We start from the raw sequence: 55,620 nt of genomic DNA, 5'->3' as shown, positions 1-55,620 counted from the left end.
CCGTGCCCGGCTCCCATTTCCTGCCCGAGGACGCCCCCGATCTGATCGGCGAGGCGGCCGCCCGCTTCGTCGCCAAGGTGCGTGCCGGTCAGATCGCCCGCGAGCCCGCCGCCGCGCGCTCGGCCCGGCCGAGCCGGTAGGCACCGGCCGCGCACCGGTGTTCGCGCTACTCCAGCCGCGGAAAATGAACCATGCGTTATGGGATCTGGAATTGATTCGGCCACAGCCGGTGCAGCGAGCTTGGTCACGAACTGGCGCGAAGAAACACGACGACAGCCCGTCAACACCCGCAATGGGATCAGCGCGGGTACTCACCCGTCCGCGATGCTCCGTAAGCTGTCGCGCAAATGTTGCGCTTCAAGGTGTTGGGAACGTTCGACGTCACACGGGGAGATGATGCACTGGAGATTCGTCCCCGGCATCGGGAGGTGCTGGCACGTCTGCTGATCGCACGTGGACGGGCGGTTCCGGTGGATGTTCTCGTCGGGGAGATGTGGCCGGATACGCCACCGGCCAAGGCGTTGGGGACGTTGCAGACCTTCGTCGCCGACCTACGGCGGGTACTCGAGCCCGAACGAGCCCCGCGCACACCGGCGCGCATTCTGGTGAGCAGTCCACCGGGCTACGCCCTGCGCATCGACAACGACGCGGTGGACGCCTGGCGTTTCGAACAGCTCGTGCGGGGTGCCGACGATAATGCCGACGCCCCGCACGAGTCCTTGGCGCGGTTGGACTCCGCGCTCGCGCTGTGGGGGCGCGGGCGGCCGTACCTGAGCCTGAACGACATCGCCTGGGTGGGCGGGGAGATCACCCGGCTGACCGAATTGTGGTCCCGCGCGGTCGAACGGCGCGCCGAGCTGGCGCTGCGGCTGGGTCGCGCGGCCGAGGTTGTCGCGGATCTGCGCGAGTACACCGCCGACTACCCGTTGCGGGAGGAAGGGTGGCGGTTGCTCGCCACCGGCCTGTACCGCTCGGCGCGGCAGGCCGAGGCATTGGATGCGCTGCGGCAGGCCCGCCGAACTCTGGCCGATGAGCTTGGCATCGACCCCGGGCCCGGACTGCGGCAACTCGAAGCCGACATCCTCGCGCAGGCGGCATATTTGGCTCCCGACAGGGTCACTCGGCCGGAATCGGACCGCCGGTCCGCCACCACGACGCATATTCTCGATCGGGTGTCGCGGCCGAACCCCGAGTCGGTGTCGTTGGTGGGGCGCGATGAGGAGCTCGCGGTGCTGCTGGCGGCGGCGGAAGATGCTGCGGCGGGACGGCTTCGGGTCGCACTGATCACCGCTGAACCGGGCGGCGGGAAGACAGCGCTGGCCGTCGAGCTGACTCAGCGGCTCTCCGCCGACGGCTGGCTGCCGGTCTGGGGTCGCTGCCCCGAGGACGAGGGCATCCCACCGGGCTGGCCATGGACCGAGATCCTGCACGGCCTGATCGAGGCCGGTTTCCCGCCCGCATCCGAGGCGGCGCGCGCCCTGGCTCCCCTGCTCGACGGCGTGAGTGTCGACGGCGACGCCGCGATCGCACGGTTCCGCATGCACCGCGCGCTCGCCGACGAGATCGCCGCGGTGGCCGCGCACCAACCCCTATTGATCATGCTGGACGATCTGCATCGCGCCGATGCGGAATCCTTGACAATGTTCGCTCGAATCGCACAGGAGCGCAGCGATATACGGGTCCTGCTGGTCGGTGCGTACCGGCCGCACGAGGAGGCGCCCGCCCTCACGGAAACGATCGCACGAATCGCACCGCGGGCCCCGGTTCGACTGGCGCTGACCGGCCTCGGCCTCGACGCGATCGCCCAAATCGTGACCGCCAGTGTGGAAGTCGGCGAATCGACGCTGCACGCGATCGCCGAACGCACCTCCGGCAACCCGTTCTTCGTCCAGGAAACCGCCCGCCTGCTCGCCTCCGACGGGACCCGATCGCTATCGAAGGTGCCCACCGGCGTCCGCGATGTCATCTTGCGGCGGGTGGCTCTGCTCCCGCTCGACGCCCAGGTGTTGCTGCACCGGGCGACCGTCCTCGGCCGCGAGGTCGATGTCGAGGTGCTCACCGCCATGGCCGAGGGGGTCTGCGAGGACGCCGTCATCGACGCACTGGAGAACGCGGTGTTACTCGGACTGCTCGAAGAGACGAGCGACGGCGACCTCCGCTTCTCGCATCTGCTGATCCGAGACACCCTGTACACCACCATCTTCGGACTCCGCCGCAGCCGATGGCACGCACAGGCCGCACAGGCCATCGAGGCCGTCCGACCCGACAATGTCACCGCGCTCGCACATCATTACCTGTCCGCCGGTGCCCAATGGTCGGACGCCGCGGCCCGATATGCCCGCGCCGCAGCGGAATTGGCCCAGACCAGATTCGCGCACTCCGATGCCGCCCGCTGGTGGCGCGCCGCCCTCGAGGCCACCGACCGTGCACCCGGGTCCGACCCGCGGAACCGGCTCGAACTGGTGATGGGGCTGGCGCGCGCCCTCGCGCTGTCCGGCGCGGCCATGGCGGCCCGCGAGCATCGCATACAGGCGCTGGAATCGGCTGTGGCACTGCATGATCCAGCACTCGCCGCCGAGGTGATCGCCGCCTTCGAGGTCCCGGTGTTCTGGAGCGACCGCGGCAACTACGGCATCGTCGCGGATCCGATGGTGCAACTGATGCGGCAGGTCCTCGAGGAGCTTCCCCTCGGTGACAGCAGCGCCCGCTGCACGGTGCTGATCAACCTGTCCTTGGAGCTGACCAGCAGCGGCGACGGTCAGGCGGCCGGTGTGGCCGCCGCCGCCGAGCAGATGGCCCGCCGGCTGGACCACCCGGGATACCTCGTGCGGGCGCTCAACGCTCGCTTCCACAGCGAATACCATCGCGCCGGTCTCTCGGCCGAGCGCACCGCGATCGGCGCCGAACTGCTGGCCGTGGCGCAGCGGCACGATCTGGGAATCGCGGCGCAGGCACTGGGCTACTACTTCCTCATGTGCGGCCACGCCGGCGTCGGGGCCTTCGATATCGCAGCCGGGCATGCGAAAGCGTTGCGCGAGTTGTCCATTCGATTCGACCTGCCACAGGGCGTGCGGATGGCCGATCTCTTCCATGCACTGTGGCTACAGAAGCAGGGCCGATTCGCCGAGTCGGAGTGCGCCTACGCCGCCGTCGCCGACGACTTCGCCGAAGCCGGGTTCTGGGGCGTCGAACGGTCCCTGCGGAATTACTCGCGGTTCTCCCGGCTCTGGACGCAGAACCTCTGGCCGCAGCACATGGTCGCGGATCTGGTCGAGGAGTTGCGCGAATTCAACGAACAGACGGGTAACTTCGGAATGAAGGGGTGGGTACACGCGCTGGCGCTCATCGAGTCGGGCCGCATCGAGGAAGCCCGAGTGGTCGCCGAGCGCGCCGAACTGATTCGCCGTGATTACCTGTTCGAGGCGCAGATGGGTCTGGTCGGCACGGTCGGCATGGCGTTGGACCGTACCGACTGGGTCGAACTCGCCTATCGCGAACTACTTCCCGCCGCAGGCGAAGACGTCGGAGCGGGCGCGGGGTGGATGAGCCTGGGTCCGGTCTCGAGCTTCCTGGACAAGTTCGCCGCTCATCTGAACGAACCGGCCGCCGTACTGATCGAGCACTGATCGCCCCACCAAACGCGGGGATGACGGCGCGGCTGGTCCTTCGGTGGGTGCGGGGTTCCCTGAACTTCCCGGGCCGTCCTGGGGATTCCTGGGTTTCCGGTGCCGAAGTGGGAGTGAAAACTGGAGTCCGGTTCGCTATTCCGCATCGCTCGTGCGAACGGCCGCATCACGGATTCTCACGCCGAGCGTTTCACCATTCCGGCCCGGAATTCCTGGGGGCGGCAACCGTGCCAGTGCCGGAAGGCGCGGATGAATGGCGAGGAGGCGGAGTATCCGAGGTGGGTGGCGATCTGGCCGGTGGTCAGGTCGGTGTGTGTGAGCAGTTCGACCGCCACGGTTCGGCGGGACTCCTCGATGAGGGTGCGAAAGGAAGTGCCTTCCGCTTCCAGGCGGCGGGTCAGTGTGCGTCGACTGATGAACAATCGTTCGGCCATGGCGCTCAGAGACGGTAGGGCCGTAGGATTTTCGGACAGGAACTTCCGCACCAGATCCGTGGTTCCGAGGGGCGACTTGTATGTGGTGAGCAGGGCGCGGCAGGTGGTTTCCGCCGTGTGGCGAGCCCATGCGTTGGCCTGCGGCAATGGCTGGTCGAGCCAGGTGCGGTCGAAGGACACCGAGGTGCTGGTCGCGTCGAAGATCGGTTCGATTCCGAACATTCGCCGATGCCGGGCGGTCGAGATCGGTGCGGAATGTTGAAACTCGATCCGGTGCAGTGGGATTTGCGTCCCCAGTAGTTCGTCGGCGAGTAGTCGGATGCTCGTCAGCGTTCGTTCAGCAAGGAATGGGCGCACATCCGGTGGCGTCCCGGAGTCGTGGATGACGAGCCGTGCCTCGCCCCAATTCGTTTCCAATTCGATCCGGCAGAACGCGAATGTCAGGTCGAGGCAATCCATCGCCAAATCTATTGCTGAGCGCACTGTGGGGCTGGAAAGGAGAGCTACACCCAGCGGGCCGTACACGACGAGAGGAAGACGGCTGCCCGCGGCGATGCCCAGTCCCGGTTCGGAGTCGCAGCGTTCGAGCATATTCCGCACGACTCGCAGTTCCTCGTGAGCGGGGATCCGCATGGCGGGGTCGAGTAGCTGTTCAGGCAGTACGCCGGTGCTCGCCAGACAGTCCAATGCCGGAATGCCTCGCTCATCGGCCATGCAGGTCAGCGCGTGCACGCCTGACGCATTGCGTGGGGAATTCCAATCGAAAGTGCTCATAACGGATTCCGGAACTCTCCTTCGCGCTCACCTGGCCGGGCTCCAGGCTAGGGATCGGATGTGGCGAGGCACGGTGGCTGCCGAAAATTTGTGCTCTGCGCACAGTATTCGTCGGGCCGTCTCGGGTTCGCCGCACAAGGCGCGGACCGGTTGCGGAACCCGGAGGCCGGTTAGTCCTGATCTGTCGGCGGCACCAGTGCCGCGCGACGATGCCAGCGGCATACCCCCAGAGCAAAGCGCAGGTCGAAGGTGTCGCCGGTGAGGTTCACCCCGTGCTTACCGGTGACTCGCTGAATCCGGTATTGCACGGTATTGCGGTGCACCAGCAGCTTCGCCGCTGTCCGCGCGTAGCTGCCGCCCTCGGCGAGGAACACTTCGAGTGTGTCGCGCAGGAGTTCGGTCTTGTCGTCGTCGTGTGCCAGCGAACCGAGGACTCTGCGAATCAGCGATGCCAATTCCTCCGGCTCGTCGACGAGTAGCGCGAAGGGCGCGATGGATTCGAAGGAGACGACTTTCGGTGCGGCGTCGCCTGCCGCCAGCGCCAGGGTCTTGGCGCGGGCCGCCGCGCGGGCCGAAAGCCGGAAGCCGGTCAAACCCGAATGCGCAGACCCGAGCGTCATGCGTACAGGGAGCAGTGATTCCGCCAATTCTGTTGTGAGGCGGTCGATTGCGCAGGGCCGGTCGACATTCACCGGTAGCCACAGGCGCAGATCCCGGTCGCCCGTCGGCAGCATGAGGGCGGGGCCGATCGCACCGGCCGCCTCGGCGAGTAGCTGGGTGGCCTGTTCCAGCGCCCGGGCCGTTTCCACGAACGAGGTTGCTGGCGCGGTCCATACCTCGGCGGCCAAGTGGAGACGGTTCAGCTGATACCCGAGTGCGTCCTCGGCCGCGGCGACGTCGGGGTCCTCGTCCTCGATCAGTCGCTGGACCCATTCGCGCCGCGCGGCATGCCGGCGATTGAGCCAGCGGTCGCGTTCGGTTTCGTACGTCTCGCCGACCTGTGCCGTGATGCGGTCGACGTAGACCGCGGCGAAATCCATGATCAGGGCGATCGGTTCGGCCTTGTCGGGCGTATCCGACTCCAGCACGACCGCCACGGGGGCGGCGATCATCCGGGCTTGGCCGATCGCGTATGCGCGCAGCAACGCCGACAGCGGGCGTCCTTCGCGGGCGAGACGGCGGGCATAGGCGATGGTGGCGGGCGGCGGTACGACGGTCGCGGGATCGATACTGTTGGCCATCGCATTCAGGACGGCGACGACGTTCTCGGTAGTGCTGGCCGCGAGCAGGTCACGTAGCTCGATATCGCCGGCGCTGCTCATGGTTTGTTCGGTCTCGTTGATCAAGGCCGTGGTGATCGATTCCCGATGGGGCTGGAGGGCGCGAGCAACCCATGCCAGGGATGCGTACTTCACGCGGTCTCCGATCGACTGAGTTCGGCGCTTCATCCATGTGCTCGCCTGACGGGGTATGACCGTTGTAGTCACGGTGTCGACAGAATCTGCCATGTGAGTCTGCCTGAGGGCAACCAGCCCGTAATCAGTGCTAACTTACTCGCGAGTCAGTCCAGTGGTCAGGTTGAGACGATGAGGTCTTGAAGGTGAGTGTGTTCATGGGTTTGTCAGGGTGGGGTCGACCGGTAACCGCGTTGCTTGCGCCCCTCGTCGTATCGGCCACGGTGAGCACGACTTTCGCTGCGGTGACGGCGGAAGCCGCCCCGGCGGGGCGCAGCGAATCGGTGGTGGATCGTATCGGCGATGTCGTGGTCTCGGAGGTCGAATGGGATGCTCCGCTCCCTGCCTCGGACGCTGCGCATCCGGCGGCCTGTGACCGCATCGGCTTCCTGCGTTATCGCCTGGCGAACGGTCCGGCCGATTCATCGCGTGCCGATGCGATCCTGTCGTGGCAGCCCGGCATCACGATGGATGCCGCCTCGCAGCAGACCTTGGCGGTCAATTCCCTGCACCAACTCGCCGACCAGGGCAAGTCCGCCGAGGTGTGGTCGATGTCGCGGCGCAACAACTGCCTCGAGGACCGCACCGGCGCGGTCGCCGCACTTGCCAACAATGACCCGCAGATCGCGGTCGACTACTACTTCAAGGGCGGCAGCGTCGACGGCCAGACCTACCATCCGCCGACGCGTGCGGAGCAGGCGTGGCTGAGCGACTTCGGCTCCGAGCAGGTCACCGAGGACTGGTATTTCATCAACAGCCACGAGCTGCCCGACCCGGCGATGCGCAAGCGGAAGCTGTTCATCGGCGGGCATTCCTTCGGCGGCCTGCTGGCCAATACCTATGCGCGCTGGGTCTTCCCGGACGGACCGGGCTGGGACCAGATCGCCGGTGACACCGTCTTCGACACCTTCGCCGACGCCGAACCACTCCACCGCTGGATCGACGCGGTACCCGGAGTGCGCCAGCTGAAGGACGTATTCCAGAACCTGTCGTATTCGTCGGCGGTCGCGCTGATCAAGTCCGGTCTGCTCCCGGCCGATATCGGCAACGTCCTGCCGACCGGGCCGCTGGGTGATCTGCTCGCCGACGGCGGCCGGGCCATAGACCTGGACAAGACGACCCAGGCGTTCGCCGACTACCAGACGCTGATGAACGTCGCCGCGATCGGAGCGCGCCTGCGGCCGGACGCCGAAAGCACCTTGCCCGCGGCGATTCCGCACAATCCGGGATTGAACCTCGTGCTCAGCGCGCTGTTCACCCAGAATCCATTGCAGCTGCCCGGCTCGTTCGTATCGCAACAGACCGGACTCGACCTGCCCACCGCGGTCGCCGGGACCGACTTCCGCGACTGGCGGTTGACGAACATGGCGACCCTGGGCTCGCTGTACTCGACGTCTTCGCAGCCCACGTTCTTCTCCACCCAGATGGGTACCTTCGACGGCCCGACCGTTCCGAAGTACTTCACGGTGCCGCCGCAGATCTCGGCGATCCCGTTCCTGGGCAACACTCTCGGTGCCGCGCTCAGTTTCGGGCCCACGGTCATGCCCGCCGACCCGACCGGCCGCCTCAACGGCTGGACCGACACCAATATCGAGGCCAAGGCCGATGCGGTGGACGTGGCCCGCAATGTCGGCTCCGGAAAGCTCGACTACACCACGCGCTACGAGAGCCTGCGGCTGATGGTCGATGAATTCGTCTATATCTTCCTCGGCTACCACGGCGACGGCTTTCCCGAACTGCTGCCCGAGGACTCCATCGACCGCGTGCCGCATGTGGCCATCACCGGCCGCCTCGCCGGATCCACCTACGACATCGGCTGGAGCGACCCCACCCATGAAGTGAAGGTGCCAGACCGCACCCACATGGACACCCTGGAAGGCTCGGCCGAACAGAACGACGGCCAACCCGAACGAGTCAGCATCACCGTCGCCGACTTCGTCACCCGCACCCTCGGCTGACACGGGGAACACGCATGCGCACAACATATCTGGCGGTAGCGGCGGTTTCGGCCGTCGCCGCGGGAGCGTTCGCCCCCGCCGCCATCGCGACGCCTGTCGATTCGGGATCGGGAACGACATCCGTGCCGATCTTCAGTGACTCGGTGCAGTATCCGGTGGGCGGTCTCGGCCCGACCATCGTGTCGCAAACCATGGCGACCGGCGATTTCGACCGGGATGGCAATCTTGATCTCGCCGCCACCGGAGTCGTCGACGGAGTCGCGATCCTCAATGGCGATGGGCACGGACAGCTGACGCGAACCGCCTTCTACCACACCGAGATCGGCACGAACTCGGTCGTGGCCGCCGACCTGCGCGGCCTGGGCCGGCTGGATCTGGTGGTGACGAACTTCTTCAGTGTCAGCGTGCTGTTCAACGACGGCCACGGCCGTTTCACCGTCGATCGCACCTATGCCACCGACCCGAATCCGACTGTGACACAACGGACCGGGGGCGTTCCAGTGGGTGCGGCGGTCGCCGATTTCGACGGCGACGGTCACCCGGATCTGGCGATCAACAGTCTTGTGCCGGTGCCCGGCGGGGTGGGCATCATGCGCAACGACGGCGCGGGCCATTTCACCGGCCCGGCCTGGTACGGGGTCGGGCTGGCGAAAACGGTGGTCCAGACCGGCGACATCGACAACGACGGCCGACCGGATCTGATCACCTCCGACGCCGCTGCCTCCGGCTTCTGGGTGCAGCTCAACGACGGCCATGGCGGGTTCGAGGCACCTCGCTGGAATTTCATCCCCTTGCTGGCCGAGGACATGAAGGTCGCCGACGTCGATGGCGACGGCAATCTCGACGTGGTCACCGCCAATGCGGCGGCCTTCAGCTTCTCGGTCCAATACGGCGACGGCGCGGGCAATTTCGGACCGCCACAGCTGACGGCCGGATCGTTCACGCCGTGCGCGCTGGCGATCGACGACTTCGACGGCGACGGGATCACCGATATCGCGGTGATGCAGTTCGTGCCCTCGCTGGCGGTGATCTACCGGGGCAACGGGCATCGCGGCTTCGAGTACACGGAGAACCACACCATCGGACTGGGCGGGCAAGGGGCGATCACCGCGCAGCTGGACCGGACCCGGCAGCCTTCGATTCTGTCGATGAGCGCACTGTCGCAGGACGTGTCGGTCCTGCACAACAACACACCCACCGCCCGATAGTCGGGACAAATGATTCAGATGCCCTGGCGGCTGTTCGGTGCCGCCACCGCGCTCATACTCACCGCAGGACTGCTCTCCGGCCCGGTCGCCTCCGCCGAGGACGCTCAGGCCGCGTCCGGCGAGCGCACCGAAACCGTAGTGGATCTCGCCGACGGAATCGTGGTCTCCGAGGTCAAGCTGCGTTCGCTACTACACACTGCGGCACCGCATCCGGAAGCCTGCGATTGGATCAGCTACCTGCGCTATCGGTTCTCCGATAGCCCGGAGGACCCGCAACGCGGGAACGGGGTGCTGCTTGCGCAGCCGTTCGTCTCGCGTGGCGCGGTGTCGCTCGACGGCATCGCACGCAGCACGCTGTCCGGGGCCAAGGTGCGCGGCAGGTCGGTCGAATGGTGGTCGCTACCCATGCGTTCGGCGTGTGCGATGGACTCGACGGGGCTTGCCTCCGGGGATGCCTCGACGGCCTTGGACTACTATTTCCACGGCAAGCCGATCGATGGTCATACCTTCGCGGGCTTCGGGCAGGACCGCTACCTCTCCGACCTAGGCATCGAACAGATCGTGCGAGACCAGTACGAGGTGCTGACCCGGGAGCTGCCCTCGCCCGAATTCCGTCGCACCAAAGCGTTCTGCGGCGGCCACGGCACCGGCGCATTGCAGACCATGATCTTCGCCGACTGGGACTTCGACGGGCGACCCGGTGGCGAGAATTGCGCAGGGTTGTTCGCGCTCGACGGCCCGCTCGACCCCGATCCCTTGATGATCGAGACAAACCCGATCCTGAAATGGGCCTCGGGATTGATGGGTCAGGGCTACACGGCAGCGGTGGCAGCGATCGAGAACGGGACGCTGCCAAGCCCTCTGGCAGGACTGCCGGTGCTGGGCCCGGAAGCGGCGATGCTGCTGCCGATCACGGCTTTGGAAGCGGTGGCCGAGGGGGACGAGGAGACAACCCTGCACCAGCAGTTCCCGCGGACCGGGCCGGTCGAGTGGACCAACAGAATCAATTTCGGTCAGTCTTCGGCGGATATCGCTTTGGGTACCAACGTGATTCAGGACTATCGCTTCAGTGGGCTCGGCCTGCTCGGCACCATGATCGGCGGCACTTCCCTCAACCTCCCGATTTTCGCGACCACAACAGGAACATTGTCCGGCGGTCCCGTGATCGACAGGCACTTCCCGCTTCCCGGGCAGCTTCGGAATCTCCCCGCAGTCGGCGACCTGTTCGCCGCGTTCACCGGTGGGGCGGATCGGGTCGCGCCCACGGATCGGACGGCCCTGTACGGCTGGCGCAATGACGAAGATAAGCAACCGATTTCGGTGATCGCCGCACGAATGGCGACGATGCTCGGATCGCAATCCTGGGTCGATTCCACCGTGCCGACCCGCTGGGCGGCCGACATCACCGCGATCCTGTCGGGCGTCCACGACGGAAGTCTCGCCGGATTCCGCCACCCCGAGCAGACCCGTACCCTCCCGCACTACGTCACGGTCGGTGGCAACAGCTTCCACCTGCCACTGGCGAACGCCGGTCTCGCCTGGCCTTCGGACACGGTTCGCGTGCCCGGCTACACCCAAGCGGACGCGGTCGCCGGTGGGCCCAATGACGCGGTGGTGCAAGGCTTGACCACCTTCGTCACCGGATAACCAGTTTTCGATCCGCTTGACTGGCGGCATTCGCAGCAGCGGCAGGCGAGCAGCCGATTCGTTTCATGTCAATAATTGCATTCACGCAGGTAGATCCCGCCCTGCTTGACAGCGTCGTGTTCAGGTCGAGCCAGCGCAACCGACGACCTCACCGCCGAACCGCTGGACATGGAGGAATTCGGCGGCGGCGGTGTTGATACGGAGTCTTCGCCGGGATCGGTGGTGAGTTGAAGCAGTCGGGCAGCGGATGCCGAAATCACGTGTGCGCCTTGGACTTCGACCTGGTAGCCGCTGGGATAGCTGCTTTGGGGCAGATACACTTCCGTGCGATCCGCCGGAGTGAACGATTCACCGGAATCGGCGCGGCGGGCAGTGTATCGAAGAGTGAACGTTGCGGTCGCGCTGTCGTAGTGCCACTGCCTCGGGGTGCCGGCGATCGCCTGCGGATACGGCCGGACGACTGCGAGGTTGATCAGGCTGGGACCGGTCACCGCTACCGGTCATCGAAGACGTGCTCAACTTGATCGAGCAGGGCCAGTGGTACAGCCAGGATCGCCCGTTCTGGGAAGCGTTCCGAACGCTGGCTCACAAGGGTGATCGATCGGCGATGCTGGCGTTCCTCGACACTGAGCGCCGTCGTAGCTTGCGCGAATACTACGACCTCACCGACGACCAGATCGCCGACATCCCCGCCGAGGGCTGAGGCCACACCGAAAGGCACAAACACCATGGACTACTGGGTCTTTCGCTCCCGCCCGGTCGGACACCGCGACCACACCGGCGGGTTCGTCTTCGATCACGAGCCCCACGACGCGCTCATCGGCGCGGACGGGTTGTATCTGGTCAGCCCCGAGTTCGCCGACCAGCTCGACGATCTCGGCTACACCATTCCCCGAATGGAACAGCTGACCACGCCCACCCGAACCGACCGCCCGGAGCGTCTGTTCGTGCACCGCCGCTTCTGGGTGGCGTGGTGCCCTCGAAGGTTGGGCAGCAGAAGATGTTTCGAGTCGGCGAGGCGGTCAAGTGGTTGCCGGAGGTGGCTGTGATCCCAGTCGGGTCCGCCGTGGATCACCAGCAACGGCGGTTGGTGGCATTGCCCGGTAGGGCTGAGCGCGAGGTAGGGATATCGATGGAAGAATTCGACTGTATAGAGATCTACCGGGAGTACCTGCGATCCAGAGGGCTACATCCGACCCGCGGTCGACCGTCAGATGCGCCCGCGCGGGTCCGGATGCGTTTGGTCGTCGAATTGATCGAGGACCTGGAAACCATCGACCGCAAGACCAAAGCGGCGGACAAAGAACTACGGCAGTTGGTCGCCGAACGCGGCTCCACGCTGATGGACCTGCACGGAATCGGTCCTTCTTCCGCGGCGAGGCTTTTGGCCGATACCGGCGATATCCGCCGGTTCCGGGACCGGGACCGGTTCGCGTCGTGGAACGGCACCGCACCCTTGGATGCGTCGTCGGGTGATCAACAGCGGCACCGGCTTTCCCACGCCGGGAACCGCAAGATCAACCGAGTGTTGCACATCATGGCCATCGTTCAACTGCGCAACCGTACTCCGGGGCGGCTCTATTACGAGGGCCGCAGAGCGGGCGGGAAGACCTCGATGGAAGCCGTCCGCGCGCTCAAGCGCCGCTTGTCGAACGTGGTCTATGCCCGGATGCTCGCCGATCAGCAGCGGCGTGATTTGGCAGGCCCGGGAGGGCAATCGGGAACGACTCTTGACTCCAGCGCGACCGGCTCCAACCCGCACACCGATCCTTCGGACAAGCCACATCCCGGACCCAACAAACAGGCTAACCCCACACCTGCAACGACGTCTTGACATAGAGGGGTGCCGTGAGCGGACGAGCGATCAGAACCCTGCCGACGGAACGCGCGTAGTCGGGGGCGAATGGTCGAATCAGATATCCGCGCGAGCACGTGCGCGGGTACCGAGCGAACACAATACGAACGCGGCAATTAGTGCGACGGTTAATCCGCCGTCCCATGCGACGGTCGTGCCCGCGTCCGCGACCCCGCCTCTGTCGAGGAAGTAGATCGCGGTCACCGTCAGGGCGAGCTTGTTCGCGATCATCAGCGCCCAAATCGCGCCGTTGCGGTCGGGTTGGCGCGCCAGCACCGCAAACAACCCGGCGCACAGGAACAGGCCGTACATACGCCACGCCTGAACCACCAGTGTTTCGTTTCCGGCGTGGTGCAGATCGGCGATGCTGGAGAGGGCGGCGGCCAATGCCGAGAGAGCGGCCAGCCAGGCCAATGCCTGTCCTGCCGGGCGGAGCATACGGTGCATCCCGTCACGATAGCGACCCCGGTCTCGCTATGCCCGAGATCGCATTTCGGGCGGTGAGACATTCGGCAAGCCCGTCCGGCGGTGCCGCCGAGCCGGGGGCATGAAGGGGGTACGGCAGAACTCGGCTGCAATGCGCGTTTCTCGGTGCGGACGTTCGTCCAGCCTCAGATCAGTACGGCCGGTTGATCTTCGGCGGTGCCGCCGAGGCAGCTCCGAACAGCCTTGTAAGCGGCAGATCAGGGCGTTCACTTTGTGGTTACTGGGGCTGGACGTAATCGTCGATTCTTTGCGTAATCAACTCGCTTGTCGCCCGTCGAAGGTCGTCCGCAACCCTGTAATACATGTCGTCGACCTGACGAAGGGAGACTGGTTCGGCGTGCTCATCGAGCGCGGCCTGTTCGGTTGCGAAATACCCGTCGAAGACCCCTCGTGGCCCGGTCAATACGGGCCGCTCGCCGCCCCAGGCTGGGAGCTGTGACGTGGAGTGGACATGGTGCGCGGCCGATAAACAGGCTGAGGCGAGTTCTGGTTGGCCCAAGAAGCGCAGCGTGCCAGGAACGTAGAACAGTTCGGAGGGGCGGTTGTACAGGAATTGTTCGTAGCCGCCGTTGTGAATCTCGTTCTCGAACACGCTCATCAGTACGACGATTCCCACAGGGGGAGGAACCCGATCGAGCGGGATGCCTAGACGTCCGCTGCGCCAGTCGGCGGGGTAGGACGAGTTGCTCCAAAAGGTCAGCGAAGCGACCTCGTTGATGTCTCTTGCAGTGGCTAGGTCCAGAAGCTTTTGTCTGTCAGACGCTGGTAGTCGGTGCTCCATCTCCTCACGATAGCCATCAGGTAGCTGTGGCCGTGATGATGACTAATCCTCCCGACGGCTGAAACCGGATTCGCCGCTGCCGGTCGGCCTGCTGCAGCAACGCCTCGACGAGGACCGGCCGACCTCGGCGCACGTGGATCTGGCCTGCACCGATATCGAGGCCACCGCCGTCTGGCACGAGAAACTGGGTGCACGACGCCTCGAGCGCGGGCGTCATTGGCTGGTCATGGCGGATCCGGCCGGTCAGCCATACTGCCTGACCGGCCGGCAACCGGCCTGACTTCAGTTCATTCAGAGACTCAGTAGTTCACTGCCACTTGGTTCGCGGCCGTTCCCGCGCGGCCGGAGCCGAGTTGGCCAGCGCCTCGAGGTCTTCGAGGAACTTCTCGATGCTCTCGGATCTGGCCTGCGGGGTGCTGACGTGCTCGCGCAGTTGACAAATACGAGTTCAAGACTGTTCGGGCCTAGGAAATGAACGGAATAAAACAGCATCCCTACAGAAGAACCCGCCTTTGCCGAGATCTGAACAACCCGCAACAATTGCGGGCCAGGAGGTCGCCATCCCGCCTTATCGGGCATGCTTTCGACTGAATACCAAATCCCAGTGGTCAGGTGACGTTTGCGGATTTTCCAGTGTTCCATCTGTGGTGGACTCGTCGGCATTGAATACCCGTTCATTGGATGGGTCGTCCACCGATCGCCAAGAGCCGATTAACAGGTTTCCGTCCGGTAGCAGCGCGACAGTGGTAATCGCCAGCCGCGTGGCAGCTGTCCAGCTACGTAACGGATGGCTGTGTATCACTTGACGGAGTGACCGCCGTTGAGTTTGAAGTGGCAGACCTGTCGCCAGTAGCGCTGCTACGTAGCGCAGGAACTGATCGTCAGGCCACAGCAGATGACAACCGCTGCACCCACGACGATCGATCCCGCCAGCCGACCTGATTTGGTCCTGTCAGAAGTCACAGCTTTACTCCGAGAAACTCGATGAGATACTCACCGAGGCGGGGGTGCACTCACCGTCTGTAATCGATCTGCTTGATACCGGTACGTCCCATCCTGGGGGAACGCCTCCCAGATTGAATAATATGTCGAAAATTGCAATTGCCCCTCCGAGAAGTAGGAATGTCGCAACGAGTGCTAATATAAATGCCTTAGTTCGCCGCGATATCAGTAAGGCGGAAATTGAAACCAGAAGGACTGAAGCGAAAGGGACTATCCAGCTGACCCAATACCCTCCGGTCAGCCTCCTGAAACGATCCTCAAGAGTGCCTAGTTCCAGCACCTCTGGCGGTGGCACGTGTGTCCATTTTTGGATTTTACCAGCGAGGTAGGCATACGAGATGGCCAGGATGAAACCCGCGAGCACTCCGCCGATAGCATGCGAAGTTCGGCGGTTTCGCAATTTTCTTTGATTCCTCTCCGGATGATTCACCGCTATCTCCCTACATTAGTTCGCCGCCTGACATCACGGAACTGGTGCCCCACGTTATGAAGGGTTTGGCAATTCCCCATTGTTCGGCTTCAAAGAGGTTGTTAATGGCAGTCTGCTGCAAACCTGGATACTCCGACGAGTTCGAGCCATATACAGTCTGGTCGTAGATATGAACCTCCTGCCACCATTGCACTCGGTGTTGCCCAGATGGCCCCGGCTCAGCAATTGCAACGGTAGTAGTCGATATGCTGTAGTGGCCGAGCGATAGTACTGAATCCTGACTTGAGCCACCAACAACCTGCCAGGGGCTCGTCATTGTCACCTTGGCTGGCTTGCCGGTCTTCTCGGTCTCAATCACCGCTGCCGCCATTGTATTAAGGCGGTCCATTTCAATTACCTTAGAGGGCGGATCGGTGTTTGGATATTGCGTGGAATCTTCCTTTATAAAGCGGTCGACGGTGGCAGTATCAAGTTCGTACGACTTGCCGGTGCCGCCGAGGTAATGGTCCACGAGTTTTGCGGCGGTAGGCGCATGATACCTATCCTTTAGCTCATGGACGGTCAGCTTTCCCAGGGCTCTAACCTGATCGCGCACCTTTCCGTCCGGATCCCAATACCAATCTTTAACATTATAGTTTTCCAAAGTTAGCGAGTTATCCGGGGTGCTGCCCCAATTCGTTGCCGCGATATACTGGATTATCCGTATCGATAGTCCAGTGCGTGTAGTTATCGGGGGCGCTGGGTCCCGGAGGATCCTCTATTTGCCCGCGAACCTGTTGCACTCCCGGAAGCTGTGAAGATCGAGTGAGGCTGGCGCCAAGTTTCGAACCGACGGCACCCACCAAATTAGGTCCGAACTGACTGGCCTCCAAGGGGGTGGGGATTGTCGGTGCGGTGGAGGGCTGGCCCGGCACCTTGGGCCGGAACCGGAATGCAGGTGCCAGCCGTCGTCGGTGTCCACGACCCGGTTCTTGTCCGGGACCGTGTCGGCAGCGGCGGTGTGCGTATTCGAGGCCAGTAGTCCCATTGCGGCCGCCGTGGCGAGCGAGGCGGCGATTCCCGTGTGTCGTGTTGTGAACATGTCCCCACCTGCCCTTCCTGGATTGATCGGGTGCAGCATCGGTGGGGCAACTTCAGCTGGAACACCACTGTCAACGGAAGGGGTGTGCCTGTCACACCGGATTGGCAACCCTTGTCACACCAGGGTTGCCACAGGTCACAGCCATGAGAATCGGTCGGAATCCGCTGTGTGGACTGCGTCACTGTGACAAGGATGGCAGCGTGTAAACCCGAGGTGTGCCACCGCGGGCAGGGGGCGTGAGGCGTTGCTCCAGCGCTTCTGTAACTACGCGGCGAACACCCGGAGTTGAGTTTGCGGACGATCGGGATCCGGGCTCAGGTCAGCCGCACCACCGTCTCGCGGGCATTCTCGACGCAGGCCCGGCTGCCGTCGTGGCCCTCGATCGCAGCGATCACTCACGTCCTGGGCGGGGTCAGCGGCGAGGTCGAGCCGCTGTGGCAGTGGGCCTCGACCGGAACACCACCCACACCCGCGCAGCTCACCGACCAGGCACCGCCGCGCGCGGACCCGATGCGCCCTGCCTATTTCGAGGAGGGTGTCCTGCACTCTGCCTTGCTTGGCCAATGCGCGAGCCTTGGTTGTGTGCAGCATCGCTCGTTCTGTCGCGGTCAGCCGGTCGGATCGTTCGAAGGCCATCCTGACCGATTTGAGCCCGTTGTCGAGATCGCCCGTCCAGATCGACTGCCGGGCCATGGATGAGAGCACTTTTGCCCGGAGGTTCCAGTCCCGGCACTCCTCGGCGCATCCTAACGCCAGGTCGAACATGGCACGTGCGTCCTCATGGTCATAGCGATCGAAAGCCATGAATCCGGCTGTGTGGCTCAGGAATCCGACCGCTGAGCGGAGTTCCGCCTTGTCCCTCGGTGTAGCGTTCGCATCGAGAAGCCGTACCGCATATCGCAGCTGTGCAAGCACGGCTTCGCGGACGAGCCCGCGGCCGTTGCCGGCGTCCCATGAGCTGATCTGCCTGGCGGCGGTGCGGATCTCTTCGATGTCTTCTTGTCCGACGGTCGCTGGTACCGGGGTCGACCTCAGATCCGCAATCAACTCCAGCAGCGTTCCCGGGGCGAGCGTGACCGCTGCGGCGGCTCGCAGGAATCCATGCCGGTTCACATCGTCGAGGGCATCGACGTTTCGCTTCGGCAGCTTGAACCACAGAAGTTCGCCCGGGACCTCGAGGGTCTCGGCCCAGTGAATCAGCTTGCTCAGCTGCTCGGGTGCGGTGCCGACCTCGAGCCTGCTCAATTGGCTTTGGCTGAGTCCCAGCCAGCTTGCCACCAATTCCTGCGCCAGCAGATTCCCGTGGTAGGGGTGGGTTCGGTAGGCATAGATCACTCGGCCCATATGCCAGGTGGCGAGGGCATCGTGCATCTGGTCGGTCAACCAGAAGTTGTGCGGCAGGTCCGGCGGCTCCAAGATGTTGGGCTCGCATGCGGCACAGAAGGATTCGTCGTTATACGCGCTCAGCCTGGTGCCGCATTTGGCGCAGTCCGGGGCACGTCGCTGGAATGGGTTCAGTATGGCAACTTCCGGGATACCGCCGCGACACACGTGACGGGCAAGACGGGAGAACCGCTGCGCGCCAGTGCCCAACTGGGTCATGCGGAGGCGTCCACAGTCGCTACGGCGCACTACATCGATCCAGAGGGCTACATCCGACCCGCGGTCGACAATGTGGTGGCCATGGAGTCCCTGCGCCCCTCAAAACGTGAGCAAAACGTGAATCTGGAGGCGGCTTGATGCAGACACAACGCTGTGACCTTGACGTTTTCCAGGTTCGAGGTGTATCAGGGTGGGTAATGCTACCGATGTAAGAGGTACGGCGGCGCCATGGAGAGAGGTGGGCCTGGTGTCGAAGAGCGCGAAACTGCCGGGGCGCCTGTGGCAGGTGCGACCGTGGAACCCCAGTCCGCTGATGCGTGTCTCGGATCGGGTCGAGGTGGTGTTGCGGGGGCTTGCGGTGGTGGTGGCGGTGGGGGCGGTGCCGATGGCGGGTGCTATTGGGACCGTGAGTTATACGGGGGCCGTGGATCGGATTGCCAGTGCGGATGCCGGGAAGGCTCAGGTGAGTGCGACGCTTACCTCGGATGCTCAGCGGCTGCTGGATTCGGATCGGCTGCGTAATCCGCCGGATCGGTATGAGGCTCCCGTGCAATGGCTTTTCGATGGGCATACCGAGAACGCCAAGGTCGATGTGACGGGGCCGCAGGCCGCGGGGGCTACCGTGCAGATCTGGATCAGCAAGGATGGTAAGCCCACTACCGCGCCGACTCGGGCGGGTGCGGCGGCTGCGGAGGGGATCGGCACCGGGATTGCGGTGCTGGTCGAGACCTGGTGCGCGACTGCGGCGACGGTATGGATCACCGGAACCGCGTTGGACGCGCGGCGCCACGCACGCTGGGAACGCGAGTGGCGGACAATGAATCGGCCGATAGATACCGACACGCTGTAGCGGTGAGATCTCCAGGGGGAGATCAGTATTCGCCGTTCACCAGATTCTGTGGCTGCTCACCGGACAGATAGCGCGCGATCTCCTCGGCCGCGATGGCCCAGCCGCGCTCCTGACTGCCCCGGCTGCTGCCACCCACATGCGGGGTCAGCAGCAGACCCGGCGCATCCCACAGGGGATGCCCTGCTGGCAGCGGTTCCGGATCGGTGACATCGAGAATCGCGCGCAGACGGCCGCTTTGGAGTTCGGCGAGTAGGTCATCGGTGCGCACGACCGGTCCGCGGGCGGCATTCACCAGAACAGCGCCATCGGCCATCCGGGCCAGGAACGCCGCATCCACCATGCCGGTGGTGCGGCTGGTCACCGGCACCACGAGCACGACGACATCGAAATGCCCCAGCAGATCGGGAAGTTCGTCCACCCCGTGCACGCCCGCGCGGGCATGGGTGCCGACGAGAGTCACGGTGGTGTCGAACGGGGCGAGCTTGCGTTGCAGCTCGGCGGCCAGATCCCCCGCGCCGACAATCAGAATCCGCTTGCCGTGCAGCGAATCCGTCTGATGCTGGGTCCAGCGGTGTTCGCGCTGCGCCACCGCGAATTCGGTGAATTCCCGATACATCGAGAGCAATCCGGTCAGCACCCATTCGGCGGTGCTGGCCCCATGCGCCCCGCGCGCGATGGACAGCGCCACGCCCTCGGGCAGTTTCCCCACCCAGTTCTCGGCTCCGGCGGTGAGCAGTTGGACCAGGCGCAGTTTCGGCAGCGACCAGGCCATACGCACGGCATCGGGGCCGACGAGGAAACCGGGCACTAAGACCTCGGCCTCATCGGCCCCGATCGGCAGTGGGTCTCCCGGTTTGAAACGCACCGCCCGTGTTCCTGCCAGCTTGGAGATCGCCGACAGGCCGTAGCTGTCCGGAACCAGCACAGTCACCGTCATGGATGCGACGGTAGCGGATGTCCGGACCGTCAGTAATACCAGCGCCTGCCGCCGACCGGCCGACCGACCGAGCCCAGCACCCAGAGCACCAGCCCGATGATCAACACCAGGATGCCGATGCTGCTGAGGATGGAAATGCCGAGCAGCCAACCGATGACGAGCAGGACGAGACCTAGAACAATCATGACTTTTCCTATTTGGAGAGTGTCTTGGCCTCGGGGGCCGTGGTCGGCCGGTTCAGGAACCGGTTGAACGACCAAGTGGGTTTCGTGGTCTCGGACGTCGGTGGTTTCGACATCGGCACCGTGTGCTTGCCCGTGGACTTCGGTTCCGGAGCCGGTGCCGGAGCAGGCTTGGCGAGTTCCTTTCGCGCCGCAGCTATTTCGCGCCGCGACTGCCGCAGCTCGCGCCGGGCGACTACCCCGCGCCGCGAGGTCGTCCAGATACCGGCCAGCAGCATGATGAGCCCGCAGGTGCCGATGATGCCGACCAGCATGCCGTAAGCGAACAGCAGCCCGGACGACCCGCCGTAGGTGTGGTCGAACACCGTGAATCCATTCGTGAGCTGATTGCTGTCGCCGGTATTGGCCTGGATGCCGGCCACCCCCACGGTCACGGCACCGAGGAGGGCGATGAGCCCGATGATGGTTAACATATCGCCGCAATTCCCCCTGTTCGCGCGGCCAAACCCGCTGGACGGCGGGTTGTCCGGTGGCTCGCCGGTGTGTTTGGGGCCCAGCGCGCCGGATGGGTAACGACTCCATCGCCCTCGGCGGGTCGCTCACTCGGACTGGCAATCGCGCGGCAAACTCCGGAGCATGTCCCTATTGCCCGATTGTCGGTGCGGGTAGCGGCCCGCCGTGGCAGTCTCCGACCGCCGTGCACCGGCCCCCATGCTGGCAACCGGGGGCACGCCGCCGGATGGGCCGGAGTGGGCGGTGGAGATGAAGTGGGATGGGGTTCGCATCATTGCGATGTGCGACGGTGGGGAATGCAAGCTTTACAGCCGTGCCGGGAATGAGGTCGGCGGGTCCTATCCGGAGCTGGTCTCGGCGCTGAAAGCGCTCTCCGGCAACGGGTTTCTGATTCTGGACGGCGAGATCGTGGCCCAGGACGCCGGGGGTGCTCCGTCCTTCGGGCGACTCCAGCGGCGCATGCATGTGGCGCGGCCGAAGGCGCAGTTGATCGCCGAGGTGCCCGTGCAGCTCTTCGCCTTCGATCTGCTGGCCCTGGGCGATCGGGACCTGATGAAGGAGCCCTATCTGAAACGCCGCGAGTGGCTCTCCGAACTCGAGTTCTCGCTACCACTGTCCGCACCGCCGCATTGGGTCGGGGCGGATGCCAAAGAGTTGCTGAAGGTGGCGCAGGAGCATCGAATCGAGGGAATCGTCTCCAAGCGCACGGACTCGGTGTACCTCCCCGGTCGCCGCTCCCCGGCCTGGATAAAAACACCGCTGCGCCAGAACACCGAAGTCGTGGTCGCGGGCTGGACCCCGGGTGCGGGCGGGTTCGGAACCACCTTCGGCTCGCTGGTGCTCGGCGCATACGACGAATCCGGCCGGTTCGTCTTCATCGGCAATGTGGGCACCGGCTTCACCCAGGCGGCCCGCCGCATTATTCGCGCCACCCTCGACGAGATCGAGATCCCGATAAGCCGATTCGACCCGCCGCCGCCCGAAGCCGCCGCCGCGGGTTGGCATTGGGTCGAGCCGATCCTGGTCGGCGATGTGGAGTACCGCGAGTTCTCAGGGGAGCGGCTACGCATGCCTGCTTGGAAGGGGCTCCGCACCGATAAACCGCCCGCCGTGGTGGAAGTGCCACCGGTGCGCTAGGCCTTCCCATTGAAATGTTCGGAGGGCAGAACCGCCGAACCCGGCGCGTATACGCTGACGGTGATCGATTCCCATGCGGCAGCGTCGAATTCGACGGGATCGCCCGGCTCCCCACCCGATGATCGCCAGAACAGGTTGCTGCCGTGGGCGTTTGCGCCGACGCCTCCCATGCGTTCGCAGTGCCCAGCGACGCCGCCGCCGGTGGTGCGGCATTGATCAATGACAGCCGCCGTCGACCCGAAATCGCCAGACCGGGCGTCCGTGGTTCTCCTCCCCGACGCCCTTATGGTCGAGTGACCATAAGGGCGCATCGTCGATGCGTCGGCGAATTCTGTGGGTTTGCCCTCCGGGTCGAGGGCTCTGGCACGTTTCAGGTAAGTGAACCCTGCATTGCGACAAGACAATTGGCGTATTTCGGAAGGATCGACCACAATCGAGATTATGGGCGGCGAAGGGGCACGAAAGCTGCGTGGGCTCTCGGCTGCCGATTCCCTGAAACGGTTGGCGAGCTCGCAATACGGTCGAATCGTGTACTCGCGCCGCGGAACTCCCATAATCCGTCCGGTGAATCACATCGTCGAGGAAGGCGCTGTCGTCGTGCGTGCGCAATTGGGCGCAAGTCTGCTGCGAGGTGACGGGGAGCTCGTCGCCTTCGAGGCGGACAGCTTCGACGAGAGCACCCGGCGCGGGTGGAGCGTCATCGTCACCGGGGTCGCGCACATCGTGCGGGATCCCGATCAGGTGCGACATTACGAGGCGCTGCTCGACCCGTGGATCACCTTCCCGAGGGACCATCTGATCAGGATCGAAACCGAGGTCGTCACCGGCCTGGAACTGGTCGAGGACTGTGTGGACGGCCCGTCCGCCGCCGCGCCACCGGCGGTCGAGGACCGGCGCTGACTGTGACGGCCGCTACCTTCCGGTAACCTGACACGCCGTTGGACCGAGCCCGGCAATCCGTCGGTGAGCTCGGTGTGGCCCCTGTGTCCCATGCGCACGACGATGCGGACATGGCGCGGCCGCACGCACGTGGAAGGAACTGAATGACAGCCTCTGAACGGCAGCTATCGGACAGCGCGTCGGGCACGCAGAACGACGAGGGCTACTCCCGGGGTCTCTCGCCGCGCACCATCCAGATGATCGCCATCGGTGGCGCCATCGGCACCGGCCTGTTCTACGGCGCGGGTGGCGCCATCGAGCAGGCGGGCCCCGCGCTCATCCTCTGCTACCTGGCCGCCGGACTGGCCATCTTCGTCATCATGCGGGCGCTGGGCGAACTGCTCACCTACCGTCCGGTCACCGGCAGTTTCGCCGAGTACGCCAATGAATTCCTGGGCCGCTTCGCGGGTTATGCCACCGGCTGGACGTATTGGGCCGTGTGGGTCAGCACCTGCATGGCCGAGATCACCGTGGCGGGCAAGTACGTCCAATACTGGTTCGACATCCCGCAGTGGGTCACCGCGCTCGCGGTGCTCGGCATCATGTTCATCGCGAACCTGGTGTCGGTGAAGCTCTTCGGCGAGGGCGAGTTCTGGTTCTCCGCCATCAAGGTGACCGCGATTATCGCCATGATCGTCATCGGCCTGGGCGTGCTGGTCTTCCACTTCGGCCATGCCACCAACCCGACCATCACCAACCTGTGGAACGACGGCGGAACCTTCCCGAACGGCTTCGGACAGGCGCTGCTGGCCCTGCAGATCGTGGTGTTCGCCTATGTCGGTGTGGAATTGGTCGGCGTCACCGCCGGTGAGGCCCGCGACCCGAAGAAGACCCTGCGCAAGGCCATCAATACCCTGCCGTTCCGGATCGGCCTGTTCTACATCGGCGCGCTCGTCGTCATCATGTCGGTGTCCAGCTGGCGCAACTTCCATGCCGGTCGCAGCCCGTTCGTGGAGGTCTTCGAGCAGATCGGTATTCCGGGCGCGGCCGCCATCATCAACTTCGTGCTGCTGACCGCGGCGCTCTCGTCCTGCAACTCGGGCATCTACTCCACCGGCCGCATGCTGCGCAGTCTGGCGCAGCGCAGCGAGGCTCCGGCCAAGCTGGGCGCGCTGAGCAAGCAGTCGGTGCCGGCCACCGGTATCGCGGTCTCGGCGGCGGTCATGGTGATCGGCGTGGGCGTGAACTACTTCTCCCCGGAGAAGGCGTTCGGGTATGTCACCTCGGTGTCCACCATCGGCATCATCTTCGTGTGGGGCATGATCCTGGTCTGCCACTTGATGTATCGAGCGCGCGTGAAGCAGGGTCTGCTGCCCGCCAGTGACTATCGCCTGCCCGGCGCGCCGTTCACCTCGGTGCTCGCGCTGGCGTTCCTGGCGCTGGTCGTGGTGTTGCTGTTCTTCACCGAATCCGGCCGCACCGCGATCGTGGTCGGCGTGGTGTGGGGTGTGCTGGTCTGCGCGGGCTATCCCTTGCTGGCACGCAAACACGCGAACAGCACAGTGCGGAACTGACTTTCGGTTTCGTAATCCGGCCACACCTGCCGACCGGTAGGGCTATTTTCGCTGGTGTAGGTTCTCCGGATTCGGGAGCGCGCATGAGTGATCAGCGACGGTACGTGGTGATCGGAGGCGGGCTCGCGGGTCTGGCCTCCGCGGTGTGGTTGGCCGAAGCCGGAAAGCAAGTCACGCTGCTGGAGCGGCGCGGACGACTGGGCGGGCGCACGCACGCCCTGGAGGTCGCGCCGCTGCGGGATGTGCCCGACAATGGCCAGCACGTCATCGCCAGCGGATACGACCATCTGTTCCGCTATCTCACCAGCGTGGGCACCCGGCAGTATGTGAAATTCCCGCATCAGGGCGTGCTGCGCTGGCCGGGTGGGCGCACGGCCATGATGGGCACCAAGGGTTTACCCGCCGTCCGTGCGCTCCTCGGCGCACATCCCGATGCCAGCGCGGGAGACCGCGCCCGCGCCGCTCTCGCGACCATGCGCATGGGCTGGCAATGCCTCAATCAACCGACCGATCTCGCCGAACTCACCACCGAGCAATGGTTCCAGCGGCTCGGCATGCCGGACACCGCACGCGAAGCCCTCTGGGACTGGCTGGCACTGGGCATAGCCGCCGAACCGGTGCGGCAGGAATCGGCGAAAATCTTCGCCGATGTGATGGCGACCGGAATCCGCTTGGGCGTCAAGCATCGCCGCCCGGTCAGCATCGGCTATCCGACCACCGATCTGGACACCCTGTTCGTGTCCGGCGCGCACCGGGTCTTCGAGCGGCACGGCGTCGCCGTCCACTACCGTGCGGTCGCACGGCGCATTGTGATCGAGGACGGCGTGGTCACCGGCGTGGCCATGGCTGATGGCGGCGTGGTGCCCGCCGACGCGGTGGTGTGCGCGGTGCCCAATTCGTCCATCGCCGGACTGCTCGACGATCTGCCCGAACATGACGAGATCTACGCGGCCGCCGATAAATTGGGGTACACGCCGATCGTCAGCACGAATCTGTACCTGGATCGCCCGCTGGGCACGAAGGGTGCGATGGAGGCGCTCATCGGCGGTGCGGGGGTCATCGACGAGGTGTTCGACCGCCAGCGCATGCACGGTCGAGGCACGCTCAATGGCTGGCTGTATTGCCTGACCACCAGCGGCGCGTACGACCAGATCCACAAGCCCGGCCATGAGGTCGTCGACGAGCAGATGGATCTGCTGCGCAGGTATTACCCGGAGGCCGCCGAGGCGAAAGTGGTGCACGCCCAGGTGGTTCCGATGCCACGCGCCACGTTCTCCCAAGTTGTAGGCACCGATGGTCTGCGGCCGGGTCAGCGCACGTCGGTGCCCACGCTGGTGATTGCCGGGGATTGGACCCGGACCGACTGGTCGGCCACCATGGAGAGCGCGGCCCAGAGCGCCGCCAAGGCGGTGGATCTCCTGCTGAAACTGCCGGTGCTCGCAAAAGTCTGACCGGTCAGTCTGATTACTCGTATTCGGCTCGCAGTGGCTCGCGAAAGTAGTTGAGCACCAGGCGGGTGATATCGGCCAGGAAGCGGTCGCGGGGGATGGGCGGACTGTCCAGCACATACCGGATGGTCAGATGCTCGACCGCGCGCACCAACATCCAGGCGGCGGCATCGAAGTCGACATCCGAGGGGACCGATCGGCGGCGCATGGTCAGCGCGGTGCGGGCCAGCTCACCGATCTGCTGCTCGAATGCGAGCACGGTCGCGCCCGAGGTCAGCCGCGGTGTCTGCTCGACCACGGCGCGCAACAGTTCGCGATGGGTGCCGAGGGCATCCAGTAGATCGGAAATGGTTTCGGGTACAGCGACTTCCGGACTCCGGGCGAAATTGGCCAGCACGCGGTCCCGCACGCGATCGGTGACCGCGGTGTTGTACCGCTCGATCACCGCGGTCACCACGGCGTCCTTGTTCGGAAAGTACTGGTACAGCGAGCCGGGGCTGATCCCTGCCGCCTCGGCTATGCGATTGGTGGACGCGCCGTCATAGCCGTAGCGGATCAGCACCTCCTGCCCGGCATCGACAATCCGCGCGACCATGGCGCGCGAGCGGTCCTGCTGCGGCGTCTTGCGGGGTGTAGCAGCGGTTTTACGAGGCGCGGCAGCGGATTTCGCGGCCTGGCGTTTCGGTGTCATGGCGATTCTGCGGCTCTTCGAAATGCGAATTGAATGCGAGCATTTATTCGTGTCAGCGTGGAGCCATGGTGTCACAGAGCGCAATGGCGCGCGAGCCACACACCGATCCGGTGCCGCTGGGCCCGGACTCGCTGACGTGGAAGATCTTCGGTTCCCTCTATTTCAACCTGAGCGGCCTGTTCGTCGGCATGGTGCAGAACATGCACCCCGGACTCGGCGCGGGCGTCGAATTCCACTCCGAGATCCAGGATGAGCTCTACGCGCGAGTCGTTCGCTCGCTCTACCCGATCACGGGCGTCGTCTTCGACGGACCGAAGGCCCGGGACACCGCGAGGGATATCGTCGGCTACCACCGCACCATCAAAGGCGTAGACGCCCAGGGCCGCCGCTATCACGCCCTCGACCCCGGGACCTTCTACTGGGCGCACGCGGTGTTCTTCGTGGAAACCCTGCGCTCGGCCGAACTGTTCATGGGCGGACTGACTTCCGAACAACGCGAACAACTCTGGCGAGAGCACTACCAGTGGTACGAGATGTACGGCATGAGCATGCGAGTGGTGCCGCAGAGCTGGCCGGAGTTCCGCACGTACTGGCGCGAAATGTGCCGCGACACCCTCGAACCGACGAAAGCGGCGTGGGATGTCTACCACCTCGCAGGAAACGCTCCGGTGCCGCCGTTCCCGGTGCTGCGGCACATTCCGGAACCATTGTGGGAGCATCTGTTCCGCCCGGCGGGCTCGCGCCTGTTCCAGTTCGTGACGGTCGGCATGTGCGATCCGGCGATCCGCCGCACCATGGGCTTCACCTGGACCGCACGCGACCAGTGGGTCTTCGATCTACTGTGCCGGACGCTGTCGGCCATGAACCGGGTGACACCGGCGGAGCTCAAGTACGTCTTCCCGCGCATTCGCGCCGCCCGCCGCCGTGCCACCGGCAAACGCCCCGGCTGGATGCCGCCGCCGGAGGCTCCCGAATTGCTGTGGCCCGCACCGGAACAGCGCGGCGACCCCAAGCACTACTGCCCCGTCCACACCGATTCCGGCGCGGATCGCCTCACCAAATTCCGTCAGCTGACAGGGTTTTGAACAATGCAACCGCTGAACGAACTGCAGACCCGGCACCCTTACGACTATTGCTACCGGCCCGGCATGGAGTTGCGTCCGCCGCCGCCTCGCGCGGTGCCGTCCGAGCTGTGGCTGGGACCGCGAAAAGCCATGCTGGGGCCGTGGATCGACGTGCGACCGGAGCCGATGGACACCCCTCTCACCCGGCTGATGGCCGATCACCTGTGGCAGGGCGACGAGCCCATGGACGACCTGGTCGCGGCATTCCGGAATATGGGTTCCGCGGGCGGGCGTCGCATGCTGAATCAGGCGCTCGCCCACGGCATCGACAGTGTGGACGAGCCGCTGCCGGAGCTGGTGAATCTCTTCGCGCGCCTGGACAATCCGCCGCAGTGGTACGACCCCGACCTGTGGGAGTACGGGCGGCGTCTATGGATCAATGTGTCCTTAGCCGGGAAGATGGCCATGGGCGTACAGGACTTCATGGGCACGTTCGTCGGGGCCGAGGTGGCCTCGGCGGTCGGGCAGACCGGGCGATTCGTGAGGGATCCCTATCGGCGCGGGCTCGAATCCTCGGTCTGGTTCCGCAGTGTCACCGCACCGCGCGCACTCGAACGCAGCTCGCCGATCTTCCACGACACCATCCGGGTAAGGCTCATGCACGCCCAGGTCCGCGCCATGCTCCGCCGTAAATGGGGCGACGACCATTTCGCCCACCACGGCAACCCGATCTCCAATGCGACCACCATGGGTGCGGCCGTCACCTTCGGACTGAACCCCATCTGCTTCGACCACGTCCACGGACGCCGTTCCACCACAAGGCAACTCGATGCGGTCATGCACTACTGGTCCTATATCGCCTACGTATTCGGTGTCGCCGACGAGCTCATTCCGCGCTCGGCCGCCGAGGGCATGGAGATGGCGGACTATATGGTCGCCACCGCGGGCATCGCTCCCGACTGGACGGCGAATATGGCGGGCGCGGCAACCAGGCGCTTCACGGACTCCACCCTGACCGGTCGCCTCCAAATCGCCGCCACCGCACCGCTGCTCGGCGCGATCGCCTTCTACAGCAGCGAACCATTGATGCGCAGCCTGGTATCGGATACCCCGCTGCGGTCGGTGCCCATCCAGCCGTGGCCGAGCGTCATCAATGCCGTCGCGACAACCTCGGTCCGCCTGCGCGCCGTCGACAACTTCCTGCCCGGAGCCCGCCGCCGAATGATCAACCGCGCCCGGCACATCGACCCCATGTGGGACCGCAATACCCGCGTAGCCCGCTATCTGGCGGCCCGGGTCGGCATTCGCGGCACCCCGTTCGACCAGCACGACACCACCGCCGACACCGCCCGCTGCCCGATGTGACCGCTTCGCGGGTCAAGCTCCGCCCGCGAAGCTCAACCACACCACCATGAGCGTGAACAGGAACCAGCCCGCGCCCTGCCAGATCGTCCACACTCGCCCGGACTTCCAATAGCGGAAGGCAAGCACGAACGCCCCCAGCCCACCGAGCAGCAGAATCCCGCCCGGAACCAGCCCGACCACCAACTTGGCCGCCGTATCGCACATCATCGTGTCATTCAGGCACTGCTGCCGAGAGGCGGTCCACACCATCACCAGGGCCGCCGCAATAGCCGTCAGCACCAGCACGCCGACGACATACTTCACTGCCAATCGGAAGGTCGGCGGATCATTCCACCGCTTCTCCACGTCATCGACCACGGCTCACCTCCTCGTCAACGCGCTTCGGCCGCCAGCCCGATCCCGAGCCCGACCAGCACCGCCGCCAGCGTCCGTTCGACCCGCTGCCGAATCCCGGTCCGCCGCAGCCAGTCTCCAGCCTGATCGGCCGCCAGCACGATCCCGACACACCAGGCCGTATCGATAACGAGCTGAATAGCCACAAGAATGATGACGGTGGGCAGCACCGGCCCCTCGCTCGGCAGAAACTGCGGCAAAATCGTCAACCCGAACACGGCCGCCTTCGGATTAGCCGCAATGGAAACCAGCGAAGCCCGAAAAGCCGCCCCCGGCGTCCGCCCACTCGGCAATACCGAAGTCAGCGCCTCCCCGAACGCATCCTTCTCATCTCCTTGGCCGCCGCGTCGCGCACTACGCCAGGCCTGAACCCCCAACCAAATGAGCACCACCGCCCCAAGAACGTGCACCGCCACATTGAGCACCCGATTCGCAACCAGCAAGGCCGACAACCCGGCCCCGCCCGCCAGCGTCCACCCGAACACACCTATCTCATTCCCGGCGACCGCCGCGAGCCCCGCCGCCCGGCCGTCACGCAATGAGCGTTGCAAGAACAAAGCAGTGGCCGGTCCGGGAATTGCGGCAAGAACCAAGCAGGCGAGCGCGAACGCGGGAAGAACCTGAACCCAATGTGGCATCTATCGATGCTTGCATGAGATCGGGGGATCGACCAGCGATATTGATGGTGGCCCGTTTTCCCGCCACCACAGCCCCCTCACCTCCCAGCCCGGCCCGACACGCGTTGACACGCCGAAGCGCAGCGAGCCCAAGTAGGCCTCTACGGCTGGGGTGCGGAGCTAGGCGCTCGCGGCCGTGTCGAGGAAGTCGCCCCCGCCTACGTAGATGGTGTGGCCCGGGGGTGCAGACACTGTGGTGGCATCGGCGACCGCGGTGGCGAATTCTTCGACGGTGGGGAGGGTTCCGTGGTCGCGGCGGGCAGTCACCGCATCGGGGTCGCGGCGTTCCAGGAGCCGCACGATGATGGTGCCGTCGATCATGTCGCCGGAGACGACCGCGAATCCGATTCCGAGACTCTCGAATTCGGGAATCATCGCGCGAAGAGCATCTTCACCGGCACGCTTGCTCTGGGCAATGGCTTCGTAGCCGGTCGGTACTGCGCGGCTGGGGGAGAAGTGCGCCTGGTGGCTGGTGACGAAAACGATCCGTCCACCCGCAGGCATGTGGGGGAGTGTCAGGCGAACCAGTCGGGCCTGGGCGTCGCGGTTGAGGAGCATGGCGTAATCCGGTGCCGCGTCGCGCTCCAGCCCGCCGGAGGCATTGAGTACCACCACATCCAGCCGCCCGAAGTCGGCGACCACGGAGTCGATGAGCGCACGGGCGCTGTCCGGATCGGAGATATCCGCGGCGGCGATGGAGGCACTCCCACCGGCGGCGGCGATCTCGGCGGCGAGGGTCTCGGCCCGTTTGCGCTTCTCCCGGTAATTGATGACGACATGATCGCCGCGCGCCGCCAGGACCCGGGCCGTCTCCGCGCCGATGCCCCGGGATGCGCCGGTGACCAGCACAATTCGCCCCCGACGCTCGGTGCCCAGGTTGTTCGCCGTGGCTTCCATGTAGCTTCCTCCAGCCCGCTGCAATGCTTCTAATTCAGAACCAATATGGTGGTTCGAAATGAGAAGCGCAAGTCAGTCCCCGCCGCCGAACAGTCGCGCCGATGCGTCGGACGCGCCGCTGCTGGCCGCCATGGACCTGCTGGGACAGCGGTGGATTCTGCGCGTGATCTGGGAACTCGAACCCGGCCCGCTGGGCTTCCTGGAACTGCGGCGGCGCATGGGCAACTGCTCCTCGAGCATGCTGTCCACCCGCTTGCAGCGACTGGTGGAGGCCGGGGTGCTGGAGAAGAAGCCGGACAAGTCCTACGAAGTCACCATTGCCGGAAGGGAATTGGGCCTCGCGCTGGAGCCGGTATGGAAGTGGGCGGAGCGCTGGTCCGGATCGCTCGAGCGATCCGCGGCGGTCGAGGACGACGGGTAGGAAGCCCGTGAAGGTGGTCGCCCCGACGCTCGACGACGGGCCTGCTTCCACCATCGTCTATAAAGAAACCTTCGGGACCAGTGCTTTCGCGTGTGTGGGGCGAGAACTGCCGAGATTTGTGCGGTTGATCCAACAACCACATACACTGTCTGGGACGTGAACAAGGTTTGGAGAGGGTGACCACGATGGGAGACCGGACGGTTGTCGCCGACGTAGCCGACGAATTGGCGCGCCGCGTGGCATCCGGGCAGTACGCGCCCGGTGGATTGATGCCGTCCGTTCGTCAGGTGGCCGAGGAGTTCGACCTGAATCGGGCGACGGCGCAACTGATTCTGGGACGACTGGAGTCCTACGGCTTCGTGGACGCCTTCCGCGGCAAGGGATTCGTCATTCGCGATGTGCGCGCCGAGGGTGGCGTGGACGTGTACCGGCGGTTGTTCCGGCTGTCCATGCCGGAACCCGAGGTGGCCGTCGAGATGTTCGGCAATATTGTCGAGGAGGAGCGTGGCATCGCCCTGGAGGCCTTGCTCGCCTACACCGGCAGTGAGCGCTTACTCGATCCGGCCGAACTGAAGGCCGACATCGACGAGCTGGAAACCCTTGCCCGCGGCGCGGATCCGGATCCGCATCGGATGCTGAGCATCGAACTGGGTCTGCTGCGGCGCCTGCTCACCACGCTGGGGCATTCGGTGCAGCGCGCGGTGTTGAACTCCATCGGTGAGATGGTGCTCGAGGTGCCCGAGGCGGTGCAGGCGTTCTTCGCGGTCTCGCCGGATCTGCATGTGCTGGTGTGGCGCGCGCTGGTCGCGGTGTGGGAATCCGACGCCGGGCCGAGTGAGGCGCAGCTGGCGCTGTTCGAGGATCTGTTCGGCATGTACCACCAGAAGGTGGTGGCGCGCTTCGAGGAATCGATGGGCGTGCAGATCGATGCCGATGTGCTTCCGCACGCCGCAACGGCATAATTCGGACTCACGCCGTAACGGCATAATTCGGACTTAAATACCCAACGGGTCGGTTTCGTCTCAGACAAATCTGTCAAGGGCTACTGATCTTTTGACAACTATTGTCCGATCACCGCATTCATGATGGTGCCCGCGCTGGTCGCGACGATTCCGCCGATCAGCGCGCCGGCCACCTGCTTGGGTGCTTGCAGCGGGCCGCCGCTCCACTTCTCCCAGGCGAAGCGGCCGCCCGCGTAGATGATGGCCAGGACGCCCGAAAGCAGCACGAACCAGGTGAAATAGCGGACCAGGCGCAGGAGTTTGTCCGCCACGGGCGGGGTCTCCGGGGTCGGGTTGAAGACTTGGGCCAGTAGATCTTGGGCCAGCAGGTCGTGGGCAGCTATAAGAAGCATCTCGGCGCTCTTCCACGTGACGGCTCTACTATCCCTATCCGGGGTACCGCCATACCCGCTGCCGCGCAAGGGGAACGACGAGATCAGTCGACGTCGTTGTCCGCGGACAGATACGCTACGGCGGCTAGATACTGCCGGCAGGCGAAGTGCTGATCGTGCGCACGCAATATTGTCCTTGCTCGGCGATAGGTGAGGCCGCGTGGTTCTACGGCGCAATCACCGGAAATATCGGTGCTGGGAGCGAGCATCTGTGTCATGGGATGCCTCTGGCCGATGGAGTAGTGCACCGAGTTTAGGGTCGTGCGTCGTGCAGATGCAAGTACATTTGCACGGTCGAACCCCGTGTCCGGTGGTGTTTGTCCCTTTGGTCGGATACTGGGTCGCCAATGGTCACGTGACGCTTCTGAAAACGTTCCCCACGGCACTGGACAGTTGACCTGGGAATAGCTGTCGTTCGCTGACGTCGGCTTACTGGTACCAATTGGTCGGTATTGTCCGGCTTTCTTCGCAACTTCGCACGCACCCTACCTGCACCAAGATCAAAGCTGTTGTGTTGCAAAGGATATGCAGGATTGCGGGGATCCAAAGCGGGCTATTCACGTGCTATCGTTCACTTGCGGTTGCAACTGTAAGTACATCTGATCGAGCATTTGCAAGTACTGGACCACCGTCTGCGGGCGGTACTGGCAAGGAGTCTGACATGAGTGACACATCGGCAACCCGTATAGATCGCTCGGAACTGTCTTGGCGCAAGAGCACTTTCAGCAATCCCAGTGGAAACTGCGTGGAACTCGCGCCACTGGCCGACGGTCAAGTGGCCGTCCGTAACTCCCGTGACCCCGAAGGATCGCTGATCGTCTACACCCGCCCGGAGATCGATGCGTTCCTTCGCGGCGCAAAGAGTGGAGAGTTCGACGACCTCGCGCGCTGAGCGGTAGCATTGGCAATCGGCGCGGTGGTTAGCGACGAGCCGTTGTGAGTCCACTGCCGGCAAACCCGAGCATCGGAGTGGACCACTAATGATCGCAGAACCTGTTGCCCACGGTCTGGCGGATTCCGCTGTCGCCGAGCGTGGCCCGACTGCGCTGCGGATCGCGGTCGGCTCTCAGCTACGTAAGCTGAGGGAAGAGAACGGCATTACCCGAGAAGCCGCGGGTGATCACATTCGCGGCTCCCACGCCAAGATCAGTCGCCTGGAACTCGGGCGCACCGGATTCAAGGAACGCGATATCCGGGATCTGTTGACGCTCTACGGCGTTGACGATCCCGGCGAGCGCGAACAGTTCCTGGAATTGATGCGCAAGGCCAACCAGCCGGGCTGGTGGCATCGCTACAGCGATCTACTGCCGCCGTGGTTCGAGACCTACCTGGGCCTCGAGCATGCGGCGAAAGCCATACGTACCTATGAGGGACAGCTGGTTCCCGGCCTGCTACAGACCGCCGATTACGCGCGTTCCGTCGTCGCCCTCGGGCATGACGAGAACAGCGAACGACGAGTGTCGCTGCGCCGTCGCCGTCAAGAACTACTGACGCGCGACGGCGCCCCGAGCTTCTGGGCGGTGCTGGACGAGGCGGTATTGCGCCGGCCGGTGGGCGGGGCGTCCGTCATGCGCGATCAGATCAATCATCTGATCGCGATCTCCGAGCGTCCCAATGTCACCATTCAGATGCTCCCGTACGCGGCGGGCGGGCATGCGGCAGCGGGGAGTTCGTTCACCATGCTGCGCTTCGCCGAGCCGGAACTGCCGGACATCGTGTATCTGGAACAGCTGACGAGTGCGCTGTACCTGGATCGGCGGCAGGATCTCGAGCTCTACCGTCAGGTGATGGATCAGCTCAGTGTGCAGGCCGAGCCGCCGGAACGGTCGCGCCAGAAGCTGACGGAAATCGCTGCCGCGCTGTGAGGCACGCGCTGTAAGGCATGAGTAAAGGGGCCCCTGGCGGGGCCCCTGTTGGCCCTTGCGGGCTCTTCCGCTACTTCCTTGGTTCCGCTCCGCGGCCTGATGCGGCTACTGCCTGATGAAGCTAGACGCGATGCGCCAGAACGCATCCGGCTGCATCATGTGCAGATCCCAGTCGTTCACCATGGCGTGTGCGGTTGTGACGATTCGTTCGATATCGAAATCGTATCGAGTCGCCGCGCCCGTTGATTCGACCTGGTGTATGACGAAAGCGGTTGCCGTCTCACGTGAATAGGATTGCGCCGGCTGACTTCTGTCGGCGAACCCGAGGCGGCTGAGGTTGATTGGCTGGTTCATTCGAACGCCCCTGACGCCAGGCCGACGGCTAACCCCAGGCAGGAATCGCCAATGATTCACCGCTCGGCTCTCTGGTTGTCCCCTGTGGTGCCTTGCACTGCGAGTCTATGACCGTGCCACTCACAGATGCAAGTGCATCTGCAACCTCGAATTCGCAGGCACAGTAGGGTTTTGAGGATGCTATGGGTTTGCGAAACCGGGCGCCGAGCGTCCCGAAGTATGGTCTCGGACCGGTGTTTGGCCTATTTCCGAACGAAAATTCCATCCAAGGCCGAGAACTGCCTAAATTCCAGGAATTAGCGGAAGGTTCAGGCGGGCTTTGTCGCAGCTTCGCTGATCTGTGATTCCGGCCGTGTCAGTCGAGTTCCGGATCGCTCCGGACCCGCTCGTGGCCCTGTTTGGCGTACCGATGCTCGGCCACCATAAGGTCGATTCCGAACCCCAGGCACAGTGCGCTGGTGAGTGCGCCGAGGACGGCCCATTCCCCCCAGCCGTACCCGACCATGATCAAAGTCAATGCGACCGAGACGATTCCGACGGCTGAGAGATTCAAGCCAGGCCAATAGGGTGCCTCGGCGGGCATGATCGCGGTCCTTTCTGCAGTGCCTTGCAGACGTGATAACAGCGGAATACCCGTCGGGCCACGCGCCAATCACGAGCTCTCTGAGCGGGACCCCGCGGTGAAACCTGTTCCATCGGTGTGTTAGCTCTTGGAACAGTGGGTTCGATCGGTCGGACCGGACGGGAGCGATGACTGTGGTGGACGTGCCGGGGTATTTCGACGCGGTGGACGGTGGGTTCGATCCCACCCGTTTCGCGGCCAGCCAGTGGTCCGCGGCGCAGGTGGTCGGCCCCGCGCTGACCGGTCTGATGGCCCGGGAGCTGGAGCGTGAGCATGCCACCGACGGATTCGTACCGGTGCGATTGACCGTGGACCTGTTCAGCCCGGCCCGTTTCGAGCACACCGTCACGCCCATGGTGCGGGTGCGTGACGGCAGGCGGATCCGGGTCGCGGACGTCTCGGTGGTCCAGGGCGGCAAAACCGTCGCGCGGGCCTCAGTGGTGCTGCTGCAGCCCTCGGAACAGCCGCCGGGGGAGTTGTGGCAGCGCGAGCGCGAGCCGCAGCCGCCGTCGCTGGAACTCGCGCCGCCCTCGGTGTCGCCCAATGTGCCGCTGTTCGGCAGTGCCGCTGACCAATCCGAATGGTCGGTACGTCCCACCGAACATGAGAACACCGGCCGCAAGCGCACCTGGCAGAACCCGATTCGAGCGGTGACGGGGGAGGAGCTCACACCCTTCGTGCGGGCCGCCATCGTCGGCGAGGCGACGAGCATGATGACCAACTGGGGCGACAAGGGCATCGGCTTCATCAATACCGATATGACGCTGGCGCTCTCACGCATGCCGGAGGGCTACGAGATCGGCGTGGAGGCCGACAGCCACTTCAGCGAGCGCGGTATGGCGGTGGGTGTGGCGACCATGTTCGACCGCCGCGGTTCCTTCGGCAGCGCCATGGTGACCTCGGTGTCCAATGCCGGTCGGCAGATCAGCAACGCGCAGCTCGATATCGCGGTGAGCTCGCGTTTCTGAATCGCTCCGAAGATCAACCGTGACAACGGTTTTCCAGGCAGGTCTGTGACAGGACCGGACAATCGTGCCACAATGTGATCAGGTTGAGACGACAGCCGACATTCCCTCCATGGGAGGTCAGGTCCATGTCAGCTATTGCCGTACTCCAGCGTGGGTTCGAACCCGAACACGACGGCCGCCACCCTCCACAGAGTCCCGATCAGGACCGGCGTTGCGTCATCGTGCGCGTCGAGGGTGAATTGGATGCTGCGGTACTACCCGAATTCAGTACCGCGCTCGAACGCGCCGTGGGCTCCGGGAGCCCGATCGTGCTGGTCGATTTCCGGCACACCAGGTTCCTGAGTATCGGTTGCGCGGGCGCGCTCGCCGCGGGTGTTGCCGCCGCCACCATCGACGGTGTCGATCTCCGCGTGGCCGGTTGCCGCCGTGCCGTGGAAAGGGTGCTCGAGGTGACGGGTGTCCGTTCGTTACTGGACTACTATCCGTCGCTTCACGCCGCCCTCGGGGCATAGCAATCCGCCTCCGGGAAAACCTCGAACAGCAGATAATGCTGAGGTGACATCGGGTGGTGAGCTCTCCACGAGCGACGCGCATGCGCTGGAGCAGGTGATCGGCACAGGCCGCCCGCAGAGCGTCGGCAGCTTTCGATTCTGGTTCGCCGACCGGCGGTGGGAATGGTCCGAAGAGGTGGCCGCCATGCACGGCTATCCCCCCGGCACCGCCGAACCCACCACGGACTTGCTACTAACGCATAAGCATCCCGAGGATCGCGAGCAGGTCGCCACCTCTCTTGCCCGATCGGTGGAGAACGGGGAACCGTTCTGCAGCCGGCACCGCATCCTCGACACCGAGGGTGCGGTGCACCACGTCATCGTCGTCGGAGACCTCATGGTCGACGAGAACAATACGGTGGTCGGCACATCCGGCTACTACCTCGATCTCACCGGTGCGCTCGCCGAGAACCGGCAGGAGACGCTCGACGACACCCTGCCCGAGCTGTATCGGGCGCGGGCGGTGATCGAGCAGGCCAAGGGCGCGCTCATGCTCGTCTACGGCCTCGATGCCGAACAGGCCTTCCGGGTGCTGACCTGGCGTTCGCAGGAGACCAATACCAAGCTGCGCACGCTCGCCGAGCGGCTGGTGCAGGAGGTCACCGCGCTGGGTGGGGTCGAGGTGGGGCTGCGCACCCGGTTCGATCACCTGCTGCTGACCGCGCACGAAAGGCCCGATCCGGAATAAGTTGCCGCGCTGATGTTTCGGCGTCGTTTGCCCGGGTAAGGCATCGAATGATGCGACGTACGAATGGATCGGGTGACGGCTGGGCGCGGGGCACTCCAGCGCGGTGGCTGGGCCGTCATGGACGGGCGGAGAGTAGCCATGGACAGGCGGAGATACGGATGAGTGAGTGGATTTCCCAGCCGGCGACCCAGACCAGCGCGGTGGGAATCCGCGTCCCGGCCGAACTCGAGCAGCTCACCATGCTGCGCGCGCTGGCCGAAACTGTGGGGCTGATCGCCGATTTCGCGCTGGATGAGGTGACGGACCTACGGGTGGCGCTGGATGAGGTGGCGACCGCGCTGATCATGGCGGCGGTGGCCGGTAGCCGAATCGATTGTGAATTCGATTTCGACGATCGCCGCATGTTGGTGCGCGTGACGGCGCTGGCGGCGGACTCCGACGCCCTCGACGAGCACGGCTTCGGCTGGCATGTATTGCAGACGCTGACCGAAAACCTTGTCGCGCAACAGCATGCGTATGACGCGTCCACGGGGGGATATCCGACGGTGGTCGAGTTCAGTCGGCTGCGAGGCGAAGTCGATGACCGATGAGGCACGGCGGCCGCAGGCGCGTTCGCGCAGCCGCGGCGATAGCTATGACAATATCGAACCGGCGTTCAAGGAACTCGCCGAACTGGATCCGGAGGATCCGCGGTGGGAAGGGACGCGCGAACGCCTGATCGGCCGCTGCATGCCGCTGGCCGACCACATTGCCCGGCGCTTCGCGGGGCGCGGTGAATCCTTCGACGATCTGCTCCAGGTGGCGCGGGTCGGCCTCGTACAGGCGGTGGATCGCTTCGATGTCTCGCGCGGGTCCTCGTTCCTGTCCTTCGCGGTGCCCACCGTCATGGGCGAGGTGCGCCGCCACTTCCGGGACAACACCTGGGCGGTGCGAGTCCCGCGCCGCACCAAGGAGATTCAGCTCGGCATCGGCGGCGCCGTCGAGGCGCTGGCGCAGCGGCTGGGGCGCATGCCCAAGGCCCGGGAGATCGCGGCCGAGCTCCAGGTCGACCTGGTCGAGGTCACCCAGGCGCTGATCGCGGGCAATGCCTATCAACTCGCCTCGCTGGATGCCCTGGTCGGCGATGACAGTGAGAACACGCCGCTCTCGCTCATGGAGGTGCTGGGCGGGGTCGAGCCGAGTTATGAGCGCGTGGACGAGTTCCTGGCGGTGCGGCCCCTGATCGCCGAATTGCCCGAGCGGGAGCAGCGGGTACTGATCATGCGCTTCTTCGAATCGCGGACGCAGGCGCAGATCGCCGAGGAACTCGGCGTGTCGCAAATGCATATTTCGCGGATACTCACCCGCACGCTGACCTGGCTGCGTGAGGAAGCGATGCGGGACTGACCGGGTCTCGATGTGATTTCGGGGCCACCGGGTTGCCGTGCCGAGGCATGGTCTCCGGTTACGCTCGGTTGTGCTTCGCTGCCTGCGAATATTCGCCATCGCCTTGATGATCGGATGCTTCATGGCGCAGGCGGGGCTTTCGGGGGCGCAGCCGGAACTGGAACCGCAGCCGGTCTCGGGGCAGCTTCCGGATTCCTTTCAGCAGTGGGTCGATGAGCTGATTCCGCCGCCCGCGCTGGCGCCCGCGGTGTCGACGCCATTGACCGATATCGGTGGGCTTCCGGACGAGCTGGCGGCCTTGCGGTCCGCGGTCATGCCCGCCGCCATCGGGGACGGCTTCATCGACGACTGGCCTGAACGGCTCGAGGACTACCGGGACGGGCAGATCGTCGAGTTCCGGGATGTCACTTCGGCGGCGTGGCTGGTGCTGCTCACTCCGGTGAATCGGGTATTGCAGCTCAAGTACCGCACCACGGATTCGCATGGCGCGGCGTCCTATGGGATCGCCTCGCTGGTGCTGCCGAACGGGGCGTGGACCGGGCCCGGGGATCGGCCGGTGCTGGTCAATAACCTGCCCATCAATGGGCTTGGGCGGGACTGCAATCCGAGTTACAACCTCTCGCACGGGTTCAACAGCAAGACGAATCTCGCGGACTATCTACCGCCGACCACGCAGCTGGCGCTGCTGCGCGGGTACGCGGTGCTGATCACCGATCATGAGGGCCCGCGCATGGCCTACGCCGACCCCTATGTGGCCGGGCATGCCGTGCTCGACGCCATTCGGGCCGTGCGCTATGGATTCCCGGAACAGTTCGGGGACAGTCGCTTTGCGATGGTCGGCTACTCGGGCGGGGCGATCGCCACCCATGGCGCGGTCAAGCTCATGCCGGAGTACGCGCCGGAGCTCGAGGATGTGGTGGTCGGGGCGGCCATGGGCGGGGTACCGGCCGACTTCGAGATTCTCTCGCGGAGCATGAACGGGAATCTGGCCTCGGGGGTGTTCCTGGCCGCGGTCTTCGCCATCGGGCGGGAGCGGCCCGAAATCCTGGCCCGGATGAACCATCTCGCGCAGTGGGTGGCGGTGTCGTTCATGAAGGACCAGTGCAGCAGCACCTTCGGGTTGCCGGGACTGCTCATGCTGTCCATCGACGCGGTATCGAATATGCCGAATCCGCTGCACAGTCAGCTGGCGCAGGACATCTTCGGTGTCACGAAGATGGCGGGGAAGAAATCGCCTGTGCCGCTGTACATCTACAACGGTGAGCAGGAGTGGTGGGTGCCCGCGGAGGGGGCGAAGAACCTGTATCAGGAGCAGTGCTCGCTGGGCGCCACGGCGGTGTATCGCAGTGTGATCGGGGAGCATGTGATCGCGGCGTTCACGGGATATCCGGAATCGCTTGTGTGGCTTGACCAGCGACTGCAAGGCGAGCCCGCGCCCAACGAATGTTGAACGCGGGCAACACCTCTCAAGTGCTGCTTAGATCGGGAACAGGTTGTGCTTGCGCGGATTGTGCTTACGGACGGCGTTCTTGTCGCGAAGCAGGCGCAGCGCCTTGCGGATCTCCAGGCGCGTGGCCGACGGCTCGATGACCCCGTCGATGTAGCCGCGCTCGGCCGCCACCCACGGGTTGTCGATGAGCGCGTTGTAGAAGTCCACCATCTGCTTGCGCACGGTCTCGCGCTGCTCGGGCGGAGTGGCGGCGAGGGTCTTCTTACCGGTGACGGTGACCATGCCCTCCGCGCCGATGACCGCGATGCGGGCGGTCGGCCAGGCGAAGTTGATATCGACGCCGAGCTGCTTACAGCCCATGACCGCGTAGCCGCCGCCGTAGGCCTTGCGGGTCACGATGGTGACGATCGGGACCGTGGCCTCGATGAGCGCGCGGAACATGCGGCCGCCGCGCTTGATGACGCCCAGGCGCTCCTCCTCGACGCCCGGCAACACGCCCGGGGTGTCGACGACGTAGACGAGCGGAATATTGAAGGCATCGCAGAGTCGGATGAAGTACGCGCCCTTGTCCGAGCATGCCGCGTCCAGCGCACCGCCCAGCACCATCGGCTGATTCGCGATGACGCCGACGGGCATGCCGTCCACGCGGGCGAATCCGGTGATGAGGTTCTGTGCGGCCGCCTCGCCGATCTCGAGGAAGGCGCCATCGTCGAAGATGCGCAGCAGCACGTCGTGCATGTCGTAGCCCTGCCGATCGGAATCCGGAATGATCCGGTCCAATTCGCGATCGGAGTCGGTGATCTCGGGCTCGATGCCCGGGTTCACGACCGGCGGCTGTTCGAGGCAGCTGCTCGGCAGGTAGCTCAGGTAGTCGCGCGCCCACTGCAGGGCGTCGGCCTCGGTCTTGGCCACATGGTGCAGCAGGCCATTGCGGGCCTGCACGGCCGCGCCGCCCAGCTCCTCGGCGCTGATCTCCTCACCGGTGATGCCCTTGATGACCTCGGGCCCGGTGACGAACATGTACGAGTCGTCGGTCGCGACCAGCACGTCCATATTGACCGGCCCGTACACCGAACCCGCGGCGCACTTACCGAACATGACCGCGACCATCGGCACGTAGCCCGACAGGTCCTCCTGCAACCGGCACATGGTGGCGTACCAGGCCAGCGCGGTCACGCCCTCCTGGATGCGCGCGCCACCGGAGTCATTGATGACCACGACCGGGCAGGCATTGTTGTAGGCGAATTCCATGGCGAGCCGCACCCGGCGGCCGAAGATCTCACCGACCGAGCCGCCCTGCACCCCGGAATCATGGGAGATCACTACGACCGGGCGGCCGTCGACGGTGCCGCGACCGGTGACCACGCCGTCTCCGTAGAGGGCATTGGGATTACCGGGCGAGCGCATGAGCGCGCCCATCTCCACGAAGCTTCCCGGGTCCAGCAGCATGGTGACCCGTTCTCGGGCGCTGGCCACGCCTTTGGCAAGTCGCTTCTGGATACCCTTCTCACCCGTCGGTTCTTCGGCGACCTCGAGGAGCTTGCGCAATTCCGCGAGCTTCTCCGCTGTACCCGTCATTCTTCGGTGTTGCCTTTCCGCCTTCATCAGATCGGGCCGGATCGCAGCCCGCCAACACGCTACCTTGGCTTACCGATGTCGAACCAGTGAACGCCTCGGTAACCTGTGCAACCTGCCAATGTGAACCTCACGGTCGGGTCGGGGATACACTGCGGCCCGTGAGCTCACCGATGACTGTGCGGGCGGGAACGCCCGAGGTGATCCGACCCAATCTGGACACGTTCGGATTCGCGGAGTGGAAGCGAACCGCGATCGTGGGCCTGGTACTGGGTGGATCGGTCACCAGAAGCGTACTGCGCGGCGGACTGCGCAAATCCAAGCGCAAGCGCGCGGCCGCCGAAGGCGTGGTGAACGGGTTCGAGACGCTCGGGCCCATGTTCGTCAAGCTCGGCCAGCTCATCGCCTCCTCGCCGGGGGCGTTCCCGCGCGAGCTCGCGGACGCGTGCCTGCGTTGCCTCGACGATATGTCGCCATTCCCGTCCGCCGATGCGCGGGCGATCATCGAGGCCGATCTCGGCAAGCCGATCTCCGAGCTGTTCCTGGAGTTCGATGACGTACCGCTCTCGGCGGCTTCCATCGCGCAGGTGCACGCGTGCGTGCTCGCCGATGGCCGCGCCGCCGTGGTGAAGGTGCAGCGGCCCGAGATCGGCCGTCGCATGATCGTGGATCTGCGCGCCGCCATGCGGCTGGCGCGGACCATGGAGAAGCGGTTCGAGAACGCCCGCGTCGCCAATACTCAGGGCGTGGTGCGCGATCTGTACGAGGCCACCGTCGCGGAATTGAACTTCCTCATCGAGGCCGACAATCAGAACCAGGCCCGGGAAAACCTGATGGCCTTCGGCGACAACACCAATGTCGCTGTGCCCGAGGTGTATTGGGAGCACTGCGGCCCGCGCGTGCTGTGCATGGAGCGCATGCGCGGCATGCCGCTGGACCGCTTCGACGATATCCGCGAGGTGCATCCCGAGCCGGAGATGCTCATCCGCCGCCTGGTGAAGGCGTGGATGGAAAGCGTTGCGGTGCACGGCCTTTTCCACGGTGACGTGCACGCGGGCAACCTCTGGCTGCTCGATGACGGCCGCGTGGCCATGCTCGATTTCGGCATTGTCGGCCGCATGGAAGCCGAATGGCGCGAGTTCGTCCGTGCCCTCTTCTACGCCAGCTCCATCGACAATGACTTCCGCCCGGTGGCCCGCGCCCTCCGCAAACTCGACTTGGTCTCCGACGACAGCGGCGACGACGCCACCATCGGCCGCCAACTCGCCGTGGCCCTCGGCCCGGTCCTGTCCGGCAGCCTCGACAAACTCGACCTGGGCGTGGTCTCCGCCCGCCTCCTCGAATTCGGCAAGCGCCGAGGCGCTTCCGGCCCCCAGCAACTCATCCTCATGGGCAAACAACTCGGCTACTTCGAGCGCTACGCCGTAGCCCTGGCCCCCGGCTGGAAACTCGGCCGAGACCTCTACCTCTTCCGCAATGTCTTCCCCGCCGAGGTAGCCGCCAAGCTCGCCGAAACCGGCGCGGAACTCCCCGTCGACTGAGGTCAGAACAGGATTGCGCAAGGGTTAGATCGGGGCGGTGGACCACCAGGTGTCGTGGAGGTTCTGGCCGGAGGTGCCGCCGTAGGCGTAGAGCTCGCAGTTTTGTCGGGCAGGGGCGGTGAAGGTGGTGCCCAGTGCGCCGAGGGTGCGGCCGTTCGCACCCGTGATATCGCCCCAGGAGAGGTGTCCGCCTCCGGTGGGGCGTTCCCACTGTTCCTCGCCGGTGACGGCGGCGTCCTTCTCGATGGGCTTGCCGTCGACGGCGCGGCCGTCGGTGTAGCACTTCAAAACCAGCAGCTCGAGGGGGTTCCTGCTTCCATTGCAGTTCAGGACTTTCTTGGCGGAGACCGAGGCGTTCACATCGACCGGTCGACGTTCCTCGTCCATGGGGATGCATCGGATTCCCTGATAGCCGGATGCGTCCGGGTTCGCGGGCAGGAGGTTGGGGAATGCTTGCACGATATCGGCGTAGTTTCCCCAGGACTTCGCGACGGCGGCGGTGGTGGTGGGCGACGATCCGGTGGGTGCGGCGGGATGGTCGGTGGGGCGCAGATTCCAGCCGATGAGACCTGCGGCGGCGATCAGAATGACTGCGAGGAGTAGGCCGATCGCGGGCATCCGTCGTTTCCGGTGGTGAGTTTCGATGCGGACCGTGTCAGCGGGTACGAGGGACGCGGAGAGGCCGAGGGCCGCCGTGGCCGCGATGGCCAGTTCGCCGCATGATTCGTAGCGATGGCCGGGATTCTTGGCCATGGCCTTGGCCACCACGTCGTCGATGGCGTGTGGGAGTGCGGGATTCGCGGCCGTGGGGCGGGGCGGCGGATCGTGCAGATGCGCCGACATGACCGCGCCGGGGTTCGGCCGGGGGAATGGCTGCGAACCGGTCAGCAGTTCGTAGAGGGTGCACCCGAGGGCGTAGATGTCGGCGCGGCGGTCCACCGGGCCCAGTTCCAGCTGCTCGGGGGCGACATAGGCGAGGGTGGCCAGCACCGCGCCCGCTTCGGTCAGCATGGTCGATCCGGTGGCCGCCTTGGCGATCCCGAAGTCCGACACCAGGACTCGGTCGGGTCGGCCGGGGCGCGAGTCGATCAGAATGTTCGCGGGTTTCACGTCGCGATGGAGTAGTCCGGCCCGGTGGACCGCGTCGAGACCCTGGGCCGCCTCCCGCACGATGTGTGCCACCCGTTCGGGCGGGAGCCAGCCCTGTCGGAGCAGTTCGGCCGCGTCGGTGCCGTCGACGAACTGCATGCTGATCCAGAGCCGTTCCTGCGCGATGCCGCGATCGTGCACGGTGACGAGGTTCGGATGGTCCAGCCGGGCGGCGAGGTCCGCCTCGCGAATGAATCGTGCGCGGAACTCCTCGCTCGTACTGCATTCGGCGGACAGCACTTTCAGCGCGTCCCGGCGCGGCAGCCGTGGATGGTGCACCACATACACGGTTCCCATGCCGCCGCTGCCCAGCACGCGTTCGATCAGGTATCCGGCGAAGATCTCGCCGGGTTGCGGTTCGCCGCTAGATCGGCGCATTGCGCCACCAGCGCTCGTACACATCTGTTCCGGTGCTGCCCTCTACACCGTTGACTATCACTTCGCAGAAGTTCCGGCCCCCGTCATCGAACTCGATTTGCAGCTCACCCCGCTGCTTTCCTTCCCACACGAGATTCCCCCACACCACTCGACCGCGTCCCGAGGCGCGTTCCCAGCGTTCGTCGCCGAGGACGGTCTCCCCCTCGGCCCACGACATGATGGACAAGGGGCTGCGGTTGCTATTGCAGTGCGCGTAGAAGAATTTCACCGGATCACCGTTGCCGAGGCAGTTGATCTGAACCTTGACGGGTGGTTGGGCATTCACATCGACCGGCTTCAGATCCTCGTCCTCCGCGCGGCACAGTGCGCTCTGGTAGCCGCCCGAGATCGGTGTGGCCGGTAATAAACCGGGGAAGGCGCTGACGATGAACTGGTAGTTGCCCCACGTGAGCGCGCCGCCGCTGACGGTGGTGGTGGCGCTCGGCAGGGGAGAGGCCACGTCGCCCGAATTCCGTTTCAGGACAACCACACCCGTAGCGACCAGCGCGACCGCCGCGGCGAGGGCGGCGAGTCCGACAGCTCGTCCGCGCCGCCGGTTCTTCGTCCGCCGCATCCTCGGCGTGTGGAGAACGCTGACGCGGGTGGTGTCGGGTGTTCCGGCCAATCCGGCCGCCGCGGCGATGGCGAAGGCGACGGCGGAGTCGTAGCGGTCGCCGGGTTGTTTGGCCATCGCGCGCGCGATCACGGAGTCGATCGTCTGCGGCAGTGCGGGATTCACCTCGCTGGCGCGCGGCGGCGGATCCTGGACGTGGGCCATCATGACCGCCGCGGTATTGGCGCGCGGGAAGGGTTTGCGGCCGGTGAGCAACTCGAAGAAGGTGCAACCCAAGGCGTAGATATCGGCGCGGTGATCGATGAGCCCCGCGGTGATCTGCTCGGGTGCGACATAGGCGAGAGTCGCCAGCACCGCGCCCGTCTGTGTCAGAGCCGTGGATTGACCTGCGGCCTTGGCGATTCCGAAATCGGTGACCAGCACCCGATCCGGTCGATCCGGCTGGGATTGCATCAGGATATTGGCCGGTTTCACATCGCGGTGCAGCAATCCGAGGCGATGTGCCTCGTCCAGTCCCTGCGCGACCTCGCGCAGGATGTGCAGGGCCTGAGCGGGCGGCACCCCGTCGGGATGACGGCGAATGAGCTCGGCGGCGTCGATGCCGTCCACGAATTGCATGGAGATCCACAGACTTCCATGATCGATGCCCCTGTCGTGCACGGCGACCAGGTTCGGATGATCGAGCCGCGCCGCCGCCTCGGCCTCCCGCAGGAATCGCGCGCGGTATTCCGTTTCCAGGCCCAGCGCCTCGGGCAGCACCTTCAGCGCGTCGGTGCGCGGCAGACGCGGATGCCGGGCCAGATACACGGTTCCCATGCCGCCCGCACCGAGCAGCCGTTCGATCCGGTATCCGGCGAAAATCGTTCCGGGAGTGATTCTGTCGGTCATGTCAGCTGCCACCGCCGACCAGCAGGCCATACTGCGCGGACGCCTTTTCCAGCACGTTCGTTGCATCCCGCGAGAAGACGGCCGCGAGGTAGCGGCCGTACCGGATCACACAGAGGTACTTGGACAGTCCCAGCTTGTCCGTCTGAGCCGTCGAGAGCGTGCAGTGCATGTCCTGCGCGGCGATTCCGTCGGGAAGGGGCATGGTCGTCAGCCCGTTCTCCTTGTCCTTGCCGGTCTGTCGCTCGAAGGCGGCCCGTGCCGCCGCGGCGGTCGGGAATCGGAACAGGGAGTTGAGATTGTTGATCGCCCGCGCCTCCGCCGGTACTCGGCCCGTTACACGACCACCGAAGAGCTGCGAGGCCCTCGGACCGAGGACGACGCCGGACGCGTAGAGGCTCGAATCCCAGCCCGCGATGACCTCGTTCGCGAAGGTGATGACCTCCGGGTACGGCCAGCGGCCCGGTGCGGTCGGCACCATGCGGGAGAGCATCTTGTCGGGGTCGAGCGGCAGCGTGGCCAATGTGTCCGCGGGTGTCGGCTGATAGTCGCGCAGTCGTCGCTCCTGCTTGTCGAAGCCATTGTGCGCCAGCGCCGTCAGCGCGGGGAGATCGATGGCGGTGTGCGCGGCCAGGAGGCTGATCACCGATGTCCCGGATGCCATGGTCGCCGCCAGCGTCGGCACATTCGGCCGCCAATGAGCGTGTGCCGCAGGGTAATCGGGAATCGTGACGGCGACATTCTCGGTGCTGACGGCGGCATCGGTGGCATCGATCTCCGAGGCCGCGGCCTGCGCGGACGCGGTGTCGGGAAAGCGGAACACCATGAGGGTGAGCGCCCGGAACGTGCCGGTCGTGGGGTGCCGGACCATGGTGCGATCGGCCCCGCCGACCGCCGCCCCGGTGATCATCCCGCGGCGTTCCAGTACGGCTCGGACCGGTTCCGCCAGCAGGGTGGCCGCTTTCACGGGTGTCGGCATGAGGAACAGGCCGCCGAGTTCGAGCTGTGCGGTGAGGGCGGAGTCGGCCTCGATCGGATCGATCATGGCTTCGGACAGCCGGACCGCCTCCAGCACCCGGCCGTACGCGTCGGTACCCGGCGGCGCGTCGAGCGGTTCGGCGGTGTAGATCCCGGTGCGCAGCGCGGCCGGATTCAGGTGCTGCGGCATCGGATCACCCGGCACGGTACAGGCGGTGGCCAGCGTCGCGGTGGCGATCAGAAGCGCTACGGCCGTGCGCTTTCCGAGCAATCGGAGGTTCATGCGAAGGGTCTTTCGGCTGGTGTTCACAGTGGTGCCTGCGGCCACCAGCGGTCATGGATCGCGGCCCCGGTCGTGGCTCCGGTCACCGTGAGGCGGCAGAAGTTCCTGCTCGCGTCGGCGAACATGACCTCGAGTATGCCCATCTTCTTACCCGCGAGGATGGGCAGGAAATTATCGGCCGGATAGGTCGTGGTGCCCCAGAACAGATGTCCGGATCCGGTCGGGCGACTCCACGCCTCGTCGCCCTCCAGTTTTTCGAACAATGCGTTGTCCGGCACGATCGCGGTGCGGTTCGCATTGCATTTCGTCTCGACCGTGTACACGGGATCGCGATCTCCGAGGCAGAACAGGACGCCCACCGCGGGCTTGTCGTCGAATGTCAGCGTGTTATCGCCATGCTCGGGGATCGGAGAGCAATTGGTGATCTGTTGATATCCGACGGCGTTCGGTGCGGGCGGGTAGAGCGCCGGAAAGAGTTGCACGATGTAGGCGTACTCACCCCAACTGGCCGGATCGACGCCGGTGGTATTGGGCCGATGCGGATCGGCCGAGGGAGTGTCGTCGCCGGAGTTGAAGGCGGCCAAGGATATCCCCGACGCCACCGCGATGAGCACCGCGGTGAGTGCGGTGGCGACCAGCGCGCGGCGCTTGGGTCGTGGCCGATGGACCGCGCCGAGGAAGGCCCCCTGTGCCGCGGCGGCGAGCACGCCGCAGCTCTGGAAACGGTCGGCGGGGTTCTTGGCCAGGGCGGTGGCGATCACCGCGTCGAATTCGATGGGGAGCGCGGGGTTCAGGGCCGATGGCCGTGGCGGCGGGGAATTCAGATGCGCGAACATGATCGCCGCCGGGCTGTCGAGCGGGAACGGCACGCTGCCGGTGAGCATCTGGTACAGCGTGCAGCCGAGGGCATACACATCGGTGCGATGGTCGACCGGTTCGCCATTGAGCTGTTCCGGCGCCGCGTACGCCAGGGTCGCGGTGAGGCCGCCCGCGCCGTCGAGGGTGGCCGAATCATCTGCGGGACGGGCGATTCCGAAGTCCGTGACCAGGACTCGCTCGAGGCCGTCGGTAGGCGTGGCAATGAGGATATTGGCGGGCTTCACGTCCCGGTGCAGTAGTCCGGCGCGATGCACCTCGTCCAGCCCGTGTGCCGCTTCGGAAATGATCCGCACGGCGCGGGCGGGGTCGAGCGGGCCGTGTCGCAGGAGTTCCGCGCCGTCGATGCCTTCCACATATTGCATGGCGATCCACAGTCGGCCGTCCTGCTCGCCGCGGTCGCGCACCGCCACCAGGTTCGGATGTTGCAGCTGCGCGGCGATTTCGGCTTCCCGCAGGAACCGCGCGCGGAAGCCCGGATCGTCCTGGTGGCTGTCCGACAGGACCTTCAGCGCATCCTTGCGCGGTAAGCGCGGATGCTGCGCCAGGTAGACGGCACCCATTCCACCGCTGCCGAGCTTGCGTTCGATGCGGTATCCGCCGTAGCTGCGGTCGTCCGCGGCGTTCAACCGAAACCCCCAAATCCGAAACCTCGGCGCAGTGTACGACACAAACCAGGCGGTATCTCTGGATCCGGATTGTCGGTGGGTAGTCGCGGTGGTTACGAGAACGACTGTGCCGGATGCTGTCTCGGATGCGCCGTGCCGAGCGGACCGCGGAGTCCGGTTCGAGACACGCGGATCGGTTCGGCGGTGGGGGTGCCGCGGCGGCGGGCGGTTTGCTGACTCAGTCGACGGGCGAACGCTATTCGCGGCTCGAACCGGCCGTGAGGGCAGGCGCGAAGGTGCCGACGAGGACACGGTTGATTTGCTCGACGGCGCGCTCGATGGGGCCGATGGGCTGGAAGAGATGGCTCAGGGCCAGGCGGACCAGGGTTTCGATCATCGAGCCGAGTTCGGTGTCGGAGACTCCGTCGAATCCGTATTGGGCGCGGCCTGCCGCGGTGAGGGCGGCGATCGCTCGGCCGAGGACTGGTTCGGTTTCGGTCATGATGCTGGGGAGCAGGGCGGTGTCGTCGGCGGAGCGGCCGGAGAGGACGGCCTTGAGGAGTGTGTTGTCCGCGCCGGTGCGGAGGGTGTATTCGACCGCCGCGGTCATTCCTGCCAGGGCATCGTCCGGATGCGCGGCCAGGCTTTCGGCGATGCCCATGAGGAACATGTCGACCTCATTGCGGATGACCACGTCGGCGAGATCCTGGCGTGCGCCGATCTCCTTGTAGAGGACGGGTCGGCTGACGCCCACCTCCTTGGCGACGCGAGACATGTTCACCGCGCCCCAACCCTCGGTGACGACGATTCGGCGTGCGGTGTCCAGGACGCGCTCCCGCAGGAGCTGCCGCATTTCGGTCTGGAAGTTCGGCGCTTCAGCCACGAGCCGATGTTATACGACCTCGGGATCTGTCCGGCTGTTGACAATAAAGAGTGATGTGTATGTAATGAATACACATCATGCGAAAGTGTAAACGGCACTGTTCAGGGGCCGGTTCTGCAAGGAGATCGACAATGACGACGTCTCGGATCCAGGGGTCGAAGCACTCCGCGCCACCGCGGTGGCGTGACCGCAAGCGCTACCTGTGGCTGTTCGGCCTGGTGGCCCCGACCGCCCTGTTCCTCGCCACCGGACTGGTGTGGGCGTTCGATCGGCTCGGGTGGCAGGCCGTGGCGCCGGTGTGGTGGTGGATCGGCCCGCTGCTGGTCTACGTGCTGCTGCCGATGCTGGATCGCTTCTTCGGGCCGGACGGGCAGAACCCGCCGGACGAGGTCATGGAGATGCTGGAGAACGACCGGTATTACCGGTACTGCACCTACGCCTACATTCCGTTCCAGCTGCTGGGCCTGATCTTCGCCTGCTATCTGTGGACGGCTTCGAATCTGTCCTGGCTGGGCATGGACGGCGGGCTCGGCCTGGTGTCGAAGATCGGGCTGGCGCTGAGCATCGGTGTGGTCGGCGGGGTGGGCATCAATACCGCGCATGAGCTCGGGCACAAGAAGGATTCACTGGAGCGCTGGCTCTCGAAAATCACTCTGGCGCAGACGTTTTACGGGCACTTCTATATCGAGCACAATCGCGGGCATCACGTGCGGGTGGCGACGCCGGAGGATCCGGCCAGCGCCCGGTTCGCGGAATCGTTCTGGAGTTTCCTGCCGCGCAGTGTGTGGGGGAGCCTGCGCTCATCGTGGGAGTTGGAGAAGCAGCGGCTGGAGCGACTCGGCAAGCGGCCGTGGACGATTCACAATGACGTGCTCAATGCCTGGCTGATGTCGGTGGTGCTGTGGGGTGTGCTGGCCGTCGTGTTCGGCCCGATTGTGCTGCCGTTCTTGATCCTTCAGGGCGTGTATGGATTCTGCCTGCTGGAGACGGTGAACTATCTCGAGCATTACGGCCTGCTCCGGCGCAAGACGGCGGCGGGACGGTACGAGCGCTGCACGCCGCAGCACAGCTGGAATTCCGATCACATCGTGACCAATATTTTCCTCTACCACTTGCAGCGCCACAGCGATCATCACGCGAATCCCACACGGCGCTACCAGATTCTGCGCAGCATGGACGGCGCGCCCAACCTGCCCAGCGGGTACGCCAGCATGATCGGCCTGGCCTACTTCCCGCCGCTGTGGCGTCGGGTCATGGATCACCGGGTGCTCGAGCACTACAGCGGCGATATCACGCGGGTGAACATCCAGCCGCGTCGGCGCGAGCGGGTGCTGGCGCAGTACGGAGCCCGGTGATGTCCGCATACCGCTGTCCCGTCTGCGATTACGTGTACGACGAAGCCACCGGCGCACCGCGTGAGGGCTTCCCGGCGGGCACCCCGTGGTCCGCGATCCCGGATGACTGGTGCTGCCCCGACTGCGGGGTCCGGGAAAAGATCGACTTCGAATTCACCTCCGCCACAACAGGACACACCAATGACTGACTACAAACTCTTCCGCTGCGTGCAGTGTGGCTTCGAGTACGACGAGGCGCTGGGCTGGCCCGAGGACGGCATCGAGCCGGGCACCCGCTGGGACGACATTCCAGACGACTGGTCCTGCCCGGATTGCGGTGCGGCCAAGGCCGATTTCGAGATGGTCGAGGTCAGTCGCGCGTGAGCGGGCGCATTGTCATCGTGGGCGCGGGCGTGGCCGGAGCGACGGCAGCTAAAACGCTTCGCGGGGAAGGCTATTCCGGCGAGATCGTGCTGCTCGGCGCGGAGCCCGGTCTGCCCTACCGGCGGCCGATGGTGTCCAAGGAGCTACTTGCCGGAACGGTGGAGGAACGTCGCACGTTGATCGCCGACGCGGACTCCTGGAAGTCACTCGATATCGACCTGCGGCCCGGGGCTGCGGTGCTGCGCGTCGATGCCGATCGGAGTTGCGTCGAGCTGGTGAATGGCAGCGAAATCGGTTACGACAGACTGCTTCTCGCGACCGGAGCCCGACCGCGCCGATTGCCGGGCATGGGCGGCGCGCACACCCTGCGCGGCCGGGCGGATGTCGAGCCGCTGCGCTCGGCTCTCACCTCGGGTGGGTCCCTGCTGATAGTGGGCGGCGGTCTGATCGGCTGCGAGGTCGCCGCCACCGCGCGCGGGCTCGGCGCGAAGGTGACCGTTCTGCACGCCGGGCCCGCACCGCTCGATCGCGTCGTCCCGTCACTGCTAGGCGAGTACTACCGAAATCTGCATGCGGACAATGGGGTCGAGTTCCATACCGGAGTATTGCTGGACCGGTTCGAGCACGGCGAAGGCGGCGTGACCGCGATTGCGTCCGACGATCGCCGTTGGCACGCCGCCACCGCCTTGGTCGCCATCGGGGCTGTCCCGGACACTGCGCTCGCCGCGACCGCCGGACTGCTCATCAATGACGGCATTGTGGTGGACGAGCAGTACCGCACTTCGATTCCGGGGATCTTCGCGGCCGGGGATGTCGCCACCCGTTTCGATCCGGAACGCGGGGTCCATGTGCGGGAAGAACACTGGAACAGCGCGCAAGCGCAAGGTGTTGCCGCAGCGAAGTCCATGCTCGGTATTTCGCCGGGACGTGCCGAGGTCGCGTGGGGCTGGTCCATGCAGTACGGGCTGAATCTACAGTTCGCGGGCCGCATTCGGGAGGAGGATGAACTCGTGGTGCGTGGTTCGCTCGACACGGCCCGGATTACGGTCCTCGCTTTGCGGGGTGGGCGGCTGACGGGTGCGGCGAGTATAGGGCGACCTGCGGATATTCGCGCGGCACGGGATCTCGTCGCCCGGGGCGCGCGGCTGGATCCGGTTGCCTGCGCGGAGGAATCGACGGCGCTTGCCGCGGCCGAACTCGATGATTCGGTCTCCGTATCGAATTGAGCTAACAATTCGCAAAATGTGAAAAGCCATTGCTCGGATCCGCTCCGGGCAATGGCTTTTCTGTTTGCCGATGCATAGCTGAAACAGATTGGCGAATCGTGCTAATCGCGCGGGGCGCGTATTGTGCACCCGACCCCTCTGCCGGTCAAGAGTCAAACCAAACCAGTGAAGACTGACACGTCAGTCCGGAATCTGTATTAGTGTCCCAGTCGGTCGGGATCGACTCCGGCCATCAGTGGGGTCAGTGGGGTGGTAGGCATTGGTCGACAAGGTCATTCGGGGGCCGGAGCCGTTGATACGGCAGGCCGTCGAATTCGTTCTCTCGGGGTTGCGGACGTTCGGACGCACGCTGCAACTGGCGGTAGCGGCCTTCCGCTATCTGGTCACCGATATCGTCAAGCTGCGGCATCCGTGGCGTGACACGCTACAGCAGGGGTGGTTCATCGTCAGCGTGACGGCGATTCCCGCTGTGCTGGTATCGGTTCCGTTCGGCGTGATTGTCGCGGTGCAGGTCGGCAGCCTGACCCAGCAGGTCGGTGCCAGCTCGGTCTCGGGCGCGGCCGGCGGGCTCGGCGTGATCCGGCAGGGCGCGCCCATGGTGACCGCGCTGCTGCTCGGCGGCGCGGCCGGATCGGCCATCGCCTCGGATCTGGGCGCGCGCACCATTCGCGACGAGGTGGATGCCTTGCGCGTCATGGGCATCGACCCGATCAGGAGACTCGTGGCCCCACGCCTGGCGGCCATGATCACGCTCACGCCGCTGCTGTGCATGCTGATCATTTTCATGGGGGTGTTCACCGGGTACGTGATCGCCGTCGGATTCCAGGGCGTGACGCCGGGCAGTTACCTGTCCGCCTTCGCGGCCTTCGCCAAGATGAGCGATCTGGCGGTGGCCATCGTCAAGGCCGTCATCTTCGGCATCATCGTGCTCATCGTGTCCTGTCAGCGCGGGCTCGAGGCCGGTGGCGGGCCCAAGGGCGTCGCCAATGCCGTGAACGCGGCGGTGGTGATCGGCGTGATCGCGGCCTTCGGCGTGAATCTCGTGATCACCCAGCTGGTTTCGATGTTCCTACCGACGCAGGTGGGCTGATGACGCAGGTTCCCTCCCGCTATCAACCGCTCGGCACCGTCGGCAAGATCGCCGGACGGACCGCCGAAGCGCCCATGACGGTGTTCGAATCCCTCGGGCACCAAGCGACTTTCGTCTACGAGGTGCTGGCCGCCATCCCGCATACGCTGCGGGTCTACCGGCGTCAGACCATGCTCATCCTCTCCGATATCACCTGGGGCTCAGGGGCGATCATCGTGGGCGGCGGCACCGTGGCGGTGCTGGCCTTCCTCGGCATCGCGGTCGGCGGCTCCATCGGCGTGGAGGGTTTCACCGCGCTGAACATGGTCGGCATGGGCCCGCTCACCGGGTTCGTCTCGGCCTACGCCAATACCCGGGAGATGGCTCCCATGGTGGCGGCCATCGGCTTCGCCGCCCAGGCCGGATGCCGCATGACCGCCGAGATCGGTGCCATGCGCATCTCGGAGGAGATCGACGCGCTCGAGGCCATCGGCATTCGGCCCATGCCATTCGTGGTGACCACCCGCGTCATCGCCGGAATCATCACCATCGTGCCGCTGCACCTGCTCACGCTCATCCTGTCGTACCTCTCGTGCGCGACCGTGGTGAATGTGCTGCACGGGCAGTCCTCCGGCACCTACTACCACTATTTCGACGCCTTCCTGCAACCCAGCGATGTGCTGGCCTCACTGCTGAAAGCGACGATCTTCGTGGTCGCCATCATTCTCATCCACGGCTACCAGGGCTTCTACGCCTCCGGCGGCCCGGAGGGCGTGGGCCGGGCCTCCGGTCGCGCCATTCGCGCCAGCCTGGTGCTGGTGGTCATCCTGGACATGATCCTGACGATCGTGATCTGGGGCCTGGACGTCGGCATTCGGATCTCGGGGTAGATCATGAGCGTTTTTCAGGATCATTCCGGGCGTGCGGCGGGCAAGTGGGCGCTGCGGGCGCGCGGGCTGGTGATCGCGGTCGTCATCGTGACGGTGGCGGTATTCGTGAGTTCGTATGCGCGTGGGTCTTTCGGCGATAAGTTCAAGGTCACCGTGGATGCCGCGACACTGGGCGAGGGGCTGGCCCCGGGCGCGGAGGTGAAGTTCCGCGGGTACGCCATCGGCACCGTGCGCACGGTCGAGACCGTGGGCTACGGACATCAGCGCATCGAGTTGGAGATCGACCGGCGGCAGGCGGCCGGGCT

At 65.2% G+C, this 55,620-nt stretch carries 58 protein-coding genes (2 of these 58 cut by a window edge); 34 read left to right on the top strand and 24 right to left on the bottom strand.

The window, feature by feature from the left end:
* Positions 1-140, top strand: the 3' end of a protein-coding gene (locus tag AB0N05_RS27700) for a haloalkane dehalogenase (RefSeq protein WP_364698978.1). The gene continues 793 nt to the left of window position 1, outside the view; only the last 140 of its 933 coding nucleotides appear in the window; its start codon lies off the left edge, out of view; its stop codon occupies positions 138-140.
* A gap of 207 nt (positions 141-347) precedes the next feature.
* Positions 348-3,626: a BTAD domain-containing putative transcriptional regulator gene (locus AB0N05_RS27695; RefSeq protein WP_364698976.1), complete on the top strand. Its 3,279-nt coding sequence runs from the start codon at positions 348-350 to the stop codon at positions 3,624-3,626.
* Positions 3,627-3,802: 176 nt separating this feature from the next.
* Here AB0N05_RS27695 and AB0N05_RS27690 read toward each other — a convergent pair whose 3' ends face one another.
* Both AB0N05_RS27690 and AB0N05_RS27685 read right to left on the bottom strand, forming a co-directional pair.
* A complete protein-coding gene (locus AB0N05_RS27690) occupies positions 3,803-4,834 on the bottom strand; it encodes an AraC family transcriptional regulator (RefSeq protein WP_364698974.1) in 1,032 nt (343 codons plus the stop codon).
* A 170-nt stretch (positions 4,835-5,004) separates the two neighbouring features.
* Positions 5,005-6,249 (bottom strand): helix-turn-helix domain-containing protein, encoded by a 1,245-nt coding sequence (locus tag AB0N05_RS27685; RefSeq protein ID WP_364698972.1) that lies wholly within the window; start codon positions 6,247-6,249, stop codon positions 5,005-5,007.
* Between the two features lie 263 nt (positions 6,250-6,512).
* On the opposite strand from AB0N05_RS27685, the gene AB0N05_RS27680 reads away from it, so the two are divergent.
* From AB0N05_RS27680 to AB0N05_RS27670, 3 genes are read left to right on the top strand one after another with little or no spacing between them, the layout of a single operon-like run.
* Entirely contained in the window at positions 6,513-8,246 is a 1,734-nt protein-coding gene (locus tag AB0N05_RS27680; RefSeq protein WP_364698970.1) for a hypothetical protein, read from the top strand.
* Between the two features lie 14 nt (positions 8,247-8,260).
* Positions 8,261-9,454: a VCBS repeat-containing protein gene (locus tag AB0N05_RS27675; protein WP_364698968.1), complete on the top strand. Its 1,194-nt coding sequence runs from the start codon at positions 8,261-8,263 to the stop codon at positions 9,452-9,454.
* A gap of 9 nt (positions 9,455-9,463) precedes the next feature.
* On the top strand, positions 9,464-11,101 hold the full coding sequence (locus AB0N05_RS27670) for a hypothetical protein (protein WP_364698966.1): 1,638 nt from the start codon (positions 9,464-9,466) through the stop codon (positions 11,099-11,101).
* A gap of 68 nt (positions 11,102-11,169) precedes the next feature.
* On the opposite strand, the gene AB0N05_RS27665 is transcribed toward AB0N05_RS27670, so the two are convergent.
* On the bottom strand, positions 11,170-11,592 hold the full coding sequence (locus AB0N05_RS27665) for a hypothetical protein (RefSeq protein ID WP_364698964.1): 423 nt from the start codon (positions 11,590-11,592) through the stop codon (positions 11,170-11,172).
* Positions 11,593-11,612: 20 nt separating this feature from the next.
* Here AB0N05_RS27665 and AB0N05_RS27660 point away from each other — a divergent pair, with 20 nt between their 5' ends.
* From AB0N05_RS27660 to AB0N05_RS27650, 3 genes are all read left to right on the top strand, one after another.
* Positions 11,613-11,804, top strand: a complete 192-nt coding sequence (locus AB0N05_RS27660; protein WP_364698962.1) for a hypothetical protein — start codon at positions 11,613-11,615, stop codon at positions 11,802-11,804.
* Between the two features lie 25 nt (positions 11,805-11,829).
* Complete coding sequence (locus tag AB0N05_RS27655) at positions 11,830-12,150, top strand: hypothetical protein (RefSeq protein WP_364698960.1); 321 nt, start codon at positions 11,830-11,832, stop codon at positions 12,148-12,150.
* 83 nt (positions 12,151-12,233) lie between these two features.
* Positions 12,234-12,935: a transposase gene (locus AB0N05_RS27650; protein ID WP_364698958.1), complete on the top strand. Its 702-nt coding sequence runs from the start codon at positions 12,234-12,236 to the stop codon at positions 12,933-12,935.
* A gap of 78 nt (positions 12,936-13,013) precedes the next feature.
* Here AB0N05_RS27650 and AB0N05_RS27645 read toward each other — a convergent pair whose 3' ends face one another.
* A complete protein-coding gene (locus AB0N05_RS27645; RefSeq protein WP_364698956.1) occupies positions 13,014-13,370 on the bottom strand; it encodes a hypothetical protein in 357 nt (118 codons plus the stop codon).
* A gap of 289 nt (positions 13,371-13,659) precedes the next feature.
* Positions 13,660-14,040: a hypothetical protein gene (locus tag AB0N05_RS27640; protein WP_364698954.1), complete on the bottom strand. Its 381-nt coding sequence runs from the start codon at positions 14,038-14,040 to the stop codon at positions 13,660-13,662.
* Between the two features lie 241 nt (positions 14,041-14,281).
* Between AB0N05_RS27640 and AB0N05_RS27635 the strand changes: the two genes are divergently transcribed.
* Positions 14,282-14,503, top strand: coding sequence for a VOC family protein (locus AB0N05_RS27635; protein ID WP_364699138.1), 222 nt, complete (start codon positions 14,282-14,284; stop codon positions 14,501-14,503).
* A gap of 1,162 nt (positions 14,504-15,665) precedes the next feature.
* Here AB0N05_RS27635 and AB0N05_RS27630 read toward each other — a convergent pair.
* Both AB0N05_RS27630 and AB0N05_RS27625 read right to left on the bottom strand, forming a co-directional pair.
* A complete protein-coding gene (locus tag AB0N05_RS27630) occupies positions 15,666-16,298 on the bottom strand; it encodes a hypothetical protein (protein WP_364698952.1) in 633 nt (210 codons plus the stop codon).
* A 702-nt stretch (positions 16,299-17,000) separates the two neighbouring features.
* Positions 17,001-18,119, bottom strand: coding sequence for a hypothetical protein (locus AB0N05_RS27625; RefSeq protein ID WP_364698950.1), 1,119 nt, complete (start codon positions 18,117-18,119; stop codon positions 17,001-17,003).
* 466 nt (positions 18,120-18,585) lie between these two features.
* On the opposite strand from AB0N05_RS27625, the gene AB0N05_RS27620 reads away from it, so the two are divergent.
* Positions 18,586-19,188, top strand: coding sequence for a hypothetical protein (locus AB0N05_RS27620; RefSeq protein ID WP_364698948.1), 603 nt, complete (start codon positions 18,586-18,588; stop codon positions 19,186-19,188).
* Positions 19,189-19,210: 22 nt separating this feature from the next.
* Here AB0N05_RS27620 and AB0N05_RS27615 read toward each other — a convergent pair whose 3' ends face one another.
* The 3 genes from AB0N05_RS27615 to AB0N05_RS27605 are packed head-to-tail and all read right to left on the bottom strand — an operon-like array spanning position 19,211 to position 20,780.
* The gene (locus AB0N05_RS27615; RefSeq protein WP_364698946.1) at positions 19,211-20,125 is read right to left on the bottom strand and encodes a 2-hydroxyacid dehydrogenase; all 915 of its coding nucleotides are present in this window, start codon (positions 20,123-20,125) and stop codon (positions 19,211-19,213) included.
* Positions 20,126-20,154: 29 nt separating this feature from the next.
* Positions 20,155-20,310 (bottom strand): hypothetical protein, encoded by a 156-nt coding sequence (locus AB0N05_RS27610; RefSeq protein WP_364698944.1) that lies wholly within the window; start codon positions 20,308-20,310, stop codon positions 20,155-20,157.
* Positions 20,311-20,318: 8 nt separating this feature from the next.
* The gene (locus tag AB0N05_RS27605; RefSeq protein ID WP_364698942.1) at positions 20,319-20,780 is read right to left on the bottom strand and encodes a hypothetical protein; all 462 of its coding nucleotides are present in this window, start codon (positions 20,778-20,780) and stop codon (positions 20,319-20,321) included.
* Between the two features lie 205 nt (positions 20,781-20,985).
* Between AB0N05_RS27605 and ligD the strand changes: the two genes are divergently transcribed.
* Positions 20,986-21,957: a non-homologous end-joining DNA ligase gene (ligD, locus tag AB0N05_RS27600; protein WP_364698940.1), complete on the top strand. Its 972-nt coding sequence runs from the start codon at positions 20,986-20,988 to the stop codon at positions 21,955-21,957.
* Here the strand turns inward: ligD and AB0N05_RS27595 are convergent.
* Positions 21,954-22,388 carry a hypothetical protein gene (locus AB0N05_RS27595; RefSeq protein ID WP_364698938.1) on the bottom strand — a complete coding sequence of 145 codons (435 nt, stop codon included), beginning with the start codon at positions 22,386-22,388 and terminating at the stop codon, positions 21,954-21,956. The two genes, ligD and AB0N05_RS27595, sit on opposite strands and share 4 nt — an antisense overlap.
* 10 nt (positions 22,389-22,398) lie before the next feature.
* Between AB0N05_RS27595 and AB0N05_RS27590 the strand changes: the two genes are divergently transcribed.
* From AB0N05_RS27590 to AB0N05_RS27580, 3 genes are all read left to right on the top strand, one after another.
* Positions 22,399-22,857, top strand: a complete 459-nt coding sequence (locus tag AB0N05_RS27590; RefSeq protein ID WP_364698936.1) for a pyridoxamine 5'-phosphate oxidase family protein — start codon at positions 22,399-22,401, stop codon at positions 22,855-22,857.
* 143 nt (positions 22,858-23,000) lie between these two features.
* Positions 23,001-24,410 (top strand): amino acid permease, encoded by a 1,410-nt coding sequence (locus AB0N05_RS27585; RefSeq protein ID WP_364698934.1) that lies wholly within the window; start codon positions 23,001-23,003, stop codon positions 24,408-24,410.
* Positions 24,411-24,493: 83 nt separating this feature from the next.
* Positions 24,494-25,861 (top strand): FAD-dependent oxidoreductase, encoded by a 1,368-nt coding sequence (locus tag AB0N05_RS27580; RefSeq protein ID WP_364698932.1) that lies wholly within the window; start codon positions 24,494-24,496, stop codon positions 25,859-25,861.
* 13 nt (positions 25,862-25,874) lie between these two features.
* Here AB0N05_RS27580 and AB0N05_RS27575 read toward each other — a convergent pair whose 3' ends face one another.
* The gene (locus AB0N05_RS27575; RefSeq protein ID WP_364698930.1) at positions 25,875-26,549 is read right to left on the bottom strand and encodes a TetR/AcrR family transcriptional regulator; all 675 of its coding nucleotides are present in this window, start codon (positions 26,547-26,549) and stop codon (positions 25,875-25,877) included.
* A gap of 65 nt (positions 26,550-26,614) precedes the next feature.
* Here AB0N05_RS27575 and AB0N05_RS27570 point away from each other — a divergent pair, with 65 nt between their 5' ends.
* Both AB0N05_RS27570 and AB0N05_RS27565 read left to right on the top strand, forming a co-directional pair.
* Positions 26,615-27,634: an oxygenase MpaB family protein gene (locus tag AB0N05_RS27570; protein ID WP_364698927.1), complete on the top strand. Its 1,020-nt coding sequence runs from the start codon at positions 26,615-26,617 to the stop codon at positions 27,632-27,634.
* 3 nt (positions 27,635-27,637) lie between these two features.
* Positions 27,638-28,978, top strand: a complete 1,341-nt coding sequence (locus tag AB0N05_RS27565; RefSeq protein WP_364698925.1) for an oxygenase MpaB family protein — start codon at positions 27,638-27,640, stop codon at positions 28,976-28,978.
* 12 nt (positions 28,979-28,990) lie between these two features.
* Here AB0N05_RS27565 and AB0N05_RS27560 read toward each other — a convergent pair whose 3' ends face one another.
* The 3 genes from AB0N05_RS27560 to AB0N05_RS27550 all read right to left on the bottom strand — a co-directional run bounded on the left by AB0N05_RS27560 (position 28,991) and on the right by AB0N05_RS27550 (position 30,945).
* Positions 28,991-29,335 (bottom strand): hypothetical protein, encoded by a 345-nt coding sequence (locus AB0N05_RS27560; protein WP_364698923.1) that lies wholly within the window; start codon positions 29,333-29,335, stop codon positions 28,991-28,993.
* A gap of 14 nt (positions 29,336-29,349) precedes the next feature.
* Positions 29,350-30,009, bottom strand: coding sequence for a LysE family translocator (locus tag AB0N05_RS27555; protein ID WP_364698921.1), 660 nt, complete (start codon positions 30,007-30,009; stop codon positions 29,350-29,352).
* A 159-nt stretch (positions 30,010-30,168) separates the two neighbouring features.
* Complete coding sequence (locus AB0N05_RS27550; RefSeq protein ID WP_364698919.1) at positions 30,169-30,945, bottom strand: SDR family oxidoreductase; 777 nt, start codon at positions 30,943-30,945, stop codon at positions 30,169-30,171.
* A 58-nt stretch (positions 30,946-31,003) separates the two neighbouring features.
* Between AB0N05_RS27550 and AB0N05_RS27545 the strand changes: the two genes are divergently transcribed.
* Together AB0N05_RS27545 and AB0N05_RS27540 are read left to right on the top strand one after the other, a co-directional pair.
* Positions 31,004-31,366, top strand: a complete 363-nt coding sequence (locus tag AB0N05_RS27545; RefSeq protein ID WP_364698917.1) for a helix-turn-helix domain-containing protein — start codon at positions 31,004-31,006, stop codon at positions 31,364-31,366.
* A 185-nt stretch (positions 31,367-31,551) separates the two neighbouring features.
* Positions 31,552-32,328: a GntR family transcriptional regulator gene (locus AB0N05_RS27540; RefSeq protein WP_364699136.1), complete on the top strand. Its 777-nt coding sequence runs from the start codon at positions 31,552-31,554 to the stop codon at positions 32,326-32,328.
* A gap of 98 nt (positions 32,329-32,426) precedes the next feature.
* Here the strand turns inward: AB0N05_RS27540 and AB0N05_RS27535 are convergent, their stop codons facing one another.
* Positions 32,427-32,720, bottom strand: coding sequence for a hypothetical protein (locus tag AB0N05_RS27535; protein WP_364698915.1), 294 nt, complete (start codon positions 32,718-32,720; stop codon positions 32,427-32,429).
* Positions 32,721-33,420: 700 nt separating this feature from the next.
* Here AB0N05_RS27535 and AB0N05_RS27530 point away from each other — a divergent pair.
* Positions 33,421-33,651, top strand: coding sequence for a DUF397 domain-containing protein (locus AB0N05_RS27530; protein WP_364698913.1), 231 nt, complete (start codon positions 33,421-33,423; stop codon positions 33,649-33,651).
* An 88-nt stretch (positions 33,652-33,739) separates the two neighbouring features.
* A complete protein-coding gene (locus AB0N05_RS27525) occupies positions 33,740-34,624 on the top strand; it encodes a helix-turn-helix transcriptional regulator (protein WP_364698911.1) in 885 nt (294 codons plus the stop codon).
* Positions 34,625-34,729: 105 nt separating this feature from the next.
* Here the strand turns inward: AB0N05_RS27525 and AB0N05_RS27520 are convergent, their stop codons facing one another.
* Positions 34,730-34,978, bottom strand: coding sequence for a hypothetical protein (locus AB0N05_RS27520; protein ID WP_364698909.1), 249 nt, complete (start codon positions 34,976-34,978; stop codon positions 34,730-34,732).
* Positions 34,979-35,333: 355 nt separating this feature from the next.
* Entirely contained in the window at positions 35,334-35,561 is a 228-nt protein-coding gene (locus AB0N05_RS27515; RefSeq protein ID WP_364698907.1) for a hypothetical protein, read from the bottom strand.
* A gap of 167 nt (positions 35,562-35,728) precedes the next feature.
* Between AB0N05_RS27515 and AB0N05_RS27510 the strand changes: the two genes are divergently transcribed.
* The 6 genes from AB0N05_RS27510 to AB0N05_RS27485 all read left to right on the top strand — a co-directional run bounded on the left by AB0N05_RS27510 (position 35,729) and on the right by AB0N05_RS27485 (position 40,643).
* Positions 35,729-36,568 (top strand): acyl-CoA thioesterase domain-containing protein, encoded by an 840-nt coding sequence (locus AB0N05_RS27510; protein ID WP_364698905.1) that lies wholly within the window; start codon positions 35,729-35,731, stop codon positions 36,566-36,568.
* Between the two features lie 125 nt (positions 36,569-36,693).
* Positions 36,694-37,080, top strand: a complete 387-nt coding sequence (locus tag AB0N05_RS27505; RefSeq protein WP_364698903.1) for an STAS domain-containing protein — start codon at positions 36,694-36,696, stop codon at positions 37,078-37,080.
* A 43-nt stretch (positions 37,081-37,123) separates the two neighbouring features.
* Positions 37,124-37,807, top strand: a complete 684-nt coding sequence (locus AB0N05_RS27500) for a PAS and ANTAR domain-containing protein (RefSeq protein WP_364698901.1) — start codon at positions 37,124-37,126, stop codon at positions 37,805-37,807.
* Between the two features lie 158 nt (positions 37,808-37,965).
* Positions 37,966-38,397, top strand: coding sequence for an anti-sigma factor (locus tag AB0N05_RS27495; protein ID WP_364698899.1), 432 nt, complete (start codon positions 37,966-37,968; stop codon positions 38,395-38,397).
* A complete protein-coding gene (locus tag AB0N05_RS27490) occupies positions 38,387-39,193 on the top strand; it encodes an RNA polymerase sigma factor SigF (protein ID WP_364698897.1) in 807 nt (268 codons plus the stop codon). The genes AB0N05_RS27495 and AB0N05_RS27490 overlap by 11 nt, the downstream gene beginning before the upstream one ends.
* A 121-nt stretch (positions 39,194-39,314) precedes the next feature.
* Positions 39,315-40,643, top strand: a complete 1,329-nt coding sequence (locus AB0N05_RS27485) for a lipase family protein (protein ID WP_364698895.1) — start codon at positions 39,315-39,317, stop codon at positions 40,641-40,643.
* A gap of 27 nt (positions 40,644-40,670) precedes the next feature.
* On the opposite strand, the gene AB0N05_RS27480 is transcribed toward AB0N05_RS27485, so the two are convergent.
* Positions 40,671-42,221, bottom strand: a complete 1,551-nt coding sequence (locus tag AB0N05_RS27480) for an acyl-CoA carboxylase subunit beta (protein ID WP_364698893.1) — start codon at positions 42,219-42,221, stop codon at positions 40,671-40,673.
* A gap of 158 nt (positions 42,222-42,379) precedes the next feature.
* Between AB0N05_RS27480 and AB0N05_RS27475 the strand changes: the two genes are divergently transcribed.
* Entirely contained in the window at positions 42,380-43,759 is a 1,380-nt protein-coding gene (locus AB0N05_RS27475; protein ID WP_364698891.1) for an AarF/ABC1/UbiB kinase family protein, read from the top strand.
* Positions 43,760-43,783: 24 nt separating this feature from the next.
* Here the strand turns inward: AB0N05_RS27475 and AB0N05_RS27470 are convergent, their stop codons facing one another.
* The 5 genes from AB0N05_RS27470 to AB0N05_RS27450 all read right to left on the bottom strand — a co-directional run bounded on the left by AB0N05_RS27470 (position 43,784) and on the right by AB0N05_RS27450 (position 50,412).
* Positions 43,784-45,286 carry a serine/threonine-protein kinase gene (locus AB0N05_RS27470; RefSeq protein WP_364698889.1) on the bottom strand — a complete coding sequence of 501 codons (1,503 nt, stop codon included), beginning with the start codon at positions 45,284-45,286 and terminating at the stop codon, positions 43,784-43,786.
* Positions 45,273-46,787 carry a serine/threonine-protein kinase gene (locus AB0N05_RS27465; RefSeq protein ID WP_364698887.1) on the bottom strand — a complete coding sequence of 505 codons (1,515 nt, stop codon included), beginning with the start codon at positions 46,785-46,787 and terminating at the stop codon, positions 45,273-45,275. Before AB0N05_RS27465 ends, AB0N05_RS27470 begins: the two co-directional genes overlap by 14 nt.
* A gap of 1 nt (position 46,788) precedes the next feature.
* On the bottom strand, positions 46,789-48,045 hold the full coding sequence (locus AB0N05_RS27460; RefSeq protein WP_364698885.1) for a hypothetical protein: 1,257 nt from the start codon (positions 48,043-48,045) through the stop codon (positions 46,789-46,791).
* 23 nt (positions 48,046-48,068) lie between these two features.
* On the bottom strand, positions 48,069-49,550 hold the full coding sequence (locus AB0N05_RS27455; RefSeq protein WP_364698883.1) for a serine/threonine-protein kinase: 1,482 nt from the start codon (positions 49,548-49,550) through the stop codon (positions 48,069-48,071).
* Between the two features lie 235 nt (positions 49,551-49,785).
* Positions 49,786-50,412 (bottom strand): TetR family transcriptional regulator, encoded by a 627-nt coding sequence (locus tag AB0N05_RS27450; RefSeq protein WP_364698881.1) that lies wholly within the window; start codon positions 50,410-50,412, stop codon positions 49,786-49,788.
* A gap of 131 nt (positions 50,413-50,543) precedes the next feature.
* Between AB0N05_RS27450 and AB0N05_RS27445 the strand changes: the two genes are divergently transcribed.
* The 7 genes from AB0N05_RS27445 to AB0N05_RS27415 form a co-directional block, all read left to right on the top strand.
* The gene (locus AB0N05_RS27445; RefSeq protein WP_364698879.1) at positions 50,544-51,767 is read left to right on the top strand and encodes an alkane 1-monooxygenase; all 1,224 of its coding nucleotides are present in this window, start codon (positions 50,544-50,546) and stop codon (positions 51,765-51,767) included.
* Positions 51,767-51,955, top strand: coding sequence for a rubredoxin (locus tag AB0N05_RS27440; protein WP_364698877.1), 189 nt, complete (start codon positions 51,767-51,769; stop codon positions 51,953-51,955). Before AB0N05_RS27445 ends, AB0N05_RS27440 begins: the two co-directional genes overlap by 1 nt.
* Positions 51,948-52,130 carry a rubredoxin gene (locus AB0N05_RS27435; protein WP_025350806.1) on the top strand — a complete coding sequence of 61 codons (183 nt, stop codon included), beginning with the start codon at positions 51,948-51,950 and terminating at the stop codon, positions 52,128-52,130. Before AB0N05_RS27440 ends, AB0N05_RS27435 begins: the two co-directional genes overlap by 8 nt.
* Complete coding sequence (locus AB0N05_RS27430; protein ID WP_364698874.1) at positions 52,127-53,356, top strand: FAD-dependent oxidoreductase; 1,230 nt, start codon at positions 52,127-52,129, stop codon at positions 53,354-53,356. The genes AB0N05_RS27435 and AB0N05_RS27430 overlap by 4 nt, the downstream gene beginning before the upstream one ends.
* 274 nt (positions 53,357-53,630) lie before the next feature.
* Positions 53,631-54,446, top strand: coding sequence for an ABC transporter permease (locus tag AB0N05_RS27425; RefSeq protein WP_364699134.1), 816 nt, complete (start codon positions 53,631-53,633; stop codon positions 54,444-54,446).
* Positions 54,447-54,520: 74 nt separating this feature from the next.
* Positions 54,521-55,315 carry an ABC transporter permease gene (locus AB0N05_RS27420; RefSeq protein ID WP_364699131.1) on the top strand — a complete coding sequence of 265 codons (795 nt, stop codon included), beginning with the start codon at positions 54,521-54,523 and terminating at the stop codon, positions 55,313-55,315.
* A gap of 3 nt (positions 55,316-55,318) precedes the next feature.
* A protein-coding gene (locus AB0N05_RS27415) for an MlaD family protein (protein WP_364698872.1) crosses the window boundary here: on the top strand, positions 55,319-55,620 show its 5' portion. It continues 727 nt past the right edge of the window; the window shows 302 of its 1,029 coding nt (coding positions 1-302); the start codon lies at positions 55,319-55,321; the stop codon falls past the right edge of the window.

The sequence above is a fragment of the Nocardia sp. NPDC051030 genome, assembly GCF_040683015.1.
Taxonomy (GTDB): Bacteria; Actinomycetota; Actinomycetes; order Mycobacteriales; family Mycobacteriaceae; genus Nocardia.
This window is presented reverse-complemented; position numbering and strand designations above follow the sequence as displayed.

What these genes read in the sequence shown, in the direction of transcription:
- AB0N05_RS27695 (WP_364698976.1), top strand. Translation starts at nt 348, where the DNA reads ATGTTGCGCTTCAAGGTGTTGGGAACGTTCGACGTCACACGGGGAGAT.
- AB0N05_RS27690 (WP_364698974.1), bottom strand. Translation starts at nt 4,834, where the DNA reads ATGAGCACTTTCGATTGGAATTCCCCACGCAATGCGTCAGGCGTGCAC.
- AB0N05_RS27675 (WP_364698968.1), top strand. Translation starts at nt 8,261, where the DNA reads ATGCGCACAACATATCTGGCGGTAGCGGCGGTTTCGGCCGTCGCCGCG.
- AB0N05_RS27670 (WP_364698966.1), top strand. Translation starts at nt 9,464, where the DNA reads ATGATTCAGATGCCCTGGCGGCTGTTCGGTGCCGCCACCGCGCTCATA.
- AB0N05_RS27655 (WP_364698960.1), top strand. Translation starts at nt 11,830, where the DNA reads ATGGACTACTGGGTCTTTCGCTCCCGCCCGGTCGGACACCGCGACCAC.
- AB0N05_RS27650 (WP_364698958.1), top strand. Translation starts at nt 12,234, where the DNA reads ATGGAAGAATTCGACTGTATAGAGATCTACCGGGAGTACCTGCGATCC.
- AB0N05_RS27640 (WP_364698954.1), bottom strand. Translation starts at nt 14,040, where the DNA reads ATGAGCGTGTTCGAGAACGAGATTCACAACGGCGGCTACGAACAATTC.
- AB0N05_RS27615 (WP_364698946.1), bottom strand. Translation starts at nt 20,125, where the DNA reads ATGACGGTGACTGTGCTGGTTCCGGACAGCTACGGCCTGTCGGCGATC.
- AB0N05_RS27610 (WP_364698944.1), bottom strand. Translation starts at nt 20,310, where the DNA reads ATGATTGTTCTAGGTCTCGTCCTGCTCGTCATCGGTTGGCTGCTCGGC.
- AB0N05_RS27605 (WP_364698942.1), bottom strand. Translation starts at nt 20,780, where the DNA reads ATGTTAACCATCATCGGGCTCATCGCCCTCCTCGGTGCCGTGACCGTG.
- AB0N05_RS27590 (WP_364698936.1), top strand. Translation starts at nt 22,399, where the DNA reads ATGGGCGGCGAAGGGGCACGAAAGCTGCGTGGGCTCTCGGCTGCCGAT.
- AB0N05_RS27585 (WP_364698934.1), top strand. Translation starts at nt 23,001, where the DNA reads ATGACAGCCTCTGAACGGCAGCTATCGGACAGCGCGTCGGGCACGCAG.
- AB0N05_RS27580 (WP_364698932.1), top strand. Translation starts at nt 24,494, where the DNA reads ATGAGTGATCAGCGACGGTACGTGGTGATCGGAGGCGGGCTCGCGGGT.
- AB0N05_RS27575 (WP_364698930.1), bottom strand. Translation starts at nt 26,549, where the DNA reads ATGACACCGAAACGCCAGGCCGCGAAATCCGCTGCCGCGCCTCGTAAA.
- AB0N05_RS27570 (WP_364698927.1), top strand. Translation starts at nt 26,615, where the DNA reads ATGGTGTCACAGAGCGCAATGGCGCGCGAGCCACACACCGATCCGGTG.
- AB0N05_RS27565 (WP_364698925.1), top strand. Translation starts at nt 27,638, where the DNA reads ATGCAACCGCTGAACGAACTGCAGACCCGGCACCCTTACGACTATTGC.
- AB0N05_RS27555 (WP_364698921.1), bottom strand. Translation starts at nt 30,009, where the DNA reads ATGCCACATTGGGTTCAGGTTCTTCCCGCGTTCGCGCTCGCCTGCTTG.
- AB0N05_RS27550 (WP_364698919.1), bottom strand. Translation starts at nt 30,945, where the DNA reads ATGGAAGCCACGGCGAACAACCTGGGCACCGAGCGTCGGGGGCGAATT.
- AB0N05_RS27545 (WP_364698917.1), top strand. Translation starts at nt 31,004, where the DNA reads ATGAGAAGCGCAAGTCAGTCCCCGCCGCCGAACAGTCGCGCCGATGCG.
- AB0N05_RS27540 (WP_364699136.1), top strand. Translation starts at nt 31,552, where the DNA reads ATGGGAGACCGGACGGTTGTCGCCGACGTAGCCGACGAATTGGCGCGC.
- AB0N05_RS27535 (WP_364698915.1), bottom strand. Translation starts at nt 32,720, where the DNA reads ATGCTTCTTATAGCTGCCCACGACCTGCTGGCCCAAGATCTACTGGCC.
- AB0N05_RS27530 (WP_364698913.1), top strand. Translation starts at nt 33,421, where the DNA reads ATGAGTGACACATCGGCAACCCGTATAGATCGCTCGGAACTGTCTTGG.
- AB0N05_RS27525 (WP_364698911.1), top strand. Translation starts at nt 33,740, where the DNA reads ATGATCGCAGAACCTGTTGCCCACGGTCTGGCGGATTCCGCTGTCGCC.
- AB0N05_RS27520 (WP_364698909.1), bottom strand. Translation starts at nt 34,978, where the DNA reads ATGAACCAGCCAATCAACCTCAGCCGCCTCGGGTTCGCCGACAGAAGT.
- AB0N05_RS27515 (WP_364698907.1), bottom strand. Translation starts at nt 35,561, where the DNA reads ATGCCCGCCGAGGCACCCTATTGGCCTGGCTTGAATCTCTCAGCCGTC.
- AB0N05_RS27510 (WP_364698905.1), top strand. Translation starts at nt 35,729, where the DNA reads ATGACTGTGGTGGACGTGCCGGGGTATTTCGACGCGGTGGACGGTGGG.
- AB0N05_RS27505 (WP_364698903.1), top strand. Translation starts at nt 36,694, where the DNA reads ATGTCAGCTATTGCCGTACTCCAGCGTGGGTTCGAACCCGAACACGAC.
- AB0N05_RS27495 (WP_364698899.1), top strand. Translation starts at nt 37,966, where the DNA reads ATGAGTGAGTGGATTTCCCAGCCGGCGACCCAGACCAGCGCGGTGGGA.
- AB0N05_RS27490 (WP_364698897.1), top strand. Translation starts at nt 38,387, where the DNA reads ATGACCGATGAGGCACGGCGGCCGCAGGCGCGTTCGCGCAGCCGCGGC.
- AB0N05_RS27485 (WP_364698895.1), top strand. Translation starts at nt 39,315, where the DNA reads ATGGCGCAGGCGGGGCTTTCGGGGGCGCAGCCGGAACTGGAACCGCAG.
- AB0N05_RS27480 (WP_364698893.1), bottom strand. Translation starts at nt 42,221, where the DNA reads ATGACGGGTACAGCGGAGAAGCTCGCGGAATTGCGCAAGCTCCTCGAG.
- AB0N05_RS27470 (WP_364698889.1), bottom strand. Translation starts at nt 45,286, where the DNA reads ATGCGCCGATCTAGCGGCGAACCGCAACCCGGCGAGATCTTCGCCGGA.
- AB0N05_RS27465 (WP_364698887.1), bottom strand. Translation starts at nt 46,787, where the DNA reads ATGACCGACAGAATCACTCCCGGAACGATTTTCGCCGGATACCGGATC.
- AB0N05_RS27460 (WP_364698885.1), bottom strand. Translation starts at nt 48,045, where the DNA reads ATGAACCTCCGATTGCTCGGAAAGCGCACGGCCGTAGCGCTTCTGATC.
- AB0N05_RS27445 (WP_364698879.1), top strand. Translation starts at nt 50,544, where the DNA reads ATGACGACGTCTCGGATCCAGGGGTCGAAGCACTCCGCGCCACCGCGG.
- AB0N05_RS27440 (WP_364698877.1), top strand. Translation starts at nt 51,767, where the DNA reads ATGTCCGCATACCGCTGTCCCGTCTGCGATTACGTGTACGACGAAGCC.
- AB0N05_RS27435 (WP_025350806.1), top strand. Translation starts at nt 51,948, where the DNA reads ATGACTGACTACAAACTCTTCCGCTGCGTGCAGTGTGGCTTCGAGTAC.
- AB0N05_RS27420 (WP_364699131.1), top strand. Translation starts at nt 54,521, where the DNA reads ATGACGGTGTTCGAATCCCTCGGGCACCAAGCGACTTTCGTCTACGAG.